The following is a 54,764-nucleotide window of genomic DNA, read 5'->3' on the forward strand; positions in this document are numbered from 1 at the left end:
GACAATCGAATCATGCAACGCAAAACCCGTCAAGCGCTCCGCGAAAACCAAACCTGAAGATGTGTGCATCCCCTAGCCCCGACGCAGGGGGCCTTACATCCGCGCCTCACACGTTAACATAAGATCAACTTATTAACGAAAACATATCAAAAAGTTGCAAAACTTTCCGAGATCGGTTCACACACAAAACCCTCAACAACCAAGAATTGCCCTGCGGCCCGCATCTGACATAGTATGATGCCTATGAAACCGCCCACAGCCCCTTCTGATGAAGCCTTGGACGCGAATATGCGTTTGGTGCACTCTTTGGCGGTGAAAAGTAGGTATTTAAGCCAAGATGAAGCCCGCCGAAGATCTCTCTTTGGCGGGCTTTGGGGTGGCGGTTTAGTTCGAAGGGACTGTGTCGAGCTCGAATTGCAACATCATCGGCGCGGGGCCAGAGGTATCTTCGTCCACAAAAGCGGCAGCGGCGCGGGTGGTTTGGCCAAAGCCTGCCTCAAACAAGGCAGCGTTCAGGCCTTGGCGCGCCGGTTGGCTGGTGTCGCGGGTCGTTTCCACCGCATCTTGCGCAAGAAAGCCAAGGTTTTCGACGGCGGTTTGCGGCTGTGCGGGGGTCATCACCATTACGATCCGGTCACGGCCATAGGCCGCGTCGGTGATCCGCAGCAGGCCCTGTTTCAAGCGGTCGCCCGGCTGCATCCGGCCTGCAAACATGTGGGTGATCGAATAATCCGAGCCAACATAGAGCACGTTCAGATCAACCGGAAAATCATTGTCATTCACCGCCTCGACATGCACCTCATCATCGGGGATCAGGCGGGGCACGCCAGCCGTCGGCAGCGGATGCAAGGTTTTGTCTTGCTTGGTGCGGGTCATCAGGCCAACCTCGACCTTTAGATCGCCCTTATCAACCGCAGCGCCCAGCTTCATCAGGTTGATCGCTTTGGCCATTTGTACCAGCGTATCCGCCAGAACTGTACCCAAGGTTGCCGCATCTTTATCGGCGGTAGAAACCGAAGGCGTGGTGGCAAGGTTGCCCGAAAGCCCTGTCGCGGGCAGCACCCACAGCGCATCGGGGCGCGGGCTGTCGGGCAGCACGGCAAGGCGTAAATCGGCCTCATCCCCCGCAGGAACAAAGATCAGGCGCGGGCCGCTCTCGGCTTTCAGCTGTTCCATAGCTGCCGCAAGGGTCGTCGCGGGGGCGCTACCGGCCTCGGGCAAGGCAACCGTCAGGGTGAAATCGATGTCCGACGAAATTTTGCGCAACGTCAGGCCTTTGGGCAAGGTTTCGGGCAGCGTTTTACCAGCGTATTCAACCGGCGTAGCGGTTGCGGTAAAGGTATCAACCGAGGTGACCTTAACATAGCCAAGCGCCGCCTCGATCTTATCGGCCGCAGAGACCAACACGGCCAAAACCGCCCCATCGCGCAGGCCGTGTAGCGTGCCGGCTGCCAGCGTCAGGCCTGCATCCGTTTGGGTGGCGGGCCATTGGGCCACGCGCGGGCCTGCCTCGCCGGAAAACACGATATGATCAAGGTCGCCCTCAAACATCGGGGTCGATTGCGCAAGGTTTTCGACCGAATATTTGCGCAGCACCTCTTGCCCGATCTGGGCATAGCTGGCCTGCGGAAACTCGGCCAGCGTTTCCATCAGCGCATAGGTAAACACACCTTGTGCCACGCGGTCAGGCTTGCCTTTGGGCAAGCGTTTTTCGGGGGTCACCTCATCGGTTTGCGCAGCGAAAAAGGCAACCAGAGAGCCGCCTTTGCCATGGCTGACAATGGGCGCCGTGGCAGGATCACGCGGATTTGCAGGCGGCATGGCGCGGGTTTGCCCCCCGTCTGCGGCGTCTATGGCCGCATCCATGGCGGCAGAGGGCACGCCCAGCGCCTCTGGGGCCAGTTGTCGCGTGCGGACCTCTTCATCGCCCGAGGGCGCAGAGCGGGTGGCGGTGCCGGAATGGCAGGCATCAAACACCACCCAAACATCGGCCCCCTTAGCCCGCAAACCATCCAGCATCAGGCCGATTTCATCATCGACCAAGCCGTTTTCAACCGCGCCAGTGGTATCGGACCACGGGCCAATATCGACAGGCAAGAACATCTCATCCAGCCCGTCCAGTTCTTCCTCGGGGTTCTTGGCGGGGGCTTGGGTGCCGTGGCCGGAAAAATGCAGATAAACGAAATCACCGGGCTGCACCTTTGCCGTCAGGCCGGCAAAAGCGGAGCGAATCGCGCCAAGCGTCGGGCGGATGGCCCCTTCGACCCCATCCGACAAAACAGCCACGTTCTGCGCCTCAAACGGCACGGGGGCAGCGGTTTTCAGATAGGTCGCAACCAGTTTGACATCATTCGACGGGCCTTTCAGCCAGTATTGCGGCGCGAGGCTGGCATATTCATTCGCCCCGATCAGCAGTGCATAGTTTTCACGCGCAAAGGCTGGCAATGCCGCAAGCCCCATCAGTGCCGTTGCTGCGACACCACCTAAAATATGTGCTTTCAAAATCATACCCTCCTCAATTCGTCATCAAGGCATAGCTGGTTGCAGCCCCGCCTTTGTTTTCGACCAACAGCACATAGCCGCCACTTTCGGCCGGTCTCCACCCGCAATAGGCAATGTGCGACACGTCACTATCGGCACAGACCAACCGGCCTTGTGCGTCTTTGACGGTCAGGTTCAGGTCCACGGCAGATTTTGCCTCGACATAGACCTCGGCATATTCGCCGCCTTTGAAATCAATGCGGGGGTAGGTATCGGTGCGGCCACTGGCCAGCTTTCCGATGTTATAGACCGGCCCTGTAACCACGCCTTTGGTCGCATCAACGCGCGCGTCCTCGATCAAACCCAGCACCGCATCATCGCCCGCTGCCAGCGTTTCGGCCAGTGCCAGCATATCGGCCCAACTGACAGGCGCATCGTTGCCCATTTCGCCATCGGGCGCGGTGCGGTCGGTTTCAACAGGGTTGGTTTGTTTGCGCAGTTTAGCGGCGGCAAGCACCAAAATCGGGTCATTGGCAGCCGCACCCGCGGCAAACAGACGGGCCGACAGCTCTATGGCTTTAATCGGGCTTAATGGCTCTGCCATGAGGGGCGTCGCCAACAGGGTAACTGTTGCAATTGTGCTAAAAATAGTGCGTTTCATTGAATAATTCCTTTCCAAAGGACCGTCTCTTGGGTCAAGAATAGAAAGCCTACCCCCTTCCGTAAACTGTTGTTTTAAAGGTGACGGCCTTTGTCATGTGTACACAAAGCGCGGTGCTGCTAGCCTGTTGGAAAGGATATAAGAAAAGGCGAAACCCATGATTGGAAATAAAGTCTGTTTTAAGCGGCGCCCAAATTTCATGCGCCAAATTGCCCATATTGTTGGCGCTTTGCTGGTGCTGACATGTATTGCTGCGATCAGCCCGAATAAGGCCGCAGCATCACAAATTTCCGCCGCATTTGACAGCGTTGTCGTGCTGCGCAGCGCCGATACCAAAGACCGGTTTTTAGGCTCGGGCTTTGTGTGGCAAACGGGTGCCTTGGTGGTCACCAACGCCCATGTGGTTGGCACGGCTGACCGCGTTCGCATTATTGATGCCGCGGGGGCCGAACATGCAGGCGAGGTAATTGGCCGTGATCCGCTGCGCGATGTCGCCGTGATTTCGGTGACAGATTTGGCGGCCCCCGCCTTACCGCTTGGCCCCATGCCAGCAGCGGGCGATGATGTTTGGGCACTGGGCGCGCCGCTGGAACTTGGCCTGACCCTGACGCGCGGAATCATTTCGGCACAGGCCCGGCAGGTTGATGCCGCTGTGCCGATCCGTTTTGTGCAGCATGACGCGGCGGTCAACCCCGGCTCATCAGGCGGGCCGTTGCTGGACGCACAAGGGCGATTGATCGGGATGAACAGCCGTATCGCCGATGGCTCGCGCTTTTATGTCGGTATTTCCTATGCGATTGCGGCGCAAGATTTGACACGGATTGTCGATGGCTTGGTCGATGAAACCCTGATTCCGTTTCCCAAATTGGGCTTGCAATTGCGTCCCGTCAGCCGTGAAATTGCAGCCGCCTTGGGCATTGCCGCCTCGGGGCTGTTGGTTGACCGCGTGCAACCGGGCGAACTGGCAGAACGCGCGGGGCTGCTGGCGGGCGATATTTTGCTTGCCGCGGCGGGGGCCGACCTGACGCAAATGGGCGATCTTGCCTTTGCGATTGAAGCCGCGCTGCCAAGCCAAAGCATGGCACTGACTGTTCAGCGCCAAGGCAAAGACATCACGCTGACCCTGTCTTTCCAGCCCGTTGCCGCCAGTGCTCTGGCCATGCGCGGGATTGATGGCGCAGGTGCCCTGAACCGCATTTCCTCCTACCGGTTCGAAGGCCTTGGGCTGCAATTCGATGATAGCGCGCAGGTTACGACCGTCACCGAAAACAGCCCTGCCCTGTTTGCAGGTATCATTCGCGGTGATACGGTTTTGGCCGTCAACGGGCATGCGTTAACCGCAGCCGACTTGCGCAAACTGGACATCACGGCGCCCACACTTATCTTGTTGCAACGCGCGGGCGGTGCCACGCTGCATGTTATTTTAGACCCGTGGGATACCGGCGAAGGTATTCGTCCCGTCGGTGGCGCAAATATTCTCGACCCTGCTATCGTTGTTTTTTAACCCATTCAGGATGAGCCCGATTATGGACCCGAAATCCAAAATTTTGATTGTCGAAGACGATGACCAGACCGCCGCAGACGTGGCCGCAATTGTGCGCGAGCTGGGCTGCGAGGCGGCTATCCGCGGGACGCTGGCCGATGGAATTGCCGAGGCTGCAGGCGACTATGCCGTGATCGTATTTGACCGGATGCTGCCCGGCGGCGACAGTATTGATGCGATTGCCACGCTGCGGGCCCAAGGCTCTACCGCGCTGATTTTAATGCTGTCGGCACTGGGACGGGCGGCAAATCGGGTTGAGGGACTGGAAAAAGGTGCCGATGACTATCTGGCCAAACCGTTTGAGCCAGACGAGCTGCGCGCGCGCCTGCGGGCCTTGTTACGCCGCGCCACGATGCAGGTTTTGGACAATGACCTGATGGCCTTTGGCGATCTGGAAATCCGGCTGAAGGCGCGGACGGTGCATATTGCGCGGGTGCATGTGTCGGTCAGCCCGCGCGAGTTTGACCTCATCACCTTTATGGCCCGCAACGCAGGCCAAGTGGTGACGCGGATGCAGTTGCTGGAACAGGTTTGGAACCTGCATTTCGACCCCGGCACCAATGTCGTTGACGTGCATGTCGGCCGCTTGCGCCGCAAGCTGGAAGATGTGGCCGGCCGCCCTGTCATCCAAACCGCGCGCGGAGAAGGTTATGTGTTTGCACCGCTGCCTGCCGCCGGGGCGAACGTCTGATGCGCCCCCAAGCGCGGGCCACCTTTCGGCTGGCGGCTGTCGTTGCGCTGACTGTCACAACCCTATCTTTGGCCGGGATGGGCCTGCAATACCGGTTGGTTGAAAACCGGCTGCAAGTGGCGCAAACTACCCTGCTCGCTGCCGATCTGGACGGGTTTGGCGCGCTCTATGACCAGCGCCGAATTATCGCCTTGCGCCAAGCCATCGACTACCGCGCCGCCGCCGCCACGGGCGATGAAATGCTGCTGCTCCAAGACCGCAGCGGCACTGTTTTGGCTGGCACCCGCAGCGATTGGCCCGCCAACCTGCCTGTGCTGGGCGAAGGGTTCACCGCCAATTCCGCCCAAGTATTCACCGATAATGGCCAGCGTTGGTTGGGCGTCGGGCGCATTTTGCCGGGGGGCTTTCCACTGTTAGCTGCGCGGTCGCTGGCCCCGATGGAACACACACTGGCCGCCCTGCGCCGCGCTATTCTGGGGCTGGTTTTGGTCATGTTAGCGGCGGGCGGTGTGGTGGGCTGGCTTGCTGCACGCGGCATCATGGGCCGCATCACCCGCATCAACGCGCTGGCCGATAAAGTGGCCGCAGGGGCGCTGGATGCCCGCCTGCCCGGCCTCCGCGCCGCCGATGAATTTGGCCTGCTGGAAACCCATGTCCACGCCATGCTTGACCGGATAGAGGCGCTGAACCGTGCCACGCACCGCCTGTCCGATACCATCGCCCATGAATTACGCACCCCCCTGAACCGCATGGCGCAAAAGCTGTCACGCCTGCACGGCCAAGAGGATTTGGTCGATGATCTGCGCGATGAGATGCGCAAGGCGACCAAAGTGTTCGACGCGCTTTTGGATATTTCGCGGGCCGAGGCAGACCAAGGTTCGGGCGGCGGTTTGGTGCCGGTTGACCTGTCAATTCTATGCACAGAACTGGCCGACCTGTATGACGCCTTGGCCGAAGACAAAGGCCTAACCCTGACCCAAAGCATCACGCCCGCGCAAATGATTTTGGGCGACCGCACCTTGATTGGGCAGATGCTGGCGAACCTTTTGGATAACGCAGTCAAGTATTGTGCGCACGGCGACACGATAGACCTTACCCTCGCAGCCACCAAATCTGGCCCTGTCTTGACACTCCGCGATACCGGCCCCGGCCTGCCGGATGAAATAAAGTCCGAAGTATTTGAACGCTTTACCCGCGCCGAGCGTGACAAAGCGCTGCCGGGCCACGGGCTTGGGCTTGCGCTGGTGCGGGCCATCGCCACACGCCACGGGGCCCGCCTTTCGACACCGCCTATTGAAAAAGGGTTTGTCCTGCAAATCGACTGGCCTAAGCTGGGACTGTAACGCAACCCCAAAGGTCACCCGATTCTAAAACCGCTGTATATCGCCCTAGCCGCCCTACTTGCAGGCTGCGCTGCGTTCAACACGCCGCTGAATACCGTATTGCCAGCAGGTAAAAACCTGCCGCTGGTCGAGGTGACGGATGAAACCATCGGCGATGGGGAAATCTATGTCGGGCTTGCCTTTTCGGGCGGTGGAATGCGGGCCTCGGCCTTTGCATACGGCATGACCGAGGCGCTGCGCGAAACCGGTGTCACGGCCGCCACGCCCAACGGGTTATTGGATCATGTCCGACTGGTGTCGGGTGTTTCGGGGGGCTCGGTCACGGCGGCGCAACTGGGCCTTTGGGGGCCGAACGGGCTGCAAGGTTACCGCGAGAAATATCTGCTGACCAATGCCGAAAAATACATGGCCAACTCTTTGTTGAACCCGCTCACCGTGATCCGCGGACTGTCGGGCGGGGCGAACGGGCGCACGACCTTTGCACGCTATATCGATGAGGTACTGTTCAAAGGGGCGACCTTTGGCGATCTGCGCAAGAACTCGCGCATCAAGACTTGGATCAACGCAACGGACATCGCCAACTCGACCCCCTTTGTCTTTACGCCCGAAACCTTTGATGCGCTGTGTTCTGATCTGTCGCGCTTTCCGATTGCCGAGGCTGTGGCCGCATCTGCCGCCTTTCCGCTGGTGTTTTCGCCCGTGGTGCTGGAGGTGCATCAAAACAAATGCAATTACAAAGAGCCTGACTGGCTGACCGCCGCACGTTTCAACCCCGAAGCAACAGCAGTGATGCGCGCCCATGCCCGCGCACTCGAAAGCTATGCCGACCCGGAAAAGGTTAAATTTGTCAAACTGTTGGATGGTGGCGTCACCGATAACTTTGGCACCACCGCGCTGACCGTCGAACGCGCCCGCGCCGCCGTGCCCTATGCCCCGATGACCGCCGAAGAGGCCGTGCGCCTGAAGCGGCTGCTGGTTTTGGTGGCCGATGCCGGCGTACAGGCCGATTACAGCTGGACCCAATCGGTAAATGGCCCAAGCGGGCTTGGCCTTGGGGCCGCCATCGCCAGCGCCTCCATCTCCTCGGCCACGCGCTCGGGCTATGACGCGATGCGCGGTGAGATACGGCGCTGGCAAGAGGATCTGATCGAATGGCGTTGCGGCCTGCCCGCATCCGAGGTGCGGCGTTTGCGTGGAAAATCAGGGTCTTGGGATTGCGCTGATGTAAAGCTGTTTGTCGGCATGGCGAATTTTGACGGTGTCGATGCGCCCATGCGCAAGGCGTTGAACAAGGTGCCGACACGCCTGCGCCTGACACCCCAAGAGGTGGATTTGGTGATCGAGGCTGGCCGTGTCGCCACCAAAAGCGCGCCGGAATTTAACGGCTTTGTCCAATCCTTGGATGGCAACGATGTAGATGCCCGCATCAAGGCGGGTATCGCAGGCGGCGGGCGGCGCGTCATGCCGGTTAGCCAATAACCGTTTGATGACAAGTGCCGTCATCCTGCATGAACAGCCTTGCGGCGTTTAAATCCTTTGCTATCCTTCCCCTATGCGCCATTTTATTCAGCCTTTGCTTTTGACCCTTGGCCTGCTGGCCAACAGCCCTGCCCGCGCGGAAATCCGCGCCTTATTGGTGGGGGTCAGTGATTACGAATTTCTGGACGCCGACCTGAAAGGCCCGGAATTTGACGTGGCCCTCATGGCGCAAACCTTGGCCGCGCGCGGAGTTTCGCCAGATCATATTACCAGCCTTAGCAGTGCCAAGGATGCCACGGGCTTACCACGCAAAGCCGAGATTTTGGCCGCTATGGATCGATTGGCCGCAACTGCGGGGCCAGAGGATACGGTGGTCTTTTACTTCTCGGGCCACGGATCACAAGCGCCCGATACCAGCGGCGACGAACAGGGCGGCGCGGATGAGATCTTGCTGCCGATGGATGCCAAAGGCTGGAAAGGGGCCATAGCGCAGGTCGAAAACGCCTTGCTGGATGATGAGCTGGCAGCATGGGCGAAACGCATCACCGCCACGGGGGCCAAGCTAGTTGGAATCATCGATGCCTGCCATTCCGGCACCAGTTTCAGGGCGGTTTCCGGCATCGGCATCGCGCGCGTTTTGCCCCCCGAGCTGCTTGGCATACCGGATGACATGCCCAGCCAGCCCCTAACCCAAAGCGACGATATGTCAGGCGATTTTGCCTTTCTCTATTCTTCGCAGCCCGATCAACGCTCTTTCGAATACCCGCTTGGCACAGGCGCCGATCAACGCTGGCACGGCGCCTTTACCCTTGCACTGACGCAAACCTTAGGCGATGCCCCACAAGCCAGTTGGCGGCAGGTTTTGGTGGCCACGCGTGACCGGATGACCCAAGGCTCCGCCCGCCAAGAGCCGGACGGCGAAGGCCCAATGCTGGACGCGCCCGTGTTCGGTACAGGCCCCACAACGCTGCGCTTTGCCGTTCAAGGCGACCAATTGCAGGCCGGCTTGCTGCAAGGCCTGACCGAGGGCAGCACAGTCACTCTATACGCGCAGCCCGGCGCAGGTGATGCCTTGGCCGAGGCGCGATTGACCAGCCTTACCGCACAAACTGCTGCGCTTGATTTTGGCACCACCCTGCCTCCGAACGGGGCGGCTTGGGCCGAACTTACTCTGCCAGCCCCCCCTGCCCCGTTGCGGCTTGCTCCAGCGGTTCGCGCCGAAGCTGGCGATTACACCGCACAGGAAACGGCGATTGCGATGCTTGTCACTGAGGGCACTGTGACCATCGACGCCCAATCCCCCGATCTTGTCCCTATTTTGACAGGGGGCACCCTTGCGCTGGCCAATCCTGATGGCGTGCTTGACCCGCTGGGCCACAATTCCACCCCCCGCGCAGCCCCGCGCGCAGGTGAGGACGCCACAGCCGCCCCCCTGCGACTGCTGGAAAACGCAGCCCATGCAACGCGGATGCGGGCGGTTTTGGCGGGGCTAAGTGCAGGGCGCGGGCTGTCGCTGGGCGGTCAGGCCATCACGATGACGATGGAACGCAAACCAGGTGCCCTTGCGGGTAACGCCAGTTCAGGAAATGAATGCGCCCGCAGTGGCAGCGCCGCGCCCTTTTCCCCGCAAAGCGGCGTGTCAGCCTGTGATGAGCTCTGGTTGACGCTGGCCAACACCTCGGGCCGGGTGCAGGATGTGACCGTGCTGTACCTTGCAGCCGATTTCACGCTGACCCCGCTGTGGCCAGTGCACGGCCTGTCAAACCGCCTTGCCTTGGGCGAGGCGGCCCGCGTGGGCCTGCGCATCACCAACGACGACCCCACCGCCTTTGCCACTGAGGAGCTCTTGGTCATTGCCCTGTCGCCCGAGGTGGATGAGCCCCGCGCCGATCTATCCTCTCTCGCGACACCCGATACCCTGCGCGACACCGGTGGCGCGGGCAGCGCCCTTGCCAGTATCGCGCAGTTGATGGCCCCGACCGATACCACCCAAACCCGCGGCTTTTCCCTCAAACGCCCCAGCCTTACCTTGCTACGGCAACCCATTTTTCTGAAGCCCCACCTGCGCTGAACCCTATCCTGTCTTGAAACACAAACAGGCATCAGCCAGACTGTCCCCCATTCAAAAGGAGCGTTTTATGACCCACACCCTTACCCTTACCACCGCGCTTTGCACCGCTTTACTTGGCAGCATAGCAAGCGCCCAAACTGCGCCAGATTTTGCAGGCCAAGCCGCCGACCCTTCGCTCACGTCACCCTTTGCCTTTGCGCAAAGCGGGTTAAAGGCCCAGCGCACCAAAGCAGCCGCCAGCAGCGACAGCGGCGCCCGTGTCATCGGCGGCGAGGTGGCCGATCAAGGCGAATACCCGTGGCAAGTTGGCCTGATGATTAACAGCGCCCCCCCCGGCCCCGATGGCCAGTTCTGTGGCGGCTCCATGTTGCTGGACCAATGGGTGCTAACGGCGGCGCATTGTGTGCATATGTCTGATGACAAGGGCGTTTTCCGCGATATCAACGCAAAAGCCGTATCGGTTTTGGTCGGCACCAACAACCTTGGGGATGGCTCGGGCGATATGGTCCCGATTGAGGCGATCTATCGCCACCCCGATTATGTCGGAACAGAGTTTGACAACGATATCGCGCTGATCAAGCTCGCCCGCAAACCGACTGTGGCCTATAAAACCATCAACGTTCCTGATGCCGAATTCGGCGACTACCTTGACCAACCCGGCGTACAAACCATCGTCAGCGGCTGGGGCCTTACCGAAGGCGGCGCACACCCCGAGGCCCTGCGCGAGGTGCAGATCCAGATGATGGACCGCAATCTGTGCAACCAAGCCATGCTGGAATCGCGAGCAGAAGAGGCCGCCAAAGGTTTTGGCTATGCCGTCAAAGTTTTTGGCCTGTCGGATGAGGCAGCCTATTCGGCATGGGATGCAATGATCGCGGGTGTCAAACCACCGATGTCCGAAAACATGCTGTGTTCCGGCACATTTGAAGGTGGCAAAACCGCCTGTTCCGGCGATAGCGGCGGGCCTTTGGTTGTGGCCTTGAACGATGGCAGCTTTATTCAGGCAGGGATTGTCAGCTGGGGTCTTTCGGGCGTTGGCGGCAATGGCTGCAATGAAAGCGCGCCATTTTCGGCCTATACCCGCATTTCCAACTATTTGCCGTGGCTGAATGCAACGATCAGTGCGAACCCGTAAAACGGATTTGGCTTAAATAACCGCTTGGAACGTCACGATGGCGCACCAAGCGGCCTCCGATCTGTAAAGCCTGTAATCTCTATTGCGGCTTTAACTTCTCGTGCGTCCGATAACAGACCGTCAGAGGCTAAACGTAGCGAAGCAACAAGCCATACGGATCATGATATTTAGGCCTGCGGACTGGAACTAAGGGCGCAGAATGGGCGGTCACCCAGCTGAACCATTTTGACTGCTTTCGCGGCAGTTGAACACCGCAAAAACTGTAAAGCGACACTGCGCTAAACGGTTATAACTAAAAGTAAATTGGTGCACCCGGAGCGATTCGAACGCCCGACCCTCAGATTCGTAGTCTGATGCTCTATCCAGCTGAGCTACGGGTGCACTGTGTGGGCGATGTACCGTCCTGCGCGGGGCATTGCAATAGCAGAAAAGCACAAGTTCGACAGTTTTATGATTAACTCTCCAACAGACCTGCTTTTTTCGGCAAATGAACCATAAACTCGGTGCCCGTTTCATCACTGCGCAACAATTCCAACCGCCCGCCATGTCCACGCACCAGCTCAAACGCAATTGCAAGCCCAAGACCAGAGCCCCCTTTGCGTGCGCCCCCCTGAAACGCCGTGAATAAGTGATCTCGCGCCCGTGGCGGCATACCAGGCCCGGTATCGCCAACCTTGATCCACCATTCATTTTCCGTCTCGCCACCAGACACCTCAATCGTGCCGTCCTTGCCTGTTGCTTCCAGCGCCTGCATGGCATTGCGCATCAAGTTCGCAAGAATACGGTACAATTGCTCAGAATCAGCACGCAAATTCATGCCGGTAGGCACATCGACCAAACAGGCTACCCCGGCGCGCTCTCCCAAAGCTTCGGCTTCGATCACTTCGTCTATCAAAGGCCCCAGCGCAAACCGTGACAGGCGCGGCGAGGGCTCTTCGGCCTTGCCGAAGGCCAGCGTCGATTCGCACAACGATACCGCCCGCGTGATCGAGCCGACAAGTTTCGGCGCAATCCGTGCAACCGCAGGGTCCGCGCTGCGCTCAATCCGGTCCGCAAAAAGCTGCGCGGTTGTTAAAATATTACGGAGATCATGGCTAATCTTGGCCACGGCCGCCCCCAGCTGCGCCAACCGCTCTTTCTGCCGCAACGCGCCCGAAACCTGCGTTTGCAAACTCAGCAAAGCTTCTTCCGCCTCTCGCAACTCCACCACACCCGAGGTCGGAGCAATCACCCGCCGCGCATCTTCGGGCGCCTCAGCATAAAACGCCATATGTTGCACCACACGGCGAATCGGCTGCACCAACAGGCGTCGCGCGGCAAAGAACAACAGCGCAGCCGTCACTGCCGAAATCAACGCCGACAACGCAAGAATATTCAACCCATAGGCAATCATCGCCTGCCGCAGCGGCGCGGTTGGCATCGTTACCTCAATCAAAGAGCCCGCATCCTGCACAGGATTGCCCAGCACGCGGATCGCATGATCCTGACTATCAATCAAAACCACCAAAGCATCGCGCAGCAAATAAAGCGGCGTCGCCATGCGCAAATCATAGGTTGCCGAAATCTCATCGGACACCGGCGAAGACAGGATAAGCTGCCTGATCTGATCGCGCCACAACACCACATTCAAAACGCCCGCGTTCGACAAAAGCTCTGCCTCTAGCTCGGGGCTGATCATCCCATCCGTAGCCAACAAGGCCAATGACGCAATCTGCGCTTTCTCCAAGCGCAGCAGCAAGTAATCTTCCCGAAACCGCGCAATCGACGGTACAAAAATCAAAACCTCGGCCAACATCACAAAGGCCACGGTCAATAGCAAGAACCGCCCGGACAGCGTGTTCAAAAAGCCTGACCGTTTCATCCCCAAAGCCGCCTCCCCTATCATCTGTTCAAAAATATCCTCGGGAGGGGTCTGGGGAGGGCAGACAGCCCTCCCCAGCGCTCGCCAAGAACTCTGTACTTAAGGAAGATAGCGCTGTACCAGCCCCACAACCCGCTTAACCATTGGGTTATCAAACAATGTCGGAGAAAAATAGGCACCCGCTGCACGTTTTGAAATCTCTCCCAAAGTTGGATAGGGCAAAACTGTACCAGCAACGTCCCCCATCTTCTGCTTGGTCGCAATCGCCATGGCCCAGATCCCAATCAACTCACCCGCCTGCGCACCGGCTATGGTCGCACCAATTGGTCGTCCTTTAACCACCATAACCTTAATAAATCCTTCTGTCTTGTGCTCGGCTTGCGCGCGGTCATTCTCCGCATAATCGAATCGAACCACCGTCAATCCATCGCCATGGGCTTTGCGCGCCTCGGCCTCGGTCGGGCCCACTTGCGCCAGCTCTGGGTCGGTATAGGTGGCCCATGGAATATGCGCCGTGCGCGATTTTGACGGCAGGCCGAACAACATCTGCCGTATCACAACACCCGCATGATAGCCCGCAACATGGGTAAATTGCAGCCCGCCTGCCGCATCACCCACCGCATAGATCTTGGGGTTCGACGACCGCAAATCAGGCCCCACCGTCACACCTTTACTGGTAAACTCAACCCCCGCCGCGTCCAAGCCCAGCCCGTCCAACGACACTTGCCGCCCAACGGCCATCAGCAAATGCGAGCCCTTCACCAGCCGACCATCCTTTAGCTCCACCTCAACCGCGCCCTCGGTACCGCCAACCCGCACAACAGGCGCGTCTTCCATCACGTCCACACCTTCGCCGCGCATCTTGGCCAAAACCACCGCGGCGGCCTCGGGGTCATCGCGGCCAAAGGCTTTAGCCCCTTCAATCACCGTCACCTCACAGCCCAACCGCCGATGCGCCTGCGCCATTTCCATCCCAATAGGACCGCCACCAATCACAATCAAATGCGCAGGCCGTTGGCGTTGGGCAAAGATCGTCTCATTTGTCAGATAAGGCACGCTGTCCAAACCGGGAATCGGCGGCACAAACGGGCGCGACCCCGTTGCCACGACAAAGCGCCGCGCCTTGATCTTAAAGTTGCCCGCGGTCAGCTCTTGTGGGCCGGTAAACTTGCCCCATTCGCGAATGACCCGCACGCCCAAGCCTTCAAACCGTTCCTGACTGTCAACAGGCGCGATTCCTGCAATCACATCCGACACATGATCTTTGACCTTACCAAAATCAATTTCGGGCACCACAGGCGCAATGCCAAACGCCGCCCCGGTCGTCATCGCATGGGCTTGTTTCGCCGCAGCAATCAGCGCCTTGGACGGCACGCAGCCTGCGTTCAGGCAATCGCCCCCCATCTCAGCCGCTTCAACCAGCACAACCCGTGCGCCCATTTGTACCGCACCGGCCGCAATAGAAAGCCCGCCCGAGCCTGCACCGATGATGCAAATATCTGTGTTAATCTGTTCCATAGCTCAGCTCGCTTTCTTACGCAGTAATTTCAAAACAATGGGCAATGCCGACAATGCAGCCAGCCCCAGAATCGGCCCCAATACATGCGGGGCAAAGATGATCGACAAATCAGGTGTCTCGCCCCGCGCAAAGACCTCGCCCAAGCCCGCGCCGACCGATGTAAACACCAGCGCACCGGGCATGATTCCCAAAAAGGTCGAGATGGCAAAACGTGACAGCTTAACCCCGACAAAGGCGGGAATCAGGTTGGCCAGAAAGAACGGCACCGCAGGCACAAGCCGCATCAAGAACAGCACCGACCATTCATTTTCGCGCAAACCCGCCTGCAATTTGGCCACGGCACCGCCTTTGCCTTCGATTTTTTCCGAAAACTTCGCGCCGAATCCTGTTTTCGCCGCCATGAAAATGGCAATCGCCCCCAAAGTTGCGCCGGTTACGTTAAAGAGCACCCCCGGAAACGTGCCAAACAAGAACCCACCTGTCAGCGTGGCCACCGTAGCGCCAGGCAGTGAAAAGCCAACAATCGCGGTGTAGGCGGCAACAAATGCGACAACGGCCACAAGGTAATTGGCATCGCGAAACCCGATCAAGGCCTCACGATTCTCTGCCAAAGCCTCAAAACTGATTTGGTCGCGCAGCAAAAACGCCCCGACCGCCGCAACAGTTAGAATCGCAAGAATCGGCAGCTTTTGGGCCCAACCACCCTTGGCGTCTTTGCTATTGTTATCACTCAGGCTCATTGTCGGCATCACTTTCTCCGGTTTACGTCTTCTCTTTGGAATAGCGCGGAAAAATTTTAAATGCTGCGCATGTGACGGCCTTCTCACGCGGCCTTGATAGGAGGTGAGCGATTTGCCCCTAAAACCCGAGGTCTTGAAACATATGCGGGACAAAAACGGCAACAGATCTGCGAATAAGCGCGAAATGTTGCAGTATTTTCGTGGCGCGTGAATTGACTTGAGCGAAAGGGATGCGTAAAGGACGGGCTTCGAATAAGCGCGACCGGTTGGTTTGTGGCGAATCCCGCCCGAATGGCTGTTGTTGCATAAGTGATGGAGATCCGCGATGAAGCGCACTTTTCAACCGTCGAACCTGGTCCGCGCGCGGCGCCACGGCTTTCGTCTTCGTATGTCTACCAAGGCTGGCCGCAATGTTTTGAACCTGCGCCGTGCCAAGGGCCGCAAGAAGCTTTCGGCCTAATCGGCTGGGGCACAATAGTTTGCCCTGCTTTTTGAAGGACAATTGACATGATACCGCCGGAGGCACAGGGACAAAGCAGCAATGCGGCCCCCGACATGCCACTGGCGGTTTCGTCATGCACGCTTGCCAAGCTGCAAGTTTTACAGCATCGCGCTGATTTTCTGCGCGCAGCGTCTGCGCGTCGGCAGGGTACCCAAGGGCTGCTTTTGCAAGCGCGTGCGCGTCAAGATGATAACCCTGTAATTCGCGTGGGTTTCACCTGTTCAAAGAAAATCGGCAACGCAGTTGCGCGCAACAGGGCGAAACGCCGGTTGCGCGAACTTGCGCGTGCCGTTTTGGCGCCGCATGGCCATCAGGGTTGGGATTATGTTTTGGTTGGGCGGCCCGGCGCCACAATTGAACGTGATTTTACGCTTTTATTGGCTGACTTAGCCTCGGCACTGGCGCGCATTCACAACCAGCCAGATGGCCCGCGCAAATGACACCGCTTGCGCATGTTTTGGCAGTGCCCGTGAGGGCCTATCGCCTGCTGCTCAGCCCGTGGGTTGGCCACGGCTGCCGGTTCCAACCGACATGTTCTGCCTATGCAATCGAAGCCCTTGAAAAACATGGCGGAATAAAGGGTGGCTACCTTACTGTTCACCGCATTTGCCGTTGCCATCCATGGGGCGGCGATGGCTATGATCCGGTGCCAGATCGCAAACATAACACACCCTAAGCGCACCCAATACCGCGCCACAATATTGGCCGTTTTCATGCGCTAAACGCCAGATATAGATGGCGCAGTGTAACGCAGATCGATAAAACTTTTTACAACTTTCAGAGGAGCGTTAACCTCGCAATCAAGCCCTTTGTTTAGCGTCGATCCAACTGGGGGACATCCGCCCCCCCTGTCGAGATAAAAGGGACACGCGATGCAAAGACCACTAAAGCTGTCTGGATCTGAGTCTGGGTCGCAGGCAATAAAACGCTTGGCAATGTTATTGCGGCGACCAGAGCTTTTGGTGTTTCTCCCCGCCTTGTCGCTTATCGCCTTCTGGGTCGGTGGCGAGGCCATTATGATGATCACCGCATTAGGTTTACCAATACTATTTATCCTTGCAGGCGCGTTCAAATCGCAAGAACGGGGTGATCCGGGTGTGCCAGACGCGCTGAGTGGCCTCGCAATTCGCCCCCAAATTATTAAGTTTATGGATAACGTGCTTGAAAATGCGGCAATCACTGGCAAATCAACGGCCTGTTTTGTCGTCCTATTTGATGATGCGAATGTGCTTTTGGATCGCCATGGCAGGGCGGTGCAAACCGAAGTATTGGCACGCAGTGCCGAGCGCTTATGTGCAGCCCTGCGCGAAGGCGATACTGTTGCGCGCCTAGAAGGGGGCGGGTTTGCCATTGCCCTGTCACCGCAGCGCCGCGTCGATCTTGAAGGGATGCTTCAGGTCGCAACGCGTTTACAATCCGCACTCTCCAACCCAATCAGTATTGATGCGGCACGGCTATATGTGACCTGTTCCATCGGGTTTTGTTTGGGGCCAAAAGCGCCCATCGCGACGGGTGGGTCATTGATCGACTCGGCGCAAGTCGCCGCCGACGAAGCGCTGCGCAACGGGCCCGGTGCCATTCGTGCGTTCGTTTTAGGCATGGCGCGCAAGCGAGCAGACCGCGATGCCTTTCGGGGTGAGCTTGAAACCGCCTTGGACGAGGGCCAGATTCGGCCTCATTACCAGCCCCAAATTTGCACCGACACGGGTGCTATTTCCGGCTTTGAAGCCTTAGCGCGTTGGCACCACGCGGAACGCGGCCTTATCCCACCTTCCGAGTTTTTGCCCGCAATTGAAGATGCCGGCCTGTCCGAGCGCTTGGGCGAAGTGATGCTCTATCATGCCCTCGCGGCATTGGTGCGCTGGGATAAAGCAGGGCTTCACGTTCCGAATGTCGGCGTCAACTTCTCATCCGCCGAGCTTCGCAATCCACGACTGGCAGAAAAGCTAAAATGGGAACTTGATCGCTTTGAACTTACACCTAATCGTCTTTGCATCGAAATTCTTGAGACCGTTATTGCCGAAACAGACAACGACGTCATCGTTCACAATATTTCGGCACTAGCAAAACTAGGGTGCCAGATCGACCTCGACGACTTTGGAACCGGTCATGCCTCTATCACCAATATCCGCAGGTTTGCAGTAAATCGAATCAAAATTGACCGCAGCTTCGTGACCCATGTCGATGAGGACCGTGAACAGCAAAAAATCGTGTCTGGCATTTTATCCTTGGCCGAACGGATGGGGCTTGAAACACTGGCCGAGGGTGTTGAGACGAAAGGAGAGCATGCGATGTTGGCACAGCTGGGCTGTGGCCATGTCCAAGGGTTTCTTTTTGCAAGGCCGATGCCTTTCGACGACACACAAGCATGGATCATCGCGCAAAACGCCCGCCGGTCCGCATTGCCAATGATCGCAAGCCGCGCCCGATAGGTGCAACGCAATGACTGCTGCGCCTATGTGCCCGCCAATTGTCGGAGACAATAGGTGTAACAATCGCTCTGCAAGGCTACATCTGATAAGAATTGCAGGGGGAATACGCCGCAGTCTGGGGAAAACGGGGGAATAGCCCTTGACCTTTGTCGCCCCCTATCGTTCAACGTGCGCTGACCCAGAACAGGAACGGTGTTGGTCCCAAATGGACGATCAGAACAAAAATCTTATCCTCGCAACAGTACTCAGTTTCCTAGTGATTCTGGTCTGGTTTGTATTTTTTCCACCCGAAGATGCGCCGGTTGATCCCAACGCACCTGCAGTGGTTGCCACCACGACCGAGGCGATTAGCCCGCCAACGGCCGCAGCTTCCCCGACAGAAGCTGTTGAGGCGGCAGCGCCATCAACAGCCCCTCGGGTTGTTGTTGACACGCCGCGCCTGAAAGGGACAATTTCCCTTCTGGGCGGCCGCATCGACGAGCTTGCGCTTAAGGCGTACACCCAGACGATCGATCCAAAGTCGGATATCGTGACGCTGCTAGAGCCTATTGGCGACGTGCATCCCTACTATGCCCTTTTCGGCTGGACACCTGCTGGGTCTTTGGGCTTTGACGATGTGCCCGGCGCGAATACGCTGTGGGCACAAGTCGGCACCAACGCCCTGTCCCCCGAAACGCCTGTCACGCTGACGTGGGACAATGGCAAAGGGCTGGTCTTTGAGCGCACAATCTCGATTGACAGCCGCTACATGTTTTCGATCGCACAGAGCGTGACAAACCAAAGCGGCGCCGATGTCAGTCTGGCCCCCTACGGCATCATCGCACGTCACGGCATTCCGCCCGATCTTGAAAATTTCTATCTGAGCCACGAAGGTATCGTTTCGCGCGCTGATGGCATTTTGGAAGAGGTCAAATATAAAGACGCTGCCAAACTTCCACTGGTCGACCGCGAGGCAGCCCTTGCCGAGGTCACGGAAGCAAAAACAGATGGTTGGATCGGGTTTACCAGCAAATACTGGATGACTGCGCTGATCCCTGAACAAGGCAAACCCTTCACATCAGTCATCAAATACGTACCCGGTGCTGACATCTTTCAAACCGAAACGCGTGAGCCTGTGATCAGCATTGCCGCTGGTGCTACGGCCTCGACCAACTCACGCCTGTTTGCCGGTGCGAAAGAATGGCAAACCCTGCGCGATTACCAAGATCAAAGCGGCATCGGCGGCTTTATCGACGCGATTGATTGGGGCTGGTTCTTCTTTTTCACCAAGCCGATCTTTACCGTTTTGCATTGGCTTCACGCTGTTATCGGCAACATGGGCCTTGCGATTATTGCCCTGACCTTCTTGCTGAAGGCACTGGTTTTCCCGCTCGCCTATAAATCCTATGTCTCTATGGCGCGGATGAAAGAGTTGCAGCCCGAAATGGAAGCGTTGAAAGAGCGTGCCGGTGAAGACAAGCAAAAGCTGCAAAAAGAAATGATGCTGCTGTATAAGGAAAAGAAAGTTAACCCAGCAGCGGGTTGCTTGCCGATCCTGATCCAGATTCCGATCTTCTTTTCGCTCTACAAGGTGATCTTCGTCACGCTTGAGCTGCGCCATGCGCCGTTCTTTGGCTGGCTGAATGACCTGTCGGCCCGTGATACTTCTAGCTTGTACAACCTGTTTGGCGCCCTGCCTTGGGGTACGCCAGAGCCACACACGATCCTTGCGACAGTTTTCATCGGCGTTTTGCCAATCATGCTGGGCATTTCGATGTGGTTGCAGCAAAAGCTGAACCCAACACCAGCCGACGCAACCCAAGCTATGATTTTTGCTTGGATGCCGTGGGTGTTCATGTTCATGTTGGGAAGTTTTGCAAGCGGGTTGGTAGTTTACTGGATTACAAACAACCTGATCACCTTTACGCAGCAGTTCCTGATCATGCGTAGCCATGGCCATACGCCCGATATTTTTGCAAATATCAAAGCCAGCTTTGGGTTCAAAAAGCCCGAGAAGGCCACGGCGCCCAAAAAGACCGGGAAAAAGTAAAAATGCACCTAAGCCGGATATGTCGACATCCGATTAAGGCACACGGACGCGAAGATCTCGCGTCCGTTCTGCTTTCAGAGGCTGCATGCCTTCCCGATGATCGGCGATGGGCTGTCGCACATGAGGCGGCCAAGCTGACGTCCGGTTGGAACCCGTGCAATAACTTTCACCGTGGGGCTAAGGCCCCTGCCCTAATGGCAATCACCGCTGAATTGCGCGGCGATGTGGTTACTTTGCGCCACCCCGACCGCCCCGATCTAACCTTTCAGCCCGATCTGGCCGAGGATTTAGCGGCCTTTCTGACATGGATAGCGCCGCTGTCACCACCCGACCGCGCCCAGCCAGCCAGCATCGTTTCGGCAGGTCGCGGCATGACGGATAGCGAATTTCCATCAGTTTCAATTCTCAGCACGGCATCGCTAGACGCGCTTTCAGAAAAGCTTGAACAGCCCATTTCCGCTGACCGTTTTCGCGGCAATCTTTGGCTGGATGGCACGGCACCCTTTGCCGAGTTTGAGTGGATTGGCCGCGATATTCAAATCGGCACTGCCGTATTGACCGTGAAAGAGCGTATTACGCGGTGCCGCGCGACGATGGCTAACCCGCTGACTGGTGATATCGATGCGGATACGCTGGGCGCGCTAGACGCCAATTATGGGCATAAAGACTTTGGTGTCTATGCGATGGTAAAAAAAGGCGGCATGATCGCTGTCTCAGATAAGGCGATACTCTTGTGACAATTCTTCCATTTCCATTGGCCGAAGAACCCGAATTTGCCGACCGCGAGGCTGGCCGCCTGCTGTTTGCAGGCCCTGTCGATTTCGTAAAAGGCGTGGTCGCGATGTCGGGGATGCCCCCTGCGGACCGGCTTGAAGTTTGTTTTGCTGGCCGCTCAAACGTTGGTAAGTCAAGCCTTATCAATGCGCTGACAGGCCGGAAAAGCCTTGCACGCGCCTCAAACACGCCGGGCCGCACCCAAGAAATCAACTATTTCGCCTTGGGCGATAGCCGATACATGGTTGATTTACCGGGCTATGGTTATGCCGAAGCGCCCGTCGCAATTGTCGCCAAATGGCAGGCGCTGTTGAAAAGCTATCTTTCAGGGCGCCAAACCCTGCGCCGCGCCTTTGTGCTTATCGACTCACGCCATGGCGTCAAAGCGGTAGATCAGGAAATCATGGATTTGCTGGACAGATCAGCCGTGATTTTCCAAGCCGTGATGACCAAGGCCGATAAGATCAGCAAGGCCGAGCTTGAGAAAAACATCGAGCAAACCCGCCAAGCGCTGGCAAAGCATCCGGCTGCCTACCCCGAACTTATCGTAACCTCGTCTGAAAAAGGCATGGGGATCGAAACGCTCCGCGCCACGATCGCCACTTTAATATAGCGACCGCGCTTAAACATGCTGCGCGCCGTTGACCTCTATCTCCGTACCCGAGATGTAGCTGGACTGCGGCGAGCATAAAAACCAAATCGCATCCGCCACTTCCGAAGGTTGGCCCAGCCTGCGCAGCGGCAGTTGGGCAACAATCTTATCAGTGCCGGGGCTAAGGATAGCGGTTTCAACTTCGCCCGGAGCGATTGCGTTTACGCGCACGCCCAAAGGGCCGAAATCATGCGCCATCTCGCGCGTAAGCGCGGCCAAGGCAGCCTTGGATGTTGCATAGGCTGCGCCTGCAAAGGGATGCACCCGCACCCCCGCAATAGATGTTACGTTAACGATTGCGCCTTTTGCCGCCGCCAGTTCGGCCTGCAAGCCCCGCGCCAGAATGACCGAAGCAAAGAAGTTCACATGGAACACCTGCCCCCAAGTGCGCAGGTCGGTCTCTAAGGTGTTCAGGCGGCCGCCGCCTTCGCCTTTGGGGGAAATCCCCGCATTATTGACCAACGCATCCAGCCGCCCGCCTAATTTTTGCTTAATCACCTCAATCGCGGCCACGGCCTTGTTTGGGTCGGCCAAATCAATCTGGATGTGATTCTCTTCACCACCCGGCCAGGGGCAACGCGGGTCAAAGGCCTGGCGTGAACAGGTCAACACCCGCCAGCCTTCGGCCGAGAACCGCTTAACCGTTGCGTGGCCGATGCCTCGGCTTGCCCCAGTTAGTACAAGCGTCTTTTTCTCAGCCATATCAGCCCCATTTTTTTGCGAACCAGCCCCTACCCTATGCCAATGGGCGGCAGGCGCAAGCCACCGGCTTTCCCTTGGCATAATCACGCAAAGGCGCTAAAAAGAGGAATACCAACGGGAAACAAAAATGAAAAAGCAGTTAGCAAATATGCGTGATTCCATTGCCACCGCCGCCACCTTGAACGAAGCTTTGCCCTATTTGCAGCGCTACTCGGGTGCGATTGTCGTCGTCAAGTTCGGCGGCAATGCCATGGGCGACAGCGAAGCGATGGAGGAATTCGCCCAAGATATCGTTCTGATGCGTCAGGTCGGGGTGAACCCTGTCGTCGTACATGGCGGCGGCCCAATGATTAACAACCTGCTGGCCAAACTTGGGATTAAATCCGAATTTGTTCGCGGCAAACGCGTAACCGATGCCGCCACGGTTGAAGTGGTTGAGATGGTTTTGTCCGGCCTCGTGAACAAACGCATCGTGCAGGCAATCAATGATGCGGGTGGCCGCGCTGTTGGGATTTCCGGCAAGGATGACGACCTGATGGTCTGCGATTATGACGATCCGGAACTGGGTTTTGTTGGCCGTCCGCGCGACATGCGGGTGCAAGTGCTGCGTGATATGTTCAACGCAGGCATCATTCCCGTGGTCGCCCCTGTTGCTCCTGGCGATAATGGCGAGACCTTTAACGTAAACGGTGATACCGCTGCTGGCGCGATTGCGGGTGCCTTGAAGGCTGATCGTTTGCTGTTGCTGACCGATGTTGCTGGCGTCAAAAACACGGATGGTGAGGTGATTACACAACTTAGCCCCGAAGATGTGCGCGACCTGACCGAAAAAGGCGTGATTGCGGGCGGGATGATTCCCAAGACCGAAACCGCGCTCATGGCGATTGAACAAGGCGTGCGCGCCGTGGTTATCCTTGATGGCCGCATCCCCAATGCCTGCTTGCTTGAGCTGTTTACCGACCACGGGGCGGGGTCACTGATCCGGTCAAACACGGTAGAGCCACGGGTGAAACCCCGCGCAGAATGACCGACCTTTCCGCCATTGAAGCCTTGCTCCGGCCGCACCAGCTTGCGGTTATGGGCGGCTTTGAGGCGCAGGATGACTCGGCCTTGCCAAAAGGCACGCGGATGCTTTTGCTGATTGGGCCAGCAGGGCCTGGGTTTTGGCAGCATCTCACCACACAGCCCGAATGGCAAAGTGGCGAGGCTGATCCGATAGATCGCTGGTCACGGCGTGTTATTGGTAACATAGCCTGCGGGCTGCATGCCAAAGCCCTGTTTCCCTTTGGTGGCCCCCCGTGGCACCCGTTTTACCATTGGGCGCTGCGATCAGGGCGGGCGTGGGATAGCCCCGTGCGGCTGCTGGTTCATGATCAGATGGGGCTGTTTGCGTCATACCGCGGGGCTTTGGCGTTGGATGAAGTGCGTACCCTGCCCGCAACGGCCCCAAAACCTTGCGATACATGCAGCGAAAAACCCTGCCTTACGGCGTGCCCAGTTCAGGCCCTAACCGGCACCGGTTATGACCTAGCTGCTTGCCACGGATTTTTGGACCGCCCCAGTGGCGCCAATTGCATGAATAACGGCTGCCTCAATCGTCGTACTTGCCCAGTGTCCCAAGCCTATGCAAGACTGCCAGAACAGTCAGCATACCACATGGGGCAGTTTCACAAATGACAAAACGCTTAATCCTTACCCGCCATGCCAAGTCGAATTGGGATGACCCGCTTACGCCGGATCATGACCGCCCGCTGAATGAGAGAGGCATCCGCGCCGCTGCCGACTTGGGCCAATGGCTTGCGTCTCGCGGCTATGCCCCGGATGAGGTGCTTTGCTCGGATGCGGTGCGCACACGCGCCACGTTTTCGGGCATCGCGCCCGCCTTGCAAACGGCCCCCGAGCTTGCTTTGAAACCAGCGCTTTACCATGCGGGGCCGGATGTCATGCTTGCCGTTCTGCGCCATGCCAAGGCCGATACGGTGATGATGATTGGCCACAACCCCGGCATTGCCGAGTTCGCCCATCGTCTGGTCAACCGCGCGCTGTCTGACCCTGAATTTCAGCGCTATCCAACGGGTGCCACGCTGGTTGTTGAGTTTATTATTGACGATTGGGCAGAGGTTACGTTTGGAACTGGCGCTATGCTTGATTTCATTGTCCCCAGCGAAATCACGGCCTGAGCGGCCCGCATGACACAAAAAAACCCAGCCAATCGGCTGGGTTTTTGCATTGTATCTTAGCCGGTTTTAATGGCCCAAAATCTGGCTAAGGAACAGCTTGGTCCGCTCCGACTGTGGGTTGTTAAAGAACTCTTCAGGTTCGTTTTGCTCAACAATTTGGCCCTGATCCATAAAGATCACGCGGTTTGCAACTTGCCGTGCAAAACCCATTTCATGCGTAACGCACAGCATGGTCATGCCTTCTTCTGCCAGCTCGATCATTGTATCCAGCACTTCTTTGATCATCTCTGGGTCAAGCGCCGAGGTCGGTTCATCAAACAGCATGATCCGTGGCTTCATGCACAAGGACCGCGCAATCGCCACACGTTGCTGCTGACCACCCGAAAGCATACCGGGGTATTTATGCGCCTGCTCGGGGATTTTCACCTTGTTCAGGTAGTGCATCGCCACTTCCTCGGCTTCTTTCTTTGGGGTCTTGCGAACCCAAATCGGTGCCAAAGTCAGGTTTTCCAGAATGGTCAAATGCGGGAAAAGGTTAAAGTGTTGGAACACCATCCCCACCTCGGACCGAACCTTGTCGATATTTTTCAAATCCGAGGTCAGCTCGGTGCCATCAACGATGATCTGGCCTTGCTGGTGCTCTTCCAGCCGGTTGATACAGCGGATCAGCGTCGATTTTCCTGACCCCGACGGGCCAGCGATAACGATCCGCTCGCCCCGGTTCACGGTCAAATCGATGTCGCGCAGCACGTGGAACGTGCCGTACCACTTGTTCATACCAGCAATCTGGATCGCGACCTCATCGCTTACCTGCATCTGGCTACGGTCTACTTTACGGTCTGCCATGGTCTCTGTCATAGCGGTCTCCCTTAACGGTGGTCGGTTTTCAGCTTGCCTTCAAGGTACTGCGAGTACCGGGACATGCCGAAACAGAAGATGAAGAAACAAAGCGCGATGAAGCCGTACAGCTCCCATACGATGCCGTTCCAGTTGCTGTCGGCGCGAATGGCGTTTGACAGGCCAATCGGGTCTAGAATGCCGATGAACACGACCAGAGTGGTATCTTTGAACAACCCGATGAAGGTGTTTACGATGCCCGGGATCGAGATTTTCAACGCTTGCGGAAGCAAGATCAGGCGCTGCGACTTCCAGTAATCAAGGCCAAGCGCGTCAGCCGCCTCATACTGGCCGCGGGGCAAGGCCGCAAAGCCCCCGCGCACCACCTCGGCCATATAGGCCGCGGCAAAGAGCGTCACCATGATGATAACCCGCAGAACAATATCGAAATTGGTCCCCGGTGGCAGGAAATAGTTCAGCAACAAAGACGCCGTGAACAGCAAGGTAATCAGCGGTACGCCTCGAATAAACTCGATAAAGCCGACACATATCCATTTCACTAGCGGCATGTCAGATTGCCGGCCAAGGGCCAACAAGATGCCAATCGGCAATGACAAGACAATGCCGGTCACACCGATGATGATCGAGATCATGAACCCGCCAAAGTCATGCGATTGGATGGCAGGGATGCTAATCGGCAAGATAGAGCTAAGCGACTCATCTACAGGCGCGGCAAGAAATAGCCACCACACAATCGGTCCCACAACAGCCCCAATTGTCGCGACGATGGACGATACCCGCTGCAACAGCGTGTATGCGGCATAGGCCACAACAAACCCAAGCATTGCGGCGATAGTGTACCAGATCGACCCACCCCACAGCAGCCAAAAGGCCAAGAACGGAAAGACCGCCGAAAACCACAGCACTTTACGCGGTACGGCTGCGAATAAGATCGGTGCAACGGCCACAACCATCAGCACAAAGGTCAGGACTGGGCGCCAATACGAATCTTGTGGGTAAAACCCGAACAGCAACTGATGCCAACGGTCTTTGATAACCCCCCAGCACGCCCCGGTATCACCTGCCAAAATCTCACGGCATTGCGAAAGCGAATTGGCATTCCAGATCGAGTTTTTGAACCACGGCCCCAGATGCAGCACCAGAAAATAGACGATCAGCACGCCAAGCAAGGTCAAGATAACGTTCAAAGGGCTGGAGAACAGGTTTTCACGCATCCACCGCACTGCGCCAATCTGGCTTGATGGTGGCGATTTCTGCGGCAACATATTGGTGCGTACGAAGGATAATTTTGAATTGCTCATCTCAACGCTCCTTCAATTTGACGGAATTGTTGTAGACGTTCATCCCGCCAGAAATGATCAAACTGATGATCAAATAAGTCAGCATCAACAGCATCATACATTCCAACTCGCGCCCGGTTTGGTTCAGCGTAATCCCGCCCAATGTGGCGCGCAGATCCATATAGCCGACCGCAATAGCAAGCGACGTGTTCTTGGTGATGTTCAGATATTGCGAAATCAACGGTGGAATGATCACACGCAAAGCTTGTGGCAAGATCACCAGGTTCATCGTTTTACCAGGGCGCAGGCCAAGCGCAAAGGCAGCCTCGGACTGGCCTTTGGAGATCGCCAAAATCCCTGCGCGCACGTTTTCGGCAATAAAGGCGCCCGTATAAACCGACAGGGCCAGCCACATCGCGATGAACGAGTTACGCAGATAGCTGCCGCCACGGAAGTTAAAGCCCTTCAACTCTGGGTATTCCAAATGAAACCCCATCGCGATCAGTGCAACCAATACGGGCACAATGATAATCAGAGCCGACTTCCACCACGTCACAGGGCGAACACCCGTTGCTTCTTGTACGACACCGGCGCTGCGCTGTACTGCGCGATAGCCCCAAATGCTGCCGATGATAATTGCAAGTAATATCAAATAGTTCGAGCTGACCGAGACGATCCCCAGATTGAGATCGCCCAAGCTGCGCGAAAACAGCGGCCCAGGAAGATAGGTTCCTCGGTTGGTGATGGCGACACTGTCAAAGAACAGCATTGAAGATGTCGCATCGGCGCCTCTAAACGCGTTCGGGGCTGGCGTGATTTCGGTCAAAACCGCGAAAATCACGATGATCCACAGCAAGACTGGTACGTTGCGGAACATTTCCACATAGAACGTCATTATTTTTGAGACGATCCAGTTGTTCGACAAGCGGAGCACGCCCGCAATCACACCAATAACTGTCGCCGTCACGCAGGCCGCAATCGCAAGAACAAGCGTGTTCAGCAGACCGACAATCCAAGCCCGCGTATGGCTGCTGTCATTGCTGTAATCCACCAGCATTTGGTTGATATCATAGCCCGCCCGCGAGGTGAGAAAACCAAAATCGATATCTTTGCCCTTTTGGGCAAGGTTCGACAAAGTGTTATCCACCAGCCAAGCAAAACCGGCCATGAATAGAAACAGAAACACGATCTGGATCGTAATGGAGCGGTAGCGCGTGTCATAGATGAGCATGCTCAGTCGAAACGAGCTACCCGAAGTATCAGACGTTATTGCCATTTAAATTCCCCCTGCATCTGAACTGGCGCTTTGTCGCGCTCTGGTGCGGTCCGGGTTTGCCCGCGCACCTGTCAGAATTACCGATTGCTTGGAAAAAGGGCGCACCATTTGGTGCGCCCCTCCTATAGCCGCGCCCTACCGGAAGGGCGGAGCGTACTGCAAACCACCTTGGGTCCAAAGCGCGTTCAAACCACGTGCCAGGCCGATTGGGGTTGATTCGCCAATGTTCGCTGCGAAGATTTCACCATAGTTGCCGCCAGCAGCGATCGCGCGCTTGGCCCACTGCTTGTCCAAACCAACCATCGCGCCCAGATCATCCTCGGACGAACCAAGCATACGGTCGATTTCTGGGTTCGACGTGCCTTTCGACAGCTCTTCGATGTTTGCCGAAGTGATGCCCATCTCTTCTGCTGCAACAAGCGCAAACATGGTCCAACGAACGATGTCAGCCCACTGATCGTCACCCTGTGCGACCAACGGCCCCAGAGGTTCTTTCGAGATGATTTCTGGCAGAACAGCGTGGTTTTCTGGATCAGCAAAGGTTGCGCGTGTTGCGGCAAGGCCCGATGCGTCCGTGGTGTACACGTCGCAAGCGCCAGCCAGATACTGCTGCTGTGCTTCGGCGTTGGTTTCAATTGGAACCGGCTCATATGTCATGTTGTTGGCTTTGAAGTAGTCAGCCAAGTTCAGCTCGGTTGTGGTGCCGGTTTGGATACAAACGGTCGAGCCGTCCAGTTCCTTGGCCGAAGACACGCCCAGTGCTTTGTTCACCATGAAGCCCTGACCGTCGTAGTAGTTTACGCCAGCAAAGGTGAATTTCAGGTCAGTATCCCGGCTGAATGTCCATGTGGTGTTACGCGCCAACAGGTCAATCTCGCCCGAAGCCAGCGCTGTAAAGCGGGTCTGGCCAGTGGTGGATACGAATTTAATTTTCTTGGGGTCGCCCAAAACGGCTGCGGCAACAGCGCGGCATACAGCCACGTCAAAGCCTTGCCATTCGCCAGCCGAATCCGGTGCTGAAAAGCCGTTAACACCTGTGGACACGCCACAGTTCAATTCACCACGGGCTTTGACTTCATCCAACACAGTTGCGGATGCTGCGCCCGCGACAAGCGTCGCTGCGGCAGTCATAGCGCCGATAAGTACAGTTTTTTTCATTAATAACCTCTTCCTGATGTCCCACCCATTTTCAGGTGGATTAGTTGCTCCCTTACCCCGTCACCGGGGTGAAACTGATTGAGGTATCCCCACCTCAGTCAGTCTTTAGTTTCGTCCGAACCGCTTTGAAAGGTCAAGTGCATCCCACTGCAAAACGCAAGAATGTGCGTTTTCATCGGCTTGTGGCGGCAATGATGCAAGAACAAATCATAACGCCGCGCATTTGGGCAAGATTGTTACCCACACAATCCAAAGAATCGCGCGGCATGTCGAATTCCATCGCGTTTATACGCCTCGGATTCGGCGGCCTCGTCGTCTACGCCCCAAAGTTCGGCCTGCCAATGTTCGTCAATCCGTGACAGATCAAAGCCTGCATCAACATCTATTTTCCCACGCGCAATCGCCAAGCCCAGCACCAATGACCCCGAGATCGCGACAAGATCGTGAAAAGCTGCCAGCTGAAACGGCGTCATCGCATGCACGGCCTGTATCAGCGGCGTTTGGCTGGCGGCGGGTTGCGCAATCGGCATGATGCCTTGTGTGGCCACCAAGGCGGCGCCAAGCTCGGTTGCGGCCCAATCCAACAGCGGGTCCCAGGCGGTTTGCTGACGCGCCACCAGTTCCTGCGGCGCCTCGGCACGGTAGCACAACAGATCCGACCCGCCATAGGCCGCCAGCATGTCGGCAACGGCCACGAATTGCGGCGTCACCTTATCCAGCGCCGAATTTGCGGTGCGGGTAAAAGGCATGGTTTCGGGTTTAATCTTGGTCTCTTGCGCTTGCCATTCGGCCGCGACCGCCTCGGCCAAGGGCTGTGTTGGCACCCAAAACGCTGTTTTGGCGGGTGTTTTCAGCCCGCGCCCGTCCAATGACACGGTATACCCGTTGTCGAAGGCAACCGGCTCGGCTTGTTTCCAAAACCGTTTTGGGGCCCATCCACTCATTTATCATCCCCGAACGGGTCGGCAGGCACATCATTGACACCCCAATCCAGCGCCTTCCACGTCCGGTCCATATGCTCAGGCAAGGGCGCGATAAAGGTCATCATCTTTTTGGTAATCGGGTGTTCAATGGTCAAAGACCGCGCGTGCAGATGCAATTTCTTGCTAATCTCGCCGCCGATTGACGCACCCCAACCATCGCCCTGGTTTTCGGTGCCCGAGCCGCCGTATTTGCCATCGCCAAGGATCGGGTGGCCCATCTCGGCCATATGCGCGCGCAACTGGTGCGTGCGGCCTGTCACAGGTTCTAGCGCCATCCAAGACAGACGAGACCCAAGGAACCACAGCACAAAGAAATCGGTCTGCGCGCGTTTGGCATCAGGGTAGTCGCCCATTTTGGCGGGATGGATACAGACCATCTTTTCGCCTTCGCCACCACGGCCACGCCCGCCCGCCTTCATCAACCCGTATTTGATTGACCCTTTGCGCGGGTGTGGCACACCGGCCACCGCCGCCCAGTAAATCTTGCGCGTCTCACGGTGGCGCAGCGCCTCGGACAGCGCGCGGGCCACACGGTCGGTCCGTGCCAGCATCAACAGACCAGAGGTGTCTTTGTCCAAGCGGTGCACCAGCTTGGGCCGGTCTTTATAGCCAAACTTGAGCGCCTCGGTCAGCCCGTCGACATGCCGGTCGCCCTGCCCCGAGCCACCTTGGCTGGGCAAGCCGGGCGGCTTGTTGATGATGATCAGATGCTCATCTTTAAAGATCACACAATTCTGGATCATCTTGGTATCGGCAGGCGAGACCCCATCCTTGGCGGGCCGCGACGGCGCATCGCCCGTTGGCAGCGGCGGGATGCGAATTTCAGCCCCCGGCACCACGCGGTCCGACGCCTTGGCCCGCCCGCCATTCACCCGCACTTGGCCGGTGCGGCACATCTTTTCAACAGCCCCTTGGGTCAGATGCGGAAAGCGGCGTTTGAACCAACGGTCCAGACGTTGCTCGCCCTCATCCACAGAAACAGTCAGCAATTTTACATCGCTCATGCCAGTAATCCTCGCATTGTTAACACGCCTAAAACCAGCGCGATGATGGATAAAACAACCGATCCGGCCACATAGGCACCTGCAAGCGCCACTTGGCCGCGCTCCCAAATGGTGAAGGCATCAAGCGAAAAGGCTGAAAATGTCGTGAACCCGCCCAAGAGACCAGTCATCAAAAACGGCGCGAACCGCGTGCCGCCCTTTAGGGCCAGTACAACGACCAACACGCCCATTAGGAACGAGCCCGCAATGTTGACGATCAGCGTACCGTAAGGGAACCCCGGCCCAATGCTGCGCATCACGGCGGCATTGGTCAGAAAACGGGCAGAGGCACCGATAGCGCCGCCAAGGGCAACTTGAAGAAGGGTATATATCATTGGCGCTATCTGGTCTTGAATGCCTGTTTTGTCAACCACACAAGGGGCAAGCCACCTGCTAACTGCCCTGACGTTTCGCACGCAGCTTGGCGAAATAATCGATCCGTTTTTTCAGCTCTCGCTCAAACCCGCGTTCGGGGGGCATGTACCAGACGGGGCGCTTCATGCTGTCAGGGAAATAGTTCTGGCCCGAAAAACCATCTTCGGCGTCATGGTCATAGGCATAGCCCGCGCCATAACCGATTTCTTTCATCATTTTGGTCGGCGCGTTCAGAATATGCTTTGGCGGCGGCTCGGAACCGGTCTGCTTGGCCGCCGCGCGCGCCGCCTTATAGGCCACATAAACCCCGTTCGATTTCGGGGCCAGCGCGATATAGACCACCGCTTGTGCCAGTGCCAGCTCGCCCTCGGGGCTGCCAAGGCGTTCATAGGTTTGCCAGCTTTGCAAGCAGACGTCTTGCGCCTGCGGGTCGGCCAAACCGATATCTTCTACCGCCATGCGGGTGATACGGCGGGCCAAAAACCGAGGGTCCTCGCCCCCCTCTAGCATCCGCGCGAACCAATAGAGGGCGGCATCGGGATCAGACCCGCGTACCGATTTATGCAAGGCCGAGATAAGGTTGTAATGTTCCTCACCCGATTTGTCGTATTTCGCCGCACGCCGCATCAGGCGCTGCGAGAGCTGGTCACGCGTCAGATGCCCGTCAACCTTCCACGCCGTGACCTGCTCAATCAGGTTCAGCAACGCGCGGCCATCGCCATCGGCCATCTCCAACATCGCCTCGCGTGCCTCGCCTTTCAGCGGCAGTGCGCGGTTCAATTCTTTCTCGGCCCGCTGCGCCAACAACTCCAGGTCAATCAGGCTTAACCGTTCCAGCACAATCACCTGCGACCGCGACAAGAGCGCGGCGTTCAACTCAAAGCTGGGGTTTTCCGTGGTGGCGCCGACCAAAAGGATGGTCCCATCCTCCATATACGGCAAAAACCCGTCTTGCTGGGCTTTGTTAAAGCGGTGAATCTCATCCACGAACAACAGCGTGCCGCGCCCGTTTTGCCGGCGCAGCTTGGCGGCCTCAAAGACCTTGCGTAGATCAGGCACGCCGGTAAAAATCGCCGATATTTGCACAAAGGCCAGATCGGTTTCATCCGCCAGCAGCCGCGCGATAGTGGTTTTGCCAACGCCGGGCGGCCCCCACAACACCAAGGATGACAAAGACCCCGCCCCCAGCATCGCCCCCAGAGGGCCATCAGGTGCCAAGACCTTGGCCTGCCCGATCACTTCCGCCAATTTGCGCGGGCGCAGACGGTCAGCCAAGGGGCGCGGCCCTTCGGCTTTTGGCATGGGGGATTGGTCAAAAAGGTCGCTCATATAGGTCAGACTACGCCTTTTCGCATGGCTTAGAAAGCGCGATCACAGCCGAAACCGCAGCCGTATCAGTTGGCCCGCGCGCAAGATATCCATCGCCCAGCCGCGCGCGCCCGTGGCGGCAACGGCACGAACATCATCGGGCGTTTTGATCTCGGCGCCATTAATGCCAAGGACAATATCGCCAGCAATCATACCCGCCCGCGCCAATGGCCCCTCAACGGCGGTAATCACCACCCCTTGCGCCGACAACGGCAAGCCCAGCTTTGAAATCAACGCAGGGTCGATCATGGCAACCGACAGCCCTGCAAGGCCGCCATCAACGACCGAAAGCACAACTTGGTTTTCGGCTTGCGGCGCGGCGATCAGCGTCACCTCGGTCTCGTGCGCCTGCCCACCGCTGACATAAGCCACCTTAACCCGTTTGCCGACACCCATGACTGACAGCCTAAACATGATCTCTTGCGGGCTGTTCACTTCAGCCCCGTCCAGCCCGGTAATCACATCGCCCGGCACAAGCCCTGCCTGGCCAAACGGGCTTTGCGGGTGCAACTCATCTAGAACGATGCCGCTGGGCCGGTCCATCCCCAGCGCCTCGGCCATCTGCGCATCGACCGTTTGGCCCGAAACACCCGCCCAAGGCCGGATAAAGTGATCATTGCCCGCCGCCGCCTGCGCCATCACCTGCGCAACCAAATCCGACGGAATCGCAAAGCCAACACCGTTGGAACCGCCAGATTTCGTAATGATCGCCGAGTTGATGCCAATCAACCGCCCTGCCATATCAACCAAGGCACCGCCCGAATTGCCGGGGTTAACCGGCGCATCCGTTTGGATAAAATACCCACGACCCAGCGACACCGAAGACCGCGCCAGCCCCGACACAATACCGCTGGAGACCGTCTGCCCCACGCCAAACGGGTTGCCGATGGCCAAAACCAATTCGCCCACCTCAACGCTATCGGTGGCGCGGAGCGGCAGATACGGCAGCGTGCCCGAACTCTCGACCCGCAGCAACGCAAGGTCGCTTTCCTCATCCGCCAAGATCACGGTAGCGGCAAATTCGCGACGGTCCGACAGAACGACGCTGATATCGGTAGCGCCCCCGACGACATGATAATTAGACATCACCAGCCCATCAGCGGCCAAAATCACCCCCGACCCAAGCGAGTTTTGCACCCGCTGCGTGGGCTTGCCGAAGCTTTGCGCAAACTGTTCAAAAAACGGATCGCCCGCAAAGGGGCTTTCGCGCCCCTCAACCACACGCTTGGCATAGATGTTCACGACCGCAGGGGCCACCTGTTGCACCAAGGGCGCAAAAGACAGCGCCATCTGGTCGCGCGTTTCCGGCACTGTTTGCGCAACCGCGCCAAGCGGCAGCAGGGAAAAACACAAGGCGGTTAAGGCATATTTAATGGGCATACTGCGGCCTCCACTCTATCAGGTCCGCCGCCGATATGCGCTATCTCTGGCGGCTCTGCAACAATTTCGCACTGCGCGGCCCGCCCACAAAAGCACGACATCTTACCCAAACATAGCGTAGGGCAACCACCTCGTACTATCGGTTTAAAGCGATGGTCAAAACCGAACCCGTCGTAGCGCGCAAAACAAAAAAGCCCGCCTCAACTAAGGGCAGGCTTTCTTCATTATATTCGCAAAAACTTATGCTTCTGCAGCGTCTTCTGCCAAAACACGGGCCTTATCAGCCGCGCCTTTTGCGTTTGGATCACGGTCAACAAATTCGATGATCGCCATAGGCGCCATGTCGCCATAGCGGAAACCGGCTTTCAAGACGCGCACATAGCCGCCCTGACGCTCTTTGTAGCGTGGCCCAAGAATTTCGAACAAGCGGGCCACATACTGGTCCTGCTTCAACTGCGCAGCAGCTTGGCGGCGTGCGTGCAGATCGCCGCGCTTTGCCAAGGTGATCAGCTTTTCGATGATCGGGCGCAGTTCCTTTGCCTTTGGCAAAGTTGTTTTGATTTGCTCATGCTCGATGAGCGAGCCACACATGTTAGCGAACAACGCTTTGCGGTGTTCATGTGTACGGTTTAGACGGCGGTAACCACGAGAGTGACGCATATTAATCTCCTAATGTCGCGTTTTACTTTGTCCGGCAGCCCTCGAATAGGCCACTCACCTTGGGGCAGTATGCCCATGTATTCCCCGCATTCGCGGGCATTTTAGAAGTGCGCCAAACCTGAGTATTGGCGCACTAAACCTATTAGAACTGGTCTTCGAAACGCTTGGCCAGATCTTCGATATTTTCTGGTGGCCAATCCTCGACGTCCATACCCAGATGCAATGCCATGCCTGACAGCACTTCCTTGATTTCGTTCAAGGACTTGCGGCCAAAGTTTGGTGTGCGCAGCATTTCTGCTTCGGTTTTCTGGATCAGATCGCCGATGTAAACGATATTGTCGTTCTTCAGGCAGTTTGCCGAACGGACAGAAAGCTCAAGCTCGTCAACCTTCTTCAGCAACAGCGGGTTGAACTCCAACCCGTCATCAACATCCGAACGGCTTGCAGATTCAGGTTCATCGAAGTTCACGAAGATCGACAGCTGATCTTGCAGAATGCGTGCGGCATAGGCCACAGCATCATCCGGCGTCAAAGAGCCGTCTGTTTCAATTTTCATAGTCAGCTTGTCATAGTCCAAAACCTGACCTTCACGGGTCGGCTGCACTTCGTAGCTGACTTTTTTCACCGGCGAATAAATTGCATCAATCGGGATCAAACCGATTGGTGCATCTTCCGGCCGGTTTTTGTCAGCCGAAACATAGCCTTTTCCGGTGTTTACAGTCAGTTCCATGAACAGGTCAGCGCCATCGTCAAGGTGACAGATCACGTGGTCTTTGTTCAAAACCTCAACGCCACCGATTTCCGAAATGTCGCCAGCGGTCACAACGCCTGGACCTTTTGCCGAAATCGACAGGCGCTTTGGCCCCTCAATGTCCATGCGCAGGCTTACGCCCTTCAGGTTCAAAACCATGTCGGTGACATCTTCACGAACGCCAGCAACTGACGAAAACTCGTGCAGAACATTGTCAATCTGAACGGATGTGATCGCGGCACCTTGCAGCGACGACATCAAAACGCGACGCAGAGCGTTGCCAAGCGTCAGGCCGAAGCCACGCTCTAGCGGCTCTGCGATTACAGTAGCGGTCCGCGACGCATCAGGGCCGGCGTTAACCACCAGCTGCGTCGGCTTAATCAATTCGGCCCAATTTTTGTGGATCATGCGAATAGCCTCCATACTTGTCTTCTGCCCATGTCCCTAAGCAGTCGACGCCCGAGGATGTAGAAATGCCGAAACCGGGCCGCACGCATATCGCGAACGGCCCGGCAGGATAGATAAACCTTAGACGCGGCGGCGCTTTGGTGGGCGGCAGCCGTTGTGTGCCATTGGTGTCACATCACGGATCGAAGTGATGTTCAAACCAGCAGCAGCCAACGCGCGCAGTGCAGATTCACGGCCCGAACCTGGGCCCTGCACTTCAACTTCCAGCGTCTTCACGCCATGCTCTTGCGCTTTACGCGCAGCATCTTCAGCAGCCATCTGAGCCGCATAAGGAGTCGATTTACGCGACCCTTTAAAGCCCATGGTACCCGAAGAGGACCAAGAGATTGCGTTGCCCTGAACGTCAGAGATCAAGATTTTTGTGTTGTTGAACGAAGAGTTCACATGAGCAACGCCAGCGGCGATGTTCTTGCGCTCTTTTTTCTTCATACGGGTCTTATCGCGTGCCATTATTCAACGCCCCCTTATTTCTTCTTACCAGCAATGGCCTTAGCAGGGCCTTTGCGAGTACGTGCGTTGGTATGAGTACGCTGACCACGAACCGGCAAGCCGCGACGGTGGCGCAAACCACGGTAGCAACCAAGGTCCATCAAACGCTTGATGTTCATCGATGTCTCACGACGAAGGTCACCCTCAACGGTGAAGTTCGCGTCGATATGTTCGCGGATCGCAAGCACTTCGGCATCCGAAAGCTCGTTTACGCGGCGGGTACGGTCGATACCAACAGCTTCACAGATCATCTCTGCGGTGTGGGAACCAATCCCGGTGATATAGGTCAATGCGATGGGGACACGCTTCCCCGTCGGAATGTTTACGCCAGCAATACGAGCCACGCGCGCTTCCTTTCGTTGCGGTTCCGTTGTGCCAGAACCTTTTTTCACAACCCAAAGACGGCGTCTCCGCCTTTGATGTTTTCGTTAGCAATTTATAAGAATCTTAAATGCCAGAACGATTCCCCTACGGGACGCCGTGCAATATGGGGTTTTGCCCTGCCCGTCAAGTGTAACAGGCAGGAATCTTTTATGCGTCAAGTACTAATGCGATTGAAGACGCAACTGCATCCATCGCGGCCAAGCCGTCGACAGAAGACAAATCGCCCTTAGCGTAGTAGTAACCAATCAAGGGTGACGTCTTTTTGTAATATTCCATCAAGCGCGTGCGCAGAGCATCCGCATTGTCATCGGCGCGGCGCTGCATGTTGTCAGATCCGCACTGGTCACAAATACCCGCCACTTTGGTCGGCTTGGTGTCGTCGTGATACACCTCACCACAGCCACCGCAGGTGAAGCGCCCTGTGATCCGCGCAACCAAGGCTGCATCGTCCACGCGCATCTCGATCACGGCATCAAGGCTTTGGCCGACTTCGGCCATCAACTGCCCCAAGGCATCGGCCTGTGCGAGCGTGCGCGGGAAGCCATCAAATATGAACCCTCCCCCCGCAGCGCCTGTCAGCTTTTCACGGATCAAGCCGATCACAATCTCATCCGTGACCAACTCACCGCGCGCCATCACATCGGCGACCTTGCGGCCCATCTCCGAGCCCGAAGTCTTGGCCTCGCGCAGCATGTCACCCGTCGACAGCTGCACCATGCCGCGCGCCTCAACCAATCGCTTGGCCTGCGTGCCCTTACCAGCCCCTGGAGGCCCCAATAGAATAATATTGGCCATTCGCCCCCCTTAGCGCCGCGACGGCGCTGCTTTGCCACGCTTCTTGCCGCGCAATTGCGACTTTTCAATCAAGCCTTCGTATTGATGGGCCAACAAATGCGATTGCACTTGGTTGATCGTGTCCATCGTAACAGAAACCACGATCAGCACCGATGTCCCCCCAAAGTAGAATGGAATACCCAACTGGTGGCGCAGGATTTCTGGCAACAGGCAGACCAATGCAAGGTAAGCCGCCCCCAGAACCAAAATGCGGTTCACAACATATTCCAGATAATCTTCCGTCTTTTTGCCGGGGCGAATACCGGGCACAAAACCATTCTGACTTTTCAGGTTCTCGGCCACTTCGTCAACTTTGAAAGCAACATTATGCGTGTAGAAATACGCAAAGAACACGATCATCGCGACAAAGAACAACAGATACAGCGGCTGCCCAGGCCCGAAATAGGCCAGAATGGTCGACATGATCGGACCAGTTTGCGCGCCCGAAAAGGTCGAAATGGTCATTGGCAGCAGCAACAGGCTTGAGGCAAAGATCGCAGGGATAACGCCCGCAGGGTTGACCTTAACCGGCAGGTGGCTGGACCCACCATCATAGACCTTCATCCCGACCTGACGGCGGGGGTACTGAATATGGATTTTGCGCAAGGCACGCTCCATGAACACCACAAAGGCAATCACGACGACGACCATAATCAAAACGCCGACAATCACCGCGGGCGAAAGCGCACCAGACTGGCCTTGGGTAAAGAACTGCGCCAAAGCGGCCGGAATTTCAGCGACAATGCCAACAAAGATGATCAGAGAAATACCGTTACCAATGCCGCGTGCGGTGATTTGCTCACCCAGCCACATCAGGAACATCGTGCCGCCGACCAGCGTGATCATGCAAGATGCAATGAAATACCAGCCCGGTGTTGTCACCAAGCCGCCGCTTTGCAGGCTGACCGCGATGCCATAGGCCTGAAACGACGCCAATGCCACGGTGCCGTAGCGCGTGTATTGGTTAATCTTTTTCTGGCCTTGCTGGCCTTCTTTTTTCAGCTGTTCCAGCCGTGGCACCATCGACGTCAGCAATTGCACGATGATCGAGGCCGAAATATAGGGCATGATCCCCAGCGCAAAAATCCCCATGCGCTTGATCGCGCCGCCGGTGAACATGTTCAACATGCCCCCGATACCGCCGCTGATCTGCTCCATAAAGTTTTTAAGGGCTGTCCCATCAATGCCCGGTACAGGAATATAGGTCCCGATCCGGTAAACGATCAGCAAGCCAATCGTGAAAAAGATGCGTTGGCGTAGGTCGGTCGCCTTACCCAGCGCCCCCCAGCTCAGGTTGGCCGCCATTTGTTCCGCAGCTGAAGCCATGGTTAAATTTCTCCACAGGCGCTAAAGGAAGCGCCGCCAAACCGTTTTCCGGTCGGCGGCGCGAGAAAACTTATGAGGGATGTAAGCAGTCTTGCGACCACTCACAACCTCTTATTCAGCCGCAGCCGCTACAGGTGCCGCAACCGTGAGGCTGCCACCGGCTTTTGCGACTGCTTCAACAGCCGCAGCTGACGCGCCCGTGACGATGATCGTCGCTTTGGCTTTCAGCTCGCCTTTGGCCAGAACACGGATACCGTCCAGCTTTTGCTTGGTCAAACCGGCAGCGATCATCGCGTCTTCGGTGATGTCCGACGCAGCGTCCAGCTTGCCGAGGTCGATGAACTTCTGGATCAGGCCCAAGTTCACAACGGAATAATGCTTTTGGTTTGGCTTGGTAAAGCCACGCTTTGGCAGGCGGCGATACAGCGGCATTTGCCCGCCTTCGTAACCACCAATAGTAGCACCCGAACGCGATTTCTGACCCTTGATACCACGGCCAGCGGTTTTACCCTTGCCCGAACCCGGACCACGCGCTTTGCGCTTTTGTTTCTTCGCTGCACCAGCGTTATCGGAAAGTTCATTCAGTCTCATGTCGCTTCTCCTATTGCCGGATGTGACCCCCAGCGACGGGAGCGGCCAAACACGGCGTTTCTTGATTCTTTCGGGCCGTTAGTGGCCACTTGGGGCGTATAAGGTTTTCACCAAAGGCATTCAAGCCCAATCCTTACCCCTAGTGACAATGCACCTGCCCCGTCGACTTCTGCATATGGCAACATTTACCCGGCGGCGAACTTTTCCGGCACCCTCCACCATGTTCCAACGGCTGAGCCCACATACCTGAAATGCTAAAGGCAGGCGCCGCTAGGGTGGGTGTGGTAACGAAAAAGACAAAAATAATAGAGGCTATACGACTCATGTTAACACCTTATTAATAAATACTAACAAGGTGTGCGCCCCGCGCGACCAGCAGTCAACAGAGCTGAAGCAAAATCGAAAACGCCCCGCAGTTTCCTACGGGGCGCCTAAATCTAACATAGGTTGGGGTTGCCCCCTGCCCTACTTAGCCGCGCTCTTCGATGATCTGAACAAGATGAGAGATCTTGTTGACCATGCCGCGTACGGAAGGTGTATCTTCCAATTCGCGAGTGCGGTTCATTTTGTTCAGGCCAAGACCTTTCAGGGTCGCAGTCTGGATCGCTGGGCGACGAGCAGCCGAGGCCACTTGCTTAACAACGATAGTTTTTTTCACGTCAGCCATGATTAAGCCTCCACAGTTTCAGCAGGAGCTTCGGTTTTGTTGCCCAAAATCTCAGCCACTTTCTTGCCGCGACGCTGCGCAACCTGACGTGGGCTGGTTTCTTGCTTCAAACCATCAATAGTAGCGCGGATCATGTTGTAAGGGTTCTGCGAACCGATGGACTTCGCCACCACGTCCTGCAGGCCCAACATTTCAAACACGGCACGCATCGGACCACCGGCAATAATACCAGTACCCGGTACGGCAGTCCGCATGACCACTTTACCAGCGCCGTGACGGCCTTCCATGTCGTGGTGAAGCGTGCGGCTGTCTTTCAACGGCACACGGATCATTTGACGCTTGGCCTGCTCGGTTGCCTTACGAATGGCCTCCGGCACTTCTTTGGCTTTACCTTTGCCAAAACCAACGCGGCCTTTTTGATCGCCAACAACCACAAGGGCTGCGAAACCAAAGCGCTTACCGCCTTTTACAGTTTTGGAAACACGGTTGATCGCAACCAGACGATCTGCGAATTCCGGAGTTTCATCGCGGCCACCGCGATTGTCCCGCCGATTATCTTCTCTTGCCATTAGGCATTCCTCGTATAGTGCGCGGACCCCGCGCCATATGAACCAATCCTGGTGGGCAAAGCCCCCGGATCATCGGGGTGGCGCGAACGCCACCCGCCGGTATTAGAACTTAAGGCCACCTTCACGGGCAGCTTCGGCCAAAGCCTTGATCTTGCCGTGAAAAAGGAAGCCGCCACGGTCAAAGTAACATACTTCAACCCCAGCCTTTTTAGCCCGCTCGGCAATCGTCGCACCAACTTTCGTCGCCGCTTCGACGTTGTTCTTGCCCAAGAAGCCGAGACCCTTTTCGTAGGTCGAAGCTGCGGCCAAGGTAACGCCGTTTACGTCGTCGATCAGCTGGACGCTGATATTCTTGCTGGACCGATGAACGGACAAGCGCGCACGCCCATTCGCCATCGCCTTGATTTTGTTCCGTGTGCGCAAGCGGCGCTTGAGGAACAACTCGCGTTTTGTGTTCGCCATTTTTACGCCCCTTACTTCTTCTTGCCTTCTTTGCGGAACACGAACTCGCCCTTATAGCGGATGCCTTTGCCCTTATAGGGCTCGGGCTTACGCCATTCACGGATGTTCGCAGCGACTTGGCCAACCAACTGTTGGTCCATGCCTTCCACAACGATTTCAGTTTGCTTCGGAGCGGTGACAGTCACGCCCTCCGGAACGTCGAAGTTGACTTCGTGGCTATAGCCAAGCGACAGCTTCAGAACGTTGCCGTTCATCGCAGCACGATAACCAACACCCTGAATCTCAAGCTCTTTCTTGAAGCCGGTGGTCACACCCGTTACCAGATTTTCGATCTGGGAACGGGTCATGCCCCACTGCTGACGGGCGCGCTTGGACGTGCCGCGCGGCTTAACCGTCACAGCGTTGTCTTCAATCGCGATCGTCACGTCGTCTGTTGCTGTGAAAGAACGTGTCCCTTTCGGGCCTTTCACTTCAACTGTCTGGCCGGACAAGGTTGCCGAAACACCCTTTACCAGGTCAACCGGTTTTTTACCAATACGAGACATCTTGCCCTCCTTAGAACACGGTGCAGAGCACTTCGCCGCCAACATTGGCGGAACGTGCTGCTGCATCGGACATGACGCCCTTAGGCGTGGAGACAATTGAAACACCGAGGCCGTTACGCACCGAAGGAATATCCTTCGAAGCCATATAGACCCGGCGACCCGGCTTCGACACACGCTTCAAGTCACGAATGACTGGCGTGCCTTCAAAGTATTTCAGGCTGATTGTGATTTCGCCCTGACCGTCAGCGGTCTCAGCTTTCTCATAACCACGGATGTAGCCTTCAGAGGCCAACACATCCAGAACCCATGCGCGCAGCTTGGACGCTGGCGTTTTAACGGTCGATTTGCCACGCATCTGCGCATTGCGAATACGTGTCAGCATATCGCCGATAGGATCGTTCATCATCATCGTGAGACCTCCTTACCAGCTGGATTTAACCATGCCGGGGATCTGGCCGAACGAGGCCAAATCACGCAGCATGATGCGCGAAAGTTTAAGCTTGCGGTAATACGCATGCGGACGACCCGTCAGCTGGCAGCGGTTGTGCAAACGCACAGCCGAACCGTTGCGGGGCAACGCAGCCAGTTTCAAAGTCGCTTTAAAGCGCTCTTCTACTGGCAACTCTTGATTATAGATAACCGTTTTCAAAGCAGCCCGCTTGGCGGCATCGCGTGCCACCAGCTTTGCGCGCTTCACTTCGCGGTTTACCATGGATTTCTTAGCCATATCTCTAGTCCTCCCGCTTACGCTGTGAAGGGCATGTTGAAATTCTTCAACAGTGCCTTCGCTTCCGCGTCGGTCTTCGCGGTGGTGCAGATGATGATGTCCATACCCAGAACTTCGTCGACTTGGTCGAAGTTGATTTCTGGGAACACGATCTGTTCTTTCAAGCCCATAGCATAGTTGCCACGGCCGTCGAACGAGGTCGGCTTCACACCGCGGAAGTCGCGTACACGCGGCAAAGCTATGGTGATCAGACGATCAAGGAATTCGTACATTTTGTCGCCGCGCAAAGTCACTTTGCAGCCAAGCGGCATTTCTTCACGCACGCGGAAACCAGCGATGGATTTCTTTGCGTGGGTGACGACAGCCTTTTGACCAGCGATGAGGGTCAGCTCTTCAGCCGCCTTCTTCACTTTCTTAGTGTCTTTTACAGCTTCGCCAACACCCATGTTGATCACGATCTTATCAAGACGCGGGATCATCATGTCGTTTTTATAGCCGAACTCTTCTTTCAAGGCAGCACGGATCGTGTCCTTGAAAATGCCCTTCAAACGCGGGGTATAGTTTGCTTGGTCCAACATTAGATTGCATCCCCCGTGGTCTTAGCAAAACGCACCTTCTTGTCGCCTTCCATACGGAAGCCAACGCGGGTTGCTTTGCCTTTGGCGTCAAGCAACGCAAGGTTAGACAACTGGATCGGCATCGCTTTAGAAATGCGGCCGCCCTGGTTGCCTTGGCTTTGCTTGGTGTGACGGATGGCCATGTTGATGCCATCAACGACTGCTTTACCAACTTCAGGGTTCACAGACGAAATTTCGCCCTCTTTACCCTTATCTTTGCCGGTCAGCACGACGACTTTGTCGCCTTTTTTCAGTTTCGCAGCCATCAGAGCACCTCCGGAGCCAGCGAGATGATTTTCATGAAGTTCTTCGCGCGAAGTTCACGAACCACTGGCCCAAAAATACGGGTGCCAACGGGCTCACCTTGGTTGTTCAGAATGACCGCAGCGTTGCGGTCAAAACGAATAGCGGTACCGTCTTCACGACGGACTTCTTTGGCGGTACGAACGACGACGGCTTTACGCACGTCACCCTTCTTAACACGACCGCGCGGAATGGCTTCTTTCACCGACACTACAATAATGTCGCCGACCGAAGCATACCGACGGTGCGAACCGCCCAGAACCTTAATGCACTGAACACGGCGAGCGCCGCTGTTGTCAGCAACATCCAGGTTGGTCTGCATCTGGATCATTTGGTTTCTCCCGACCTTTGGGGCTCATCCCCAGGGTTTCGTAAATGGGCTTTAGATAGCAGGGCGCTTACGCGTCCAGAACCACCGTCCAGCGTTTCGTTTTCGAAATTGGCGCACACTCTTCAATACGAACAGCATCACCAACCTTGAATTGGTTGTTCTCGTCGTGCGCCCGGTATTTTTTGGACTTACGAACAGTCTTGTGGAACAGCGGGTGCTTGAAGCGACGCTCAACCGACACCGTGATGGTCTGGTTGTTCTGGTCGCCGGTTACGGTGCCTTGCAGGATGCGTTTTGGCATAAGTCAGGCCCCCTTAGTTCGCTGCGGCGGCTTCAGCCGCCTTTAGGTTCAATACCGTCATGATCCGTGCAACGTCACGACGGACGGCGCGCATACGCGCGGTGTTTTCAAGCTGGCCAGTGGCCTGCTGGAAACGCAGGTTGAAAGCTTCTTTCTTCAACGCGACCAAGCTGTCACGCAGCTGGTCAGGCGTTTTAGCCTTAAGTTCAGTGGCGTTCATGCGCCGTTCCTTTTCTACATCACCGGAGGGCCCGTGAGGGTTACCCTTTGCCCAGTGGAGTCAATGATAGACCAACGAATCCGGTCACCCGGAATCGCTGGATGTGTCCGTATAGGGGAGTGTTACAGAGAGGGCAAGGAGTAAGTGAGGGATTCCTTGGATCGCCAACTCTACTAAGCGAAAGAAAAACTAAGTCTTGTTTCAGGTGATTTCTTAGCGATACAGAATACAGCCCGACTAAACTCACTCCAAATCAAATCGTTCAACGATTGGCTTAAGAAATAGCAATGTTATCAGCGTGAGCAGCTCATTATCCGTAGTAGTCCGCGAAACCAAGTCCGCATTTCTCAAATTTTCATTGTCTAGGATCTGACGCGCTGCGGGTGTTGTTTTGCCGAGAAGTGCAACAGTGACAATTTCACCGCTATCTGCACCATTGCGAAAGGCCTCATGTGATGCCTGTGCTTGGGCAAATTGGCTAAACCGAACGGCCATTTCAGCACCGTTCATATTTGAAAGAGCCGAAAAAGTGTCTTGAAGGATGCGCCCGCTATCCGCTTGGTTAAGACGCCCCTCACCAAGAAAACGCAGAAGCAAACCTGACATAACGCCGAAAAAGCCAAGAACAAACTCATCGTCCCAAAAGCCCGGAGGAATCCCATAGCTATTCTGGAGAACAGCATAGGGCTGACGGACCATATTAATGGTTTGCTGTGTTACCTTTTTTCTATGTCCACCAAACATGGTGCTTCCTCTGTTGCAACTCACACTGACCGTAGCAGCTATCTCTTCTTTTTCATAATAAAAAACCCCGCCGTTTCCAGCGGGGTCTTATTCTTTACCGAGTGCCGACCCAGGAATTACTGACGCAATTCGCTATGCCGCACCTATTTTTTGCCCGAAGGCAAAAAATCTTACCAGTCTTCGCGCTCTACAACGCGGGTCAGGACTGGAAGCTTCATTGCACCAAGGCGCAGGGCCTCGCGTGCAATCACTTCCGAAACGCCGTCGATTTCAAACATCACGCGGCCAGGCTTAACTTTGGCTGCCCAATAGTCGACAGAACCCTTACCTTTACCCATCCGCACTTCGGTCGGCTTGGACGTTACTGGAACATCCGGGAAAATCCGGATCCAGACACGGCCTTGACGCTTCATGTGGCGAGTGATCGCACGACGAGCAGCTTCGATCTGGCGTGCAGTTACACGCTCAGGCTCAACAGCTTTCAGACCAAAGGTACCGAAGTTCAACAGAAAGCCGCCTTTGGCCTCGCCGCTGATCTTGCCTTTAAACTGTTTGCGGAACTTAGTCCGTTTAGGTTGCAACATCTTTTATGCTCCCTCAGTTACGTTCGCGGCGCGGTTGACGCGGAACAGCGCCTTCCTGTGCCTCGGCGTGACGACGATCATGCGCTTGTGGATCATGCTCAAGGATTTCGCCCTTAAAGATCCAAACTTTAACACCGATGATACCATAAGCAGTGGTTGCTTCGTGGTGTGCATAGTCGATGTCAGCCCGCAGCGTGTGCAACGGAACGCGGCCTTCACGGTACCATTCGGTACGCGCGATTTCTGCGCCGCCCAGACGACCAGCTACGTTCACACGGATGCCCAAGGCCCCCATGCGCATCGCGTTCTGGACGCCACGCTTCATAGCGCGACGGAAGGACACCCGGCGCTCCATTTGCTGTGCGATCGATTCAGCAACCAGTTTGGCATCCATTTCCGGTTTGCGGATCTCAACAATGTTGAGGTGCAATTCGGAAGCAGTGAACACGGTCAACTTCTTGCGAAGTGTTTCGATGTCAGCGCCTTTTTTGCCGATGATAACGCCCGGACGTGCTGTGTGAATTGTCACACGGCACTTTTTGTGCGGACGTTCGATGATGACTTTAGAAATGCCCGCTTGCATACATTCTTTATGAATGAATTCGCGCATGCGCAGATCTTCCAGCAACAAGTTGCCATAGTCTTTGCTTTCCGCGAACCAGCGGCTGTCCCAGGTACGGTTAACCTGGAGGCGCATACCGATCGGATTGACCTTCTGACCCATTATGCGGACTCCCCTTTTTGACGTACCAAAATCGTCAGCTGGCTGAACGGCTTCATGATCTTGCCGAACCGGCCACGTGCACGCGGACGACCGCGCTTCAGTGTCAGGTTCTTGCCGCAATAAGCTTCAGCAACGATCAACTCATCCACGTCAAGACCGTGGTTGTTTTCAGCGTTGGCGATAGCCGACTGCAGGCACTTTTTCACGTCCTGAGCGATACGCTTTTTAGAGAAGGTGAGGTCGGCCAAAGCCTTGTCCACTTTCTTGCCGCGGATCAGACCAGCAACGAGGTTAAGCTTTTGCGGCGAGGTACGCAGCATTTTGGCCAGAGCCATTGCTTCGTTATCGGCCACGCGGCGCGGATTTTTTGCCTTGCCCATGACTTATTTCCTCTTAGCTTTTTTATCGGCTGCGTGACCGTAGTAGGTACGCGTTGGCGAATATTCACCAAACTTCTGGCCGATCATTTCTTCGGTCACGTTAACAGGAACGTGCTTTTTGCCATTATAAACGCCGAACGTCAAACCGACGAACTGCGGCAGAATGGTGGAACGACGCGACCAAATCTTGATCACTTCGTTTTTGCCGCCTTCGCGTGACTTTTCGGCCTTTTTCAGGACGTAGCCATCAACGAACGGGCCTTTCCAGATTGAACGTGCCATGTATTAGCGGCCCTTCTTCTTGGCGTGACGCGACCGCAAGATGTACTTATCTGTGGTCTTGTTCGAACGGGTGCGGTTGCCCTTGGTGCCTTTGCCCCATGGAGTAACCGGGTGACGACCGCCTGATGTACGGCCTTCGCCGCCGCCATGTGGGTGATCGATTGGGTTCATAGCCACACCGCGAACGGTTGGGCGGATGCCCTTGTGGCGCATGCGGCCCGCTTTACCAAAGTTCTGGTTCGAGTGGTCAGCGTTGGAAACGGCACCAACCGTCGCCATGCATTCCTGACGGACCAGACGCAATTCGCCCGAAGACAAACGGATCTGTGCGTAACCACCGTCACGGCCCACGAACTGCGCATATGTACCAGCCGCACGTGCAATCTGCCCGCCCTTACCTGGTTTCATTTCGACGTTGTGAACGATCGTACCGATTGGCATGCCCGAAAACGGCATTGCGTTGCCCGGCTTTACGTCGGTCTTGGCGCCAGCAATGATGCTGTCCCCAATGGCCAAACGCTGCGGAGCGAGGATGTAGTTAAGTGTACCATCCTCATATTTTACCAATGCGATGAACGCGGTACGGTTGGGGTCATATTCGATCCGCTCAACCACTGCCGCCATGTCGCGCTTGGTGCGTTTGAAATCAACGATACGGTACAGGCGCTTTGCCCCACCGCCGTGATGCCACATTGTAATACGTCCGGTGTTGTTCCGGCCACCCGATTTGGTCAAACCCTCAGTAAGGGCTTTGACGGGACGGCCTTTCCACAGCTCCGAACGGTCGATCAGAACCAACCCTCGTTGGCCAGGCGTCGTCGGTTTGTACGACTTGAGTGCCATGCTCTCTGTCTTCCGTTAGCTTGGGGGTCGCAAAAAAGCGACCCTAGGTTATAGGGCCCCGAAGGTCCCCAGCAATAATTCGAAGGCCCCAGAACGAATCTGGAGCCTTCAGAATGGAGGCGAACTACCAGACCAGACCCAAAGTGTCTAGAGCAGCCTCCACAAACTTGTAGCAATTGTGGTTTTAGCCTGCCCCGCCGCCCCACGATCAGGACGAGATGCCTTGATCTGCTAATATGCGCCCCGACGATAGTCGAACCAGACTCTCGCTGCGACAGCACAATCAAGATACAATCGAGCTAAGGCGTGAGGCGTGGGCGCAGCGCCCCTATCTTTGGTGATTGACTATGCCTTGTAGGCGCAAACACCCCCACCCCTTGCGAGCGTGGGGTGATCTGCGGCGATGTCACCGGAATCACGTAAAATTTGAGCCTTACTCGAGACTTCTGCCCAGATTGGTCTTGTCGCGGTTACGTTCCCGTCTCTTTCGAGCAATGTTTGCAAAGAAGGAGATCAATCCCATATTTATCGCAGCACCTTATTCAAGCCCCGGTACGGGACCATGATTGTACCCTACGCTTTATAGCATAGCACCGCGACTGGGGGCATCACTTCAAATTTTCCAATTGCTTATAATACCACATACCTAAGGAAATTGCGGTGTTTCCAAACCGCTTTCCAAAAGGAAGCTTTATGTGCCGCACATCTGCAAAGACATCGAATTCATCGGTACGGCGCGTGATCGCATTTGCCATGACCTCGGCAACAATATGTGATGTTGCTACGCCGTGGCCCGAATACCCTTCGGCGAAGTACACATTCGGTGCGATTTGTCCAAGATGCGGAATGCGGTTGATAATAATTCCAGCTTGACCTGACCATTGGTAATCGATTTTGACCCCCTTCAGACGCGGGAACGTGCGTTCCAAGGCTGGCCGCAACTCTGTCTCAACAGCGGTCGCGCTATGTCCATTGCCGCTATAATTCGTTCCGCCCCCAAAGATCAGGCGCTTGTCTGCCGAGAGACGGAAATAGTCCAAAACCATCCGGCAGTCATATACGGCAATGTCATGCGGGTTGATTTTTTGGGCGATCTCCTCGCCCAGCGGTTCCGTGGCCATAATCCCAAGGGACGCGGGAAACAACGCGCCCTTCATGTCGCCTTGGGCGAGGTGATGATAGGCATTTCCCGCCAGCAGAACAGTATCCGCTATGACCTGTCCTTTCTGCGTTTTGACGATTGGGCGTTTGCCATGCACGATCTGTGTAACCCGCGAGCCGCAGAAAATCTGCCCGCCCAATGAGCGCACCGCATCCGCCTCGCCCAAACACAGGTTCAAGGAATGGACATGCATGTTTCGACGATTTAGCAGGCCGGCAGGATATAAATCGCTTTCGAGATAGTGCTTAACATCCGCGCCTTCGATCAATTCAACCTGATGTTCCATCCCGTTTTCACAGGCTTCCCGATACATGTCCTTGAGGCCCGGAATGTGCGAGGGTTTATACGCGGTAAGCATATGCCCATGCTTAAGATCGCAGCGGATGTCGTATTTCTTGACGCGCGCCTTGATGATGTCATGCCCGCGCCAGCGCAGATCCCAAACGTATTTCTTGGCGTCCGCGCCCAATTTCCGTTTGAATTGGCGTTCCATCGCCTTGTCCCCAGAAAGCGATCCAGTCACCTGCCCGCCATTGCGCCCCGTTGCGCCCCAACCGATTTGGTTTGCCTCAAGCACCGCAACGCGCAGGCCCCGTTCACACAATTCTAGCGCCGAGTTGATGCCCGTAAATCCGCCGCCAATGATGACAACATCGACATCGATATCGCCATCCAGTTCAGGATAGGCCGCCGTTGGGTTGGCGCTCGCGGCATAATAACTTTTGCAATGCGGTTCAGCCATTTACGTAAATCCTTCAATAAACAATGCCTAGACGACTTAGACTGCGTCGAGATACGCCTGATACTCTACATCCGAAGCCACTGATTTAAAAACATTCTGCTCTTGCCTCTTGCAGGCCGCAAACATTGAAATCAGCGACGGCGCAAAAATCTTGGCTGTCATCTGGCCTCGTTCAAATGCCTCTGTTGCATCGCGCCAATCGAGGGGAAGCTGCGTTGCTTTTCCCTCATGTGCATTGCCATTTAGCGGCTTGGGCGGTGTCGTTTTTTCGGACATCCCGATAAATGCCGCCCCAAGAATTGCTGCTAGTACCAGATAGGGGTTTGCATCCGCACCCGCGACCCGATGTTCAATGCGGCGCGCAGCATGGGCGCCGCCCGGGATGCGGATTGCGGCGGTGCGGTTCTCATAGCCCCAAGCCGCCGTTGTTGGGGCAAGGCTGCCCAGACAAAGCCGCCGATAGGAATTCAAATGAGGCGCGAAGATCAGCGTTGTCTCGGGCATCGCATTGAGCAACCCGCCGACCGCATATTTCAAAAGATCAGACCCGTCTTCGGTTCCGTTGTTGAACACATTGTCACCGTTGCTATCCAACATGCTGAAATGCACGTGAAAGCCGTTGCCCGCCTCATCTTGATAAGGTTTCGCCATAAAACTGGCCGAGAACCCTTGATCGCGGGCGCAGGTTTTGACGATTTGTTTTAGGATAGCGGCATCATCCGCAGCCCGCAGAGCATCGGCGACATGGCTGAGATTAAATTCGAATTGGCCGGTGCCGCCCTCGGAAATCGCCGTTTCAACTGGCACATCGCAGGCGCTGGCCATCGCGTATACTGCATCCAGAAAGGGCGAAACTTTGGCAATTTCGTCCAACGAATAGATCGCGTCGGCGCGTTTTGGTTTGCCACTGCGCAGGTCGGCAACCGGAGTCGCCCGAACGCAATTTGGATCGACCAAGTGAAACTCTAACTCGGTCGCGACGACCGGAGTTAACCCGATATCAGTGAAACGTTGCAGCACATTGGCAAGCGCGCGGCGCGGGTCGGCCAGAAACGGCGTTCCGTCCTCTAGGTTCATCCACATCGGGATCAGGGGGCAATTGCCCGCCGCCCCGATGATCGGCAACGGCCCACGTCCTGTTGGTATACATACACCATCCCTGTCACCGCCCTGCATGACCAAGGAATTGCCATCAACATCCGTGCCCCAGATATCAACGCCAATACTGGACATTGGCATCCGAAAGGCGCCCGATGCCAATTTGTCCGCTAACGCTGCGGGAAGTCGTTTGCCACGAAGGCAACCGTTCAGGTCAAACACACCCGCAAGAATACTGTGGCCCGTTTCTGTCATCGTCATAATTCATCCTTTGGGCCCACTGTTCCGAAATGCCATAGTGCGCCCCATATGTGTTATAACATTGTTGCAAATGCTATAACACATGTAAAGCCTGTTTTCTGAAAAGACTCTGGCGAAAGTTGGCGTTCAGGAAAGCACGAGAAAAGCATAGAGCGGCCCGATGAGGGCACTCTGTTTATCTTGGCTTAGACGTTTTCGCGGATAACGTAGATTTTCTTGGTCGGCGTGATCACGTTCCAAACATAGGTATGACCGGGCCGCATGATAAAGCTATCGCCGAGGGTAATCCGACGGGGAGCCTTGCCTTCCTCAATCAACTCGGACTCGCCTTCGATGATCGTGCAGACTTCCCAGGTTTCTTTGACAACATGCCAAGAGCCGACCTGAACTTCCCAAATGCCAGTGCTAACCGTGCCATCGGGGGTGCCTTCGATCTCCCAAGTCTTGTTGGTTGGCGCGCCATCAATGATGCGTTCCGCCAAAGGCGAACCCACTTCAGGCTCTCCAAGCGCGCTCACGTCGTAGTAATACAATGCATCCATCTTCTGTCCTCTCTGGTGGAAAAGCGCTTCATTTTGCAAGACTCCTCTGATGTGCCAAAGCAAAGCCATTTTCAGACAGCGCGGTGAAGGCACGGTTGGCCCAAAGAATCCCGATATCGCATGAGCCGTTTTCAAAGGATTCGATCGACTGGCCACCGCTGGACCACCATGTGATGCTGTCCGAAATCGCATCGAGTTTTTTCAGCGCACGATCAACATCCAATGGATAGAGATCGGCAGCCGCTACGCCATCGGCCAGCAATGCGGCCTCAAGCGTCCAGCCATATTGCGGATTGTTAAAGAAGCAGCGCTTGCCGGGGAATGTTTCGGTATCCCACAGATCGGCCATCTTTGATGGTTTTGTGTCGGGGTATGCGGAATCGTCCCACGCAAGGACCATGCCGAATGTACCGACTTGGATGCCATACTCATCATAGGTGCCGTCGACAAGATCGCCCACAGGAACAACCGAAGTATCAATCTTTTGCAGCAATCCGCCAGCCGCAGCGACCGAGGCGTCATTCATAGTTGGGAAAAGGATAAGGCTCCACGGCATCGAGCCCGCCTCTGCCGAAGCAAAGAATTTTGTTGCGGAATCGTTATAGTCATCAACAACATTCGCGCCGGTATCGTCCGTGAAATCCTTGAACAGGGTCGCGGCCTCGGCCTCATAGACCACACCGCCGCTGGTGTCATAAAACAGGACATCGCCCGATTGCGCGCTGACTGGCTGGGCGCTGACCGCAAGCATTGCGGCAAAAGACGCGGTGGTAAAGAGAGTGAAATAGTTTTGTTTATTTTTCATTAGGGCCTGTGGACATTCAGGATTACCATTGGGCCTGATTTCTGATTCAAACTTCCAAAATGGAGGTTTGAATGAACGAGCAACGGTTTGTGGTGTCGGACATCTTGTGGCAGCGGCTTGAGCCACATCTTCCGGGTAAGGTCAGTGATGCCGGAGTCACTGCAAAGGACAATCGCATGTTTCTGGAAGCGGTGTTCTGGCGGGTGCACACCGGGTCGCCGTGCCGCGACCTGCCGCCTGCCCTTGGTCACTGGAACAGCCAGTTCCGGCGGTTTCGCCGGTGGGCCAGGGCCGGAGTATTCGAGAGTCTTTTCAAAGCTATGAGCGAAGACGTCGACCTCGAATACGCGCTTATCGATGGAACAATCGTTCAGGTCCACCAAAAGGCAACCGGCGTAAAAGGGGGACTCAACATCAGGCCATTGGGCGCTCGCGCGGCGGATTAACGACTAAAATCGTGGCATTGGTGGATGCGCTCGGCAATCTAGTGCGCTTCCTGCTGCTGCCGGGACAAGCGCATGATATGAAAGGTGTCGCGCCGTTGATCAGGGGCGTTTCTTTTGACGCGCTGCTCGCGGACAAGGCGTTTGACGCGGACTGGCTGTTAAAAGACCTCGACCAGCGCGGTGCAACCGCCGTGATCCCGCCCAAGGCCAACCGAAAAATCCAGCGCGATTATGACGTGGAGGTCTACAAGTGGCGGCATCTGGTGGAAAATTACTTCGCAAAGATCAAAGAGTTCAGAGGAATAGCCACAAGATACGACAAAACCGATTGCAGTGTAAACTCACGGCGAAGCGCAATTTCTTTGAAACCTGTTTATCTGGGTGACGTCTCCTTTTCCAACAATTTTTCTCGGAAGACCTCAGCTGGCGTCTGATAACCCAAACACTTTCGGGGCGTGGTGTTGAGGCGATCGCAAATCGACCTTAGATATCGATTTGTGAACGCCGTGGGGTCGACCTTGCGCGGTAAATATCGACGGAGTCGGCTGTTGGTATTTTCGACAGTTCCCTTTTGCCAAGGCGATTGCGGATCACAGAACCATGGATCGACGCTCAGGCCTGCCTTGAGATGGCGCCATGCTGTGAACTCTGTGCCACGATCAAAAGTAATTGAGCGGTGTGCATTCGCGGGCAGGGGAGAAAGGCTGCCTATCAGGCCCTCCATCACGGGTTTGGATTGTCGGTCTGGATTCTTCAGCACAATTGCAAATCGGCTGACGCGCTCTACCAATGTGGTAATGTTGGTCGAGCCAAATTCCTTACGAAACATTACTAAGTCGCACTCCCAGTGGCCAAACTGGTTGCGATCGGCGATCACACTAGGGCGATGCGCGATAGCCAATTCATCAAGAAACCTGCGCCCATGGTGCTTGCGCGTCCCGCGTGGTCTGCGGCGGTGACGATGCTCTGGCAGGTGGATATAAAACTTCTCGGCCCGGCCATCTTTGGAATACGCATAACGATAGATCGTCTCGTGGCTCACGCGCATCGGATGGTTCTCCAAACGCATACGCCCAGCGATCTGTTCTGGCGACCAACCGGCGCCAAATCCATCTCGGACTGCGGCCATAAGCTCAGGGTAACGGATCAGTTTACGATGAACTGCTCGGCGCTGTTCGTATTTGTCCTGCGCATTCACAGCATGATAGCCGTTAAGCTCCGGCAGTTCGGTGTCAGAATAGTAGTTTCGTCTGATCTCGCGATAGATTGTCGAGGGCGCACGATTTAGATTCTGTGCTATCTCCTTCACGGTCAATTTAGCTTGAAGCCATTTTGCCAGCCTACGACGTTCTTCGAGATCCAGGTGAGGGTAGGTGCGTCCCATTGGTCA

The 54,764-nt window shown here is 56.2% G+C and carries 62 protein-coding genes and 1 tRNA gene (1 of these 63 running past the window's edge); 17 read left to right on the forward strand and 46 right to left on the reverse strand.

All coding sequences use genetic code 11. From position 1 onward, the window contains the following. Window positions 1-384: 384 nt before the first annotated feature. Window positions 385-2,508 carry a caspase family protein gene (locus ACEN2J_RS10470; protein WP_442105630.1) on the reverse strand — a complete coding sequence of 708 codons (2,124 nt, stop codon included), beginning with the start codon at window positions 2,506-2,508 and terminating at the stop codon, window positions 385-387. Between the two features lie 7 nt (window positions 2,509-2,515). Continuing rightward, on the reverse strand, window positions 2,516-3,142 hold the full coding sequence (locus tag ACEN2J_RS10475; RefSeq protein WP_442105632.1) for a hypothetical protein: 627 nt from the start codon (window positions 3,140-3,142) through the stop codon (window positions 2,516-2,518). A gap of 157 nt (window positions 3,143-3,299) precedes the next feature. Here ACEN2J_RS10475 and ACEN2J_RS10480 point away from each other — a divergent pair, with 157 nt between their 5' ends. The 6 genes from ACEN2J_RS10480 to ACEN2J_RS10505 all read left to right on the forward strand — a co-directional run bounded on the left by ACEN2J_RS10480 (window position 3,300) and on the right by ACEN2J_RS10505 (window position 11,404). Next, window positions 3,300-4,646: a trypsin-like peptidase domain-containing protein gene (locus ACEN2J_RS10480; protein WP_442105634.1), complete on the forward strand. Its 1,347-nt coding sequence runs from the start codon at window positions 3,300-3,302 to the stop codon at window positions 4,644-4,646. A gap of 22 nt (window positions 4,647-4,668) precedes the next feature. After that, window positions 4,669-5,376 carry a response regulator transcription factor gene (locus ACEN2J_RS10485; RefSeq protein ID WP_442105635.1) on the forward strand — a complete coding sequence of 236 codons (708 nt, stop codon included), beginning with the start codon at window positions 4,669-4,671 and terminating at the stop codon, window positions 5,374-5,376. Further along, window positions 5,376-6,719: an ATP-binding protein gene (locus ACEN2J_RS10490; protein WP_442105636.1), complete on the forward strand. Its 1,344-nt coding sequence runs from the start codon at window positions 5,376-5,378 to the stop codon at window positions 6,717-6,719. The genes ACEN2J_RS10485 and ACEN2J_RS10490 overlap by 1 nt, the downstream gene beginning before the upstream one ends. 99 nt (window positions 6,720-6,818) lie before the next feature. After that, on the forward strand, window positions 6,819-8,198 hold the full coding sequence (locus ACEN2J_RS10495) for a patatin-like phospholipase family protein (RefSeq protein ID WP_442105638.1): 1,380 nt from the start codon (window positions 6,819-6,821) through the stop codon (window positions 8,196-8,198). Window positions 8,199-8,271: 73 nt separating this feature from the next. Then, the gene (locus ACEN2J_RS10500) at window positions 8,272-10,269 is read left to right on the forward strand and encodes a caspase family protein (protein WP_442105640.1); all 1,998 of its coding nucleotides are present in this window, start codon (window positions 8,272-8,274) and stop codon (window positions 10,267-10,269) included. A gap of 67 nt (window positions 10,270-10,336) precedes the next feature. Next, window positions 10,337-11,404 (forward strand): serine protease, encoded by a 1,068-nt coding sequence (locus ACEN2J_RS10505; protein WP_442105642.1) that lies wholly within the window; start codon window positions 10,337-10,339, stop codon window positions 11,402-11,404. Window positions 11,405-11,708: 304 nt separating this feature from the next. On the opposite strand, the gene ACEN2J_RS10510 is transcribed toward ACEN2J_RS10505, so the two are convergent. The 4 genes from ACEN2J_RS10510 to ACEN2J_RS10525 form a co-directional block, all read right to left on the reverse strand. Then, window positions 11,709-11,785, reverse strand: a tRNA-Arg gene (locus ACEN2J_RS10510). A 73-nt stretch (window positions 11,786-11,858) separates the two neighbouring features. Further along, the gene (locus tag ACEN2J_RS10515) at window positions 11,859-13,265 is read right to left on the reverse strand and encodes a sensor histidine kinase (protein WP_442105644.1); all 1,407 of its coding nucleotides are present in this window, start codon (window positions 13,263-13,265) and stop codon (window positions 11,859-11,861) included. Window positions 13,266-13,364: 99 nt separating this feature from the next. Further along, complete coding sequence (locus ACEN2J_RS10520; RefSeq protein ID WP_442105646.1) at window positions 13,365-14,783, reverse strand: dihydrolipoyl dehydrogenase family protein; 1,419 nt, start codon at window positions 14,781-14,783, stop codon at window positions 13,365-13,367. Between the two features lie 3 nt (window positions 14,784-14,786). Beyond that, complete coding sequence (locus tag ACEN2J_RS10525; RefSeq protein ID WP_442105799.1) at window positions 14,787-15,524, reverse strand: TVP38/TMEM64 family protein; 738 nt, start codon at window positions 15,522-15,524, stop codon at window positions 14,787-14,789. Window positions 15,525-15,849: 325 nt separating this feature from the next. Between ACEN2J_RS10525 and rpmH the strand changes: the two genes are divergently transcribed. From rpmH to yihA, 7 genes are all read left to right on the forward strand, one after another. Further along, a complete protein-coding gene (gene rpmH, locus ACEN2J_RS10530) occupies window positions 15,850-15,984 on the forward strand; it encodes a 50S ribosomal protein L34 (RefSeq protein ID WP_081647669.1) in 135 nt (44 codons plus the stop codon). A gap of 47 nt (window positions 15,985-16,031) precedes the next feature. Beyond that, window positions 16,032-16,466, forward strand: a complete 435-nt coding sequence (gene rnpA / locus ACEN2J_RS10535; protein WP_442105648.1) for a ribonuclease P protein component — start codon at window positions 16,032-16,034, stop codon at window positions 16,464-16,466. Continuing rightward, entirely contained in the window at window positions 16,463-16,702 is a 240-nt protein-coding gene (yidD, locus tag ACEN2J_RS10540; protein ID WP_442105649.1) for a membrane protein insertion efficiency factor YidD, read from the forward strand. The genes rnpA and yidD overlap by 4 nt, the downstream gene beginning before the upstream one ends. Window positions 16,703-16,898: 196 nt before the next feature. Continuing rightward, window positions 16,899-18,458, forward strand: a complete 1,560-nt coding sequence (locus tag ACEN2J_RS10545) for a putative bifunctional diguanylate cyclase/phosphodiesterase (RefSeq protein WP_442105651.1) — start codon at window positions 16,899-16,901, stop codon at window positions 18,456-18,458. Between the two features lie 205 nt (window positions 18,459-18,663). Then, window positions 18,664-20,487 (forward strand): membrane protein insertase YidC, encoded by a 1,824-nt coding sequence (gene yidC, locus ACEN2J_RS10550; RefSeq protein ID WP_442105653.1) that lies wholly within the window; start codon window positions 18,664-18,666, stop codon window positions 20,485-20,487. Between the two features lie 2 nt (window positions 20,488-20,489). After that, on the forward strand, window positions 20,490-21,224 hold the full coding sequence (locus ACEN2J_RS10555; protein WP_442105654.1) for an MOSC domain-containing protein: 735 nt from the start codon (window positions 20,490-20,492) through the stop codon (window positions 21,222-21,224). Further along, entirely contained in the window at window positions 21,221-21,874 is a 654-nt protein-coding gene (yihA, locus tag ACEN2J_RS10560) for a ribosome biogenesis GTP-binding protein YihA/YsxC (RefSeq protein WP_442105655.1), read from the forward strand. Before ACEN2J_RS10555 ends, yihA begins: the two co-directional genes overlap by 4 nt. 9 nt (window positions 21,875-21,883) lie before the next feature. Here yihA and ACEN2J_RS10565 read toward each other — a convergent pair whose 3' ends face one another. Next, window positions 21,884-22,615: an SDR family NAD(P)-dependent oxidoreductase gene (locus ACEN2J_RS10565; protein WP_442105657.1), complete on the reverse strand. Its 732-nt coding sequence runs from the start codon at window positions 22,613-22,615 to the stop codon at window positions 21,884-21,886. A 127-nt stretch (window positions 22,616-22,742) separates the two neighbouring features. On the opposite strand from ACEN2J_RS10565, the gene argB reads away from it, so the two are divergent. Genes argB through ACEN2J_RS10580 form a run of 3 tightly spaced genes read left to right on the forward strand, consistent with a single transcriptional unit; the run spans window position 22,743 to window position 24,795 of the window. Then, window positions 22,743-23,642, forward strand: coding sequence for an acetylglutamate kinase (gene argB / locus ACEN2J_RS10570; RefSeq protein ID WP_442105658.1), 900 nt, complete (start codon window positions 22,743-22,745; stop codon window positions 23,640-23,642). Then, on the forward strand, window positions 23,639-24,292 hold the full coding sequence (locus ACEN2J_RS10575; RefSeq protein ID WP_442105660.1) for a ferredoxin: 654 nt from the start codon (window positions 23,639-23,641) through the stop codon (window positions 24,290-24,292). Before argB ends, ACEN2J_RS10575 begins: the two co-directional genes overlap by 4 nt. Further along, entirely contained in the window at window positions 24,289-24,795 is a 507-nt protein-coding gene (locus tag ACEN2J_RS10580) for a SixA phosphatase family protein (RefSeq protein ID WP_442105662.1), read from the forward strand. The genes ACEN2J_RS10575 and ACEN2J_RS10580 overlap by 4 nt, the downstream gene beginning before the upstream one ends. A gap of 66 nt (window positions 24,796-24,861) precedes the next feature. On the opposite strand, the gene ACEN2J_RS10585 is transcribed toward ACEN2J_RS10580, so the two are convergent. The 37 genes from ACEN2J_RS10585 to ACEN2J_RS10765 form a co-directional block, all read right to left on the reverse strand. After that, on the reverse strand, window positions 24,862-25,653 hold the full coding sequence (locus ACEN2J_RS10585; RefSeq protein ID WP_442105663.1) for an amino acid ABC transporter ATP-binding protein: 792 nt from the start codon (window positions 25,651-25,653) through the stop codon (window positions 24,862-24,864). Between the two features lie 11 nt (window positions 25,654-25,664). Continuing rightward, window positions 25,665-26,954 carry an amino acid ABC transporter permease gene (locus ACEN2J_RS10590; protein WP_442105664.1) on the reverse strand — a complete coding sequence of 430 codons (1,290 nt, stop codon included), beginning with the start codon at window positions 26,952-26,954 and terminating at the stop codon, window positions 25,665-25,667. Window position 26,955: 1 nt separating this feature from the next. Further along, a complete protein-coding gene (locus ACEN2J_RS10595) occupies window positions 26,956-28,209 on the reverse strand; it encodes an amino acid ABC transporter permease (RefSeq protein WP_442105666.1) in 1,254 nt (417 codons plus the stop codon). A 135-nt stretch (window positions 28,210-28,344) separates the two neighbouring features. Then, window positions 28,345-29,367 carry an amino acid ABC transporter substrate-binding protein gene (locus ACEN2J_RS10600; RefSeq protein WP_442105668.1) on the reverse strand — a complete coding sequence of 341 codons (1,023 nt, stop codon included), beginning with the start codon at window positions 29,365-29,367 and terminating at the stop codon, window positions 28,345-28,347. Between the two features lie 236 nt (window positions 29,368-29,603). Beyond that, complete coding sequence (locus tag ACEN2J_RS10605) at window positions 29,604-30,311, reverse strand: ATP12 family chaperone protein (RefSeq protein WP_442105669.1); 708 nt, start codon at window positions 30,309-30,311, stop codon at window positions 29,604-29,606. Then, window positions 30,308-31,354, reverse strand: coding sequence for an RluA family pseudouridine synthase (locus ACEN2J_RS10610; RefSeq protein ID WP_442105671.1), 1,047 nt, complete (start codon window positions 31,352-31,354; stop codon window positions 30,308-30,310). The genes ACEN2J_RS10605 and ACEN2J_RS10610 overlap by 4 nt, the downstream gene beginning before the upstream one ends. Continuing rightward, window positions 31,351-31,728, reverse strand: coding sequence for a fluoride efflux transporter CrcB (crcB, locus tag ACEN2J_RS10615; RefSeq protein ID WP_442105673.1), 378 nt, complete (start codon window positions 31,726-31,728; stop codon window positions 31,351-31,353). The genes ACEN2J_RS10610 and crcB overlap by 4 nt, the downstream gene beginning before the upstream one ends. A gap of 58 nt (window positions 31,729-31,786) precedes the next feature. After that, window positions 31,787-33,097 (reverse strand): replication-associated recombination protein A, encoded by a 1,311-nt coding sequence (locus tag ACEN2J_RS10620; protein ID WP_442105675.1) that lies wholly within the window; start codon window positions 33,095-33,097, stop codon window positions 31,787-31,789. A gap of 42 nt (window positions 33,098-33,139) precedes the next feature. Next, window positions 33,140-34,516, reverse strand: a complete 1,377-nt coding sequence (locus ACEN2J_RS10625) for a trypsin-like peptidase domain-containing protein (RefSeq protein ID WP_442105677.1) — start codon at window positions 34,514-34,516, stop codon at window positions 33,140-33,142. Window positions 34,517-34,756: 240 nt separating this feature from the next. After that, complete coding sequence (gene rplQ / locus ACEN2J_RS10630) at window positions 34,757-35,176, reverse strand: 50S ribosomal protein L17 (RefSeq protein ID WP_442105679.1); 420 nt, start codon at window positions 35,174-35,176, stop codon at window positions 34,757-34,759. A gap of 142 nt (window positions 35,177-35,318) precedes the next feature. Next, window positions 35,319-36,335 carry a DNA-directed RNA polymerase subunit alpha gene (locus tag ACEN2J_RS10635; RefSeq protein ID WP_442105681.1) on the reverse strand — a complete coding sequence of 339 codons (1,017 nt, stop codon included), beginning with the start codon at window positions 36,333-36,335 and terminating at the stop codon, window positions 35,319-35,321. 120 nt (window positions 36,336-36,455) lie between these two features. Next, the gene (rpsK, locus tag ACEN2J_RS10640) at window positions 36,456-36,845 is read right to left on the reverse strand and encodes a 30S ribosomal protein S11 (protein ID WP_022704897.1); all 390 of its coding nucleotides are present in this window, start codon (window positions 36,843-36,845) and stop codon (window positions 36,456-36,458) included. 14 nt (window positions 36,846-36,859) lie between these two features. Further along, window positions 36,860-37,228, reverse strand: coding sequence for a 30S ribosomal protein S13 (gene rpsM / locus ACEN2J_RS10645; protein ID WP_442105684.1), 369 nt, complete (start codon window positions 37,226-37,228; stop codon window positions 36,860-36,862). Window positions 37,229-37,415: 187 nt separating this feature from the next. Further along, complete coding sequence (locus ACEN2J_RS10650) at window positions 37,416-38,063, reverse strand: adenylate kinase (protein ID WP_442105686.1); 648 nt, start codon at window positions 38,061-38,063, stop codon at window positions 37,416-37,418. Window positions 38,064-38,072: 9 nt separating this feature from the next. Further along, window positions 38,073-39,428: a preprotein translocase subunit SecY gene (secY, locus tag ACEN2J_RS10655; protein ID WP_442105687.1), complete on the reverse strand. Its 1,356-nt coding sequence runs from the start codon at window positions 39,426-39,428 to the stop codon at window positions 38,073-38,075. Window positions 39,429-39,539: 111 nt separating this feature from the next. Then, on the reverse strand, window positions 39,540-40,019 hold the full coding sequence (gene rplO / locus ACEN2J_RS10660) for a 50S ribosomal protein L15 (RefSeq protein ID WP_442105689.1): 480 nt from the start codon (window positions 40,017-40,019) through the stop codon (window positions 39,540-39,542). A 469-nt stretch (window positions 40,020-40,488) separates the two neighbouring features. Beyond that, window positions 40,489-40,677, reverse strand: coding sequence for a 50S ribosomal protein L30 (rpmD, locus tag ACEN2J_RS10665; RefSeq protein ID WP_442105801.1), 189 nt, complete (start codon window positions 40,675-40,677; stop codon window positions 40,489-40,491). Between the two features lie 11 nt (window positions 40,678-40,688). Next, the gene (rpsE, locus tag ACEN2J_RS10670) at window positions 40,689-41,255 is read right to left on the reverse strand and encodes a 30S ribosomal protein S5 (protein WP_442105691.1); all 567 of its coding nucleotides are present in this window, start codon (window positions 41,253-41,255) and stop codon (window positions 40,689-40,691) included. A 102-nt stretch (window positions 41,256-41,357) separates the two neighbouring features. Beyond that, window positions 41,358-41,717 (reverse strand): 50S ribosomal protein L18, encoded by a 360-nt coding sequence (gene rplR, locus ACEN2J_RS10675; protein WP_442105693.1) that lies wholly within the window; start codon window positions 41,715-41,717, stop codon window positions 41,358-41,360. 11 nt (window positions 41,718-41,728) lie between these two features. After that, window positions 41,729-42,262 (reverse strand): 50S ribosomal protein L6, encoded by a 534-nt coding sequence (rplF, locus tag ACEN2J_RS10680; RefSeq protein ID WP_442105695.1) that lies wholly within the window; start codon window positions 42,260-42,262, stop codon window positions 41,729-41,731. A gap of 10 nt (window positions 42,263-42,272) precedes the next feature. Then, the gene (gene rpsH / locus ACEN2J_RS10685) at window positions 42,273-42,671 is read right to left on the reverse strand and encodes a 30S ribosomal protein S8 (RefSeq protein ID WP_022705620.1); all 399 of its coding nucleotides are present in this window, start codon (window positions 42,669-42,671) and stop codon (window positions 42,273-42,275) included. A 12-nt stretch (window positions 42,672-42,683) separates the two neighbouring features. After that, window positions 42,684-42,989 (reverse strand): 30S ribosomal protein S14, encoded by a 306-nt coding sequence (rpsN, locus tag ACEN2J_RS10690; protein ID WP_442105698.1) that lies wholly within the window; start codon window positions 42,987-42,989, stop codon window positions 42,684-42,686. Window positions 42,990-43,006: 17 nt separating this feature from the next. After that, window positions 43,007-43,567, reverse strand: a complete 561-nt coding sequence (rplE, locus tag ACEN2J_RS10695; protein WP_442105699.1) for a 50S ribosomal protein L5 — start codon at window positions 43,565-43,567, stop codon at window positions 43,007-43,009. Continuing rightward, a complete protein-coding gene (gene rplX / locus ACEN2J_RS10700; RefSeq protein WP_442105701.1) occupies window positions 43,567-43,872 on the reverse strand; it encodes a 50S ribosomal protein L24 in 306 nt (101 codons plus the stop codon). The genes rplE and rplX overlap by 1 nt, the downstream gene beginning before the upstream one ends. Next, complete coding sequence (rplN, locus tag ACEN2J_RS10705; protein WP_022705624.1) at window positions 43,872-44,240, reverse strand: 50S ribosomal protein L14; 369 nt, start codon at window positions 44,238-44,240, stop codon at window positions 43,872-43,874. The genes rplX and rplN overlap by 1 nt, the downstream gene beginning before the upstream one ends. A gap of 67 nt (window positions 44,241-44,307) precedes the next feature. Next, window positions 44,308-44,541 (reverse strand): 30S ribosomal protein S17, encoded by a 234-nt coding sequence (gene rpsQ / locus ACEN2J_RS10710; protein ID WP_442105703.1) that lies wholly within the window; start codon window positions 44,539-44,541, stop codon window positions 44,308-44,310. Between the two features lie 13 nt (window positions 44,542-44,554). Continuing rightward, a complete protein-coding gene (gene rpmC / locus ACEN2J_RS10715; RefSeq protein WP_442105705.1) occupies window positions 44,555-44,761 on the reverse strand; it encodes a 50S ribosomal protein L29 in 207 nt (68 codons plus the stop codon). 243 nt (window positions 44,762-45,004) lie between these two features. After that, window positions 45,005-45,505 (reverse strand): hypothetical protein, encoded by a 501-nt coding sequence (locus tag ACEN2J_RS10720; RefSeq protein ID WP_442105706.1) that lies wholly within the window; start codon window positions 45,503-45,505, stop codon window positions 45,005-45,007. 170 nt (window positions 45,506-45,675) lie between these two features. Next, window positions 45,676-46,089 (reverse strand): 50S ribosomal protein L16, encoded by a 414-nt coding sequence (gene rplP, locus ACEN2J_RS10725; protein ID WP_442105708.1) that lies wholly within the window; start codon window positions 46,087-46,089, stop codon window positions 45,676-45,678. A 13-nt stretch (window positions 46,090-46,102) separates the two neighbouring features. Next, a complete protein-coding gene (rpsC, locus tag ACEN2J_RS10730) occupies window positions 46,103-46,813 on the reverse strand; it encodes a 30S ribosomal protein S3 (protein ID WP_442105710.1) in 711 nt (236 codons plus the stop codon). Next, the gene (rplV, locus tag ACEN2J_RS10735) at window positions 46,813-47,193 is read right to left on the reverse strand and encodes a 50S ribosomal protein L22 (protein ID WP_050524392.1); all 381 of its coding nucleotides are present in this window, start codon (window positions 47,191-47,193) and stop codon (window positions 46,813-46,815) included. Before rplV ends, rpsC begins: the two co-directional genes overlap by 1 nt. A gap of 3 nt (window positions 47,194-47,196) precedes the next feature. Beyond that, window positions 47,197-47,475 (reverse strand): 30S ribosomal protein S19, encoded by a 279-nt coding sequence (gene rpsS, locus ACEN2J_RS10740; protein WP_442105712.1) that lies wholly within the window; start codon window positions 47,473-47,475, stop codon window positions 47,197-47,199. A 3-nt stretch (window positions 47,476-47,478) separates the two neighbouring features. After that, window positions 47,479-48,318 carry a 50S ribosomal protein L2 gene (rplB, locus tag ACEN2J_RS10745; RefSeq protein WP_442105714.1) on the reverse strand — a complete coding sequence of 280 codons (840 nt, stop codon included), beginning with the start codon at window positions 48,316-48,318 and terminating at the stop codon, window positions 47,479-47,481. 608 nt (window positions 48,319-48,926) lie between these two features. Further along, window positions 48,927-50,222 (reverse strand): NAD(P)/FAD-dependent oxidoreductase, encoded by a 1,296-nt coding sequence (locus ACEN2J_RS10750; protein WP_442105715.1) that lies wholly within the window; start codon window positions 50,220-50,222, stop codon window positions 48,927-48,929. Window positions 50,223-50,258: 36 nt separating this feature from the next. After that, window positions 50,259-51,581, reverse strand: coding sequence for a glutamine synthetase family protein (locus ACEN2J_RS10755; protein WP_442105717.1), 1,323 nt, complete (start codon window positions 51,579-51,581; stop codon window positions 50,259-50,261). A gap of 185 nt (window positions 51,582-51,766) precedes the next feature. After that, window positions 51,767-52,123 carry a cupin domain-containing protein gene (locus tag ACEN2J_RS10760; RefSeq protein ID WP_442105718.1) on the reverse strand — a complete coding sequence of 119 codons (357 nt, stop codon included), beginning with the start codon at window positions 52,121-52,123 and terminating at the stop codon, window positions 51,767-51,769. A 28-nt stretch (window positions 52,124-52,151) separates the two neighbouring features. Then, entirely contained in the window at window positions 52,152-52,928 is a 777-nt protein-coding gene (locus ACEN2J_RS10765; protein WP_442105720.1) for an extracellular solute-binding protein, read from the reverse strand. A 71-nt stretch (window positions 52,929-52,999) separates the two neighbouring features. Between ACEN2J_RS10765 and ACEN2J_RS10770 the strand changes: the two genes are divergently transcribed. Further along, window positions 53,000-53,808, forward strand: a protein-coding gene (locus tag ACEN2J_RS10770; protein ID WP_442105722.1) for an IS5 family transposase whose coding sequence is annotated in 2 segments (ribosomal slippage) — window positions 53,000-53,336 and window positions 53,336-53,808 — 810 coding nt in all. Because the reading frame shifts where the segments join, the coding sequence is not laid out codon by codon here. Here ACEN2J_RS10770 and ACEN2J_RS10775 read toward each other — a convergent pair. Next, entirely contained in the window at window positions 53,748-54,758 is a 1,011-nt protein-coding gene (locus ACEN2J_RS10775) for an IS30 family transposase (RefSeq protein ID WP_442105724.1), read from the reverse strand. The genes ACEN2J_RS10770 and ACEN2J_RS10775 overlap by 61 nt on opposite strands. After that, window positions 54,715-54,764 carry the 3' portion of an ABC transporter ATP-binding protein gene (locus ACEN2J_RS10780; RefSeq protein ID WP_442105726.1) on the reverse strand. Its footprint extends 1,075 nt past the window's final position, so 50 of the gene's 1,125 nt are visible here — the last part of the coding sequence; its start codon lies beyond the right edge, outside the window; it ends in the stop codon at window positions 54,715-54,717. The genes ACEN2J_RS10775 and ACEN2J_RS10780 overlap by 44 nt, the downstream gene beginning before the upstream one ends.

Source organism: Pseudorhodobacter sp. W20_MBD10_FR17 (assembly GCF_052119765.1).
Taxonomy (GTDB): Bacteria; Pseudomonadota; Alphaproteobacteria; order Rhodobacterales; family Rhodobacteraceae; genus Pseudorhodobacter.

What these genes read in the sequence shown, in the direction of transcription:
- ACEN2J_RS10565 (WP_442105657.1), bottom strand. Translation starts at nt 22,615, where the DNA reads ATGGCTGAGAAAAAGACGCTTGTACTAACTGGGGCAAGCCGAGGCATC.
- ACEN2J_RS10515 (WP_442105644.1), bottom strand. Translation starts at nt 13,265, where the DNA reads ATGAAACGGTCAGGCTTTTTGAACACGCTGTCCGGGCGGTTCTTGCTA.
- ACEN2J_RS10590 (WP_442105664.1), bottom strand. Translation starts at nt 26,954, where the DNA reads ATGAGCAATTCAAAATTATCCTTCGTACGCACCAATATGTTGCCGCAG.
- rpsS (WP_442105712.1), bottom strand. Translation starts at nt 47,475, where the DNA reads ATGGCACGTTCAATCTGGAAAGGCCCGTTCGTTGATGGCTACGTCCTG.
- ACEN2J_RS10485 (WP_442105635.1), top strand. Translation starts at nt 4,669, where the DNA reads ATGGACCCGAAATCCAAAATTTTGATTGTCGAAGACGATGACCAGACC.
- ACEN2J_RS10525 (WP_442105799.1), bottom strand. Translation starts at nt 15,524, where the DNA reads ATGAGCCTGAGTGATAACAATAGCAAAGACGCCAAGGGTGGTTGGGCC.
- rpsC (WP_442105710.1), bottom strand. Translation starts at nt 46,813, where the DNA reads ATGGGTCAGAAGGTCAATCCGATCGGTATGCGCCTCCAGGTTAACCGT.
- ACEN2J_RS10620 (WP_442105675.1), bottom strand. Translation starts at nt 33,097, where the DNA reads ATGAGCGACCTTTTTGACCAATCCCCCATGCCAAAAGCCGAAGGGCCG.
- ACEN2J_RS10600 (WP_442105668.1), bottom strand. Translation starts at nt 29,367, where the DNA reads ATGAAAAAAACTGTACTTATCGGCGCTATGACTGCCGCAGCGACGCTT.
- yidC (WP_442105653.1), top strand. Translation starts at nt 18,664, where the DNA reads ATGGACGATCAGAACAAAAATCTTATCCTCGCAACAGTACTCAGTTTC.
- ACEN2J_RS10595 (WP_442105666.1), bottom strand. Translation starts at nt 28,209, where the DNA reads ATGGCAATAACGTCTGATACTTCGGGTAGCTCGTTTCGACTGAGCATG.
- ACEN2J_RS10635 (WP_442105681.1), bottom strand. Translation starts at nt 36,335, where the DNA reads ATGATCCACAAAAATTGGGCCGAATTGATTAAGCCGACGCAGCTGGTG.
- rplQ (WP_442105679.1), bottom strand. Translation starts at nt 35,176, where the DNA reads ATGCGTCACTCTCGTGGTTACCGCCGTCTAAACCGTACACATGAACAC.
- ACEN2J_RS10520 (WP_442105646.1), bottom strand. Translation starts at nt 14,783, where the DNA reads ATGGAACAGATTAACACAGATATTTGCATCATCGGTGCAGGCTCGGGC.
- ACEN2J_RS10585 (WP_442105663.1), bottom strand. Translation starts at nt 25,653, where the DNA reads ATGACAGAGACCATGGCAGACCGTAAAGTAGACCGTAGCCAGATGCAG.
- ACEN2J_RS10480 (WP_442105634.1), top strand. Translation starts at nt 3,300, where the DNA reads ATGATTGGAAATAAAGTCTGTTTTAAGCGGCGCCCAAATTTCATGCGC.
- ACEN2J_RS10760 (WP_442105718.1), bottom strand. Translation starts at nt 52,123, where the DNA reads ATGGATGCATTGTATTACTACGACGTGAGCGCGCTTGGAGAGCCTGAA.
- yidD (WP_442105649.1), top strand. Translation starts at nt 16,463, where the DNA reads ATGACACCGCTTGCGCATGTTTTGGCAGTGCCCGTGAGGGCCTATCGC.
- ACEN2J_RS10490 (WP_442105636.1), top strand. Translation starts at nt 5,376, where the DNA reads ATGCGCCCCCAAGCGCGGGCCACCTTTCGGCTGGCGGCTGTCGTTGCG.
- ACEN2J_RS10755 (WP_442105717.1), bottom strand. Translation starts at nt 51,581, where the DNA reads ATGACGATGACAGAAACGGGCCACAGTATTCTTGCGGGTGTGTTTGAC.
- ACEN2J_RS10505 (WP_442105642.1), top strand. Translation starts at nt 10,337, where the DNA reads ATGACCCACACCCTTACCCTTACCACCGCGCTTTGCACCGCTTTACTT.
- ACEN2J_RS10605 (WP_442105669.1), bottom strand. Translation starts at nt 30,311, where the DNA reads ATGAGTGGATGGGCCCCAAAACGGTTTTGGAAACAAGCCGAGCCGGTT.
- rplX (WP_442105701.1), bottom strand. Translation starts at nt 43,872, where the DNA reads ATGGCTGCGAAACTGAAAAAAGGCGACAAAGTCGTCGTGCTGACCGGC.
- rplV (WP_050524392.1), bottom strand. Translation starts at nt 47,193, where the DNA reads ATGGGCAAGGCAAAAAATCCGCGCCGCGTGGCCGATAACGAAGCAATG.
- rplR (WP_442105693.1), bottom strand. Translation starts at nt 41,717, where the DNA reads ATGGCGAACACAAAACGCGAGTTGTTCCTCAAGCGCCGCTTGCGCACA.
- rpsE (WP_442105691.1), bottom strand. Translation starts at nt 41,255, where the DNA reads ATGGCAAGAGAAGATAATCGGCGGGACAATCGCGGTGGCCGCGATGAA.
- ACEN2J_RS10610 (WP_442105671.1), bottom strand. Translation starts at nt 31,354, where the DNA reads ATGAGCGATGTAAAATTGCTGACTGTTTCTGTGGATGAGGGCGAGCAA.
- ACEN2J_RS10500 (WP_442105640.1), top strand. Translation starts at nt 8,272, where the DNA reads ATGCGCCATTTTATTCAGCCTTTGCTTTTGACCCTTGGCCTGCTGGCC.
- rpsK (WP_022704897.1), bottom strand. Translation starts at nt 36,845, where the DNA reads ATGGCACGCGATAAGACCCGTATGAAGAAAAAAGAGCGCAAGAACATC.
- rplF (WP_442105695.1), bottom strand. Translation starts at nt 42,262, where the DNA reads ATGTCTCGTATTGGTAAAAAACCGGTTGACCTGGTAAAGGGTGTTTCG.
- ACEN2J_RS10775 (WP_442105724.1), bottom strand. Translation starts at nt 54,758, where the DNA reads ATGGGACGCACCTACCCTCACCTGGATCTCGAAGAACGTCGTAGGCTG.
- rpsH (WP_022705620.1), bottom strand. Translation starts at nt 42,671, where the DNA reads ATGATGATGAACGATCCTATCGGCGATATGCTGACACGTATTCGCAAT.
- ACEN2J_RS10750 (WP_442105715.1), bottom strand. Translation starts at nt 50,222, where the DNA reads ATGGCTGAACCGCATTGCAAAAGTTATTATGCCGCGAGCGCCAACCCA.
- rnpA (WP_442105648.1), top strand. Translation starts at nt 16,032, where the DNA reads ATGATACCGCCGGAGGCACAGGGACAAAGCAGCAATGCGGCCCCCGAC.
- crcB (WP_442105673.1), bottom strand. Translation starts at nt 31,728, where the DNA reads ATGATATATACCCTTCTTCAAGTTGCCCTTGGCGGCGCTATCGGTGCC.
- ACEN2J_RS10765 (WP_442105720.1), bottom strand. Translation starts at nt 52,928, where the DNA reads ATGAAAAATAAACAAAACTATTTCACTCTCTTTACCACCGCGTCTTTT.
- ACEN2J_RS10650 (WP_442105686.1), bottom strand. Translation starts at nt 38,063, where the DNA reads ATGGCCAATATTATTCTATTGGGGCCTCCAGGGGCTGGTAAGGGCACG.
- rpsQ (WP_442105703.1), bottom strand. Translation starts at nt 44,541, where the DNA reads ATGCCAAAACGCATCCTGCAAGGCACCGTAACCGGCGACCAGAACAAC.
- ACEN2J_RS10575 (WP_442105660.1), top strand. Translation starts at nt 23,639, where the DNA reads ATGACCGACCTTTCCGCCATTGAAGCCTTGCTCCGGCCGCACCAGCTT.
- ACEN2J_RS10545 (WP_442105651.1), top strand. Translation starts at nt 16,899, where the DNA reads ATGCAAAGACCACTAAAGCTGTCTGGATCTGAGTCTGGGTCGCAGGCA.
- rpmC (WP_442105705.1), bottom strand. Translation starts at nt 44,761, where the DNA reads ATGAACGCCACTGAACTTAAGGCTAAAACGCCTGACCAGCTGCGTGAC.
- rplO (WP_442105689.1), bottom strand. Translation starts at nt 40,019, where the DNA reads ATGAGACTGAATGAACTTTCCGATAACGCTGGTGCAGCGAAGAAACAA.
- ACEN2J_RS10580 (WP_442105662.1), top strand. Translation starts at nt 24,289, where the DNA reads ATGACAAAACGCTTAATCCTTACCCGCCATGCCAAGTCGAATTGGGAT.
- secY (WP_442105687.1), bottom strand. Translation starts at nt 39,428, where the DNA reads ATGGCTTCAGCTGCGGAACAAATGGCGGCCAACCTGAGCTGGGGGGCG.
- argB (WP_442105658.1), top strand. Translation starts at nt 22,743, where the DNA reads ATGAAAAAGCAGTTAGCAAATATGCGTGATTCCATTGCCACCGCCGCC.
- rplB (WP_442105714.1), bottom strand. Translation starts at nt 48,318, where the DNA reads ATGGCACTCAAGTCGTACAAACCGACGACGCCTGGCCAACGAGGGTTG.
- ACEN2J_RS10720 (WP_442105706.1), bottom strand. Translation starts at nt 45,505, where the DNA reads ATGTTTGGTGGACATAGAAAAAAGGTAACACAGCAAACCATTAATATG.
- rpmH (WP_081647669.1), top strand. Translation starts at nt 15,850, where the DNA reads ATGAAGCGCACTTTTCAACCGTCGAACCTGGTCCGCGCGCGGCGCCAC.
- rplN (WP_022705624.1), bottom strand. Translation starts at nt 44,240, where the DNA reads ATGATCCAGATGCAGACCAACCTGGATGTTGCTGACAACAGCGGCGCT.
- rpsN (WP_442105698.1), bottom strand. Translation starts at nt 42,989, where the DNA reads ATGGCTAAGAAATCCATGGTAAACCGCGAAGTGAAGCGCGCAAAGCTG.
- rplP (WP_442105708.1), bottom strand. Translation starts at nt 46,089, where the DNA reads ATGTTGCAACCTAAACGGACTAAGTTCCGCAAACAGTTTAAAGGCAAG.
- rplE (WP_442105699.1), bottom strand. Translation starts at nt 43,567, where the DNA reads ATGTTGGACCAAGCAAACTATACCCCGCGTTTGAAGGGCATTTTCAAG.
- ACEN2J_RS10555 (WP_442105654.1), top strand. Translation starts at nt 20,490, where the DNA reads ATGCACCTAAGCCGGATATGTCGACATCCGATTAAGGCACACGGACGC.
- ACEN2J_RS10475 (WP_442105632.1), bottom strand. Translation starts at nt 3,142, where the DNA reads ATGAAACGCACTATTTTTAGCACAATTGCAACAGTTACCCTGTTGGCG.
- ACEN2J_RS10625 (WP_442105677.1), bottom strand. Translation starts at nt 34,516, where the DNA reads ATGCCCATTAAATATGCCTTAACCGCCTTGTGTTTTTCCCTGCTGCCG.
- ACEN2J_RS10470 (WP_442105630.1), bottom strand. Translation starts at nt 2,508, where the DNA reads ATGATTTTGAAAGCACATATTTTAGGTGGTGTCGCAGCAACGGCACTG.